The sequence below is a fragment of the uncultured Oceanisphaera sp. genome, from assembly GCF_947495715.1.
Taxonomy (GTDB): domain Bacteria; phylum Pseudomonadota; class Gammaproteobacteria; order Enterobacterales; family Aeromonadaceae; genus Oceanimonas; species Oceanimonas sediminis.
The window spans coordinates 57672-115029 of the sequence record NZ_CANLZU010000011.1 but is presented as its reverse complement, the minus strand read 5'-3'; the positions used below and the strand labels follow the sequence as shown (position 1 = coordinate 115029).

53 protein-coding genes are annotated in these 57358 nt (G+C 59.0%); 37 read left to right on the top strand and 16 right to left on the bottom strand.

What is annotated here, in order from left to right; genetic code table 11:
- Nucleotides 1-130 precede the first annotated feature (130 nt).
- Nucleotides 131-763, bottom strand: coding sequence for a tRNA-uridine aminocarboxypropyltransferase (locus Q0753_RS08705; RefSeq protein WP_298719522.1), 633 nt, complete (start codon nt 761-763; stop codon nt 131-133).
- Nucleotides 764-983: 220 nt separating this feature from the next.
- On the opposite strand from Q0753_RS08705, the gene prfC reads away from it, so the two are divergent.
- The 5 genes from prfC to Q0753_RS08680 all read left to right on the top strand — a co-directional run bounded on the left by prfC (nt 984) and on the right by Q0753_RS08680 (nt 7435).
- Nucleotides 984-2573: a peptide chain release factor 3 gene (gene prfC / locus Q0753_RS08700; RefSeq protein ID WP_298719519.1), complete on the top strand. Its 1590-nt coding sequence runs from the start codon at nt 984-986 to the stop codon at nt 2571-2573.
- A gap of 522 nt (nt 2574-3095) precedes the next feature.
- Nucleotides 3096-3863, top strand: a complete 768-nt coding sequence (locus Q0753_RS08695; protein WP_298719517.1) for a TatD family hydrolase — start codon at nt 3096-3098, stop codon at nt 3861-3863.
- A gap of 170 nt (nt 3864-4033) precedes the next feature.
- Entirely contained in the window at nt 4034-5317 is a 1284-nt protein-coding gene (locus tag Q0753_RS08690; RefSeq protein ID WP_298719515.1) for a NupC/NupG family nucleoside CNT transporter, read from the top strand.
- 44 nt (nt 5318-5361) lie between these two features.
- A complete protein-coding gene (deoC, locus tag Q0753_RS08685; RefSeq protein ID WP_298719513.1) occupies nt 5362-6141 on the top strand; it encodes a deoxyribose-phosphate aldolase in 780 nt (259 codons plus the stop codon).
- Between the two features lie 76 nt (nt 6142-6217).
- Nucleotides 6218-7435 carry a phosphopentomutase gene (locus Q0753_RS08680; RefSeq protein WP_298719511.1) on the top strand — a complete coding sequence of 406 codons (1218 nt, stop codon included), beginning with the start codon at nt 6218-6220 and terminating at the stop codon, nt 7433-7435.
- A 583-nt stretch (nt 7436-8018) separates the two neighbouring features.
- On the opposite strand, the gene Q0753_RS08675 is transcribed toward Q0753_RS08680, so the two are convergent.
- Complete coding sequence (locus Q0753_RS08675; RefSeq protein ID WP_298719509.1) at nt 8019-8888, bottom strand: TIM44-like domain-containing protein; 870 nt, start codon at nt 8886-8888, stop codon at nt 8019-8021.
- Nucleotides 8889-9166: 278 nt separating this feature from the next.
- Between Q0753_RS08675 and dnaB the strand changes: the two genes are divergently transcribed.
- Both dnaB and alr read left to right on the top strand, forming a co-directional pair.
- Nucleotides 9167-10561: a replicative DNA helicase gene (gene dnaB, locus Q0753_RS08670; RefSeq protein WP_298719507.1), complete on the top strand. Its 1395-nt coding sequence runs from the start codon at nt 9167-9169 to the stop codon at nt 10559-10561.
- 9 nt (nt 10562-10570) lie between these two features.
- Nucleotides 10571-11659: an alanine racemase gene (gene alr, locus Q0753_RS08665; RefSeq protein ID WP_298719505.1), complete on the top strand. Its 1089-nt coding sequence runs from the start codon at nt 10571-10573 to the stop codon at nt 11657-11659.
- 84 nt (nt 11660-11743) lie between these two features.
- On the opposite strand, the gene Q0753_RS08660 is transcribed toward alr, so the two are convergent.
- From Q0753_RS08660 to zur, 3 genes are all read right to left on the bottom strand, one after another.
- On the bottom strand, nt 11744-12619 hold the full coding sequence (locus Q0753_RS08660; protein ID WP_298719503.1) for a bile acid:sodium symporter: 876 nt from the start codon (nt 12617-12619) through the stop codon (nt 11744-11746).
- Between the two features lie 68 nt (nt 12620-12687).
- Nucleotides 12688-12894 (bottom strand): hypothetical protein, encoded by a 207-nt coding sequence (locus tag Q0753_RS08655; protein WP_298719502.1) that lies wholly within the window; start codon nt 12892-12894, stop codon nt 12688-12690.
- 36 nt (nt 12895-12930) lie between these two features.
- On the bottom strand, nt 12931-13380 hold the full coding sequence (gene zur / locus Q0753_RS08650; protein WP_298719500.1) for a zinc uptake transcriptional repressor Zur: 450 nt from the start codon (nt 13378-13380) through the stop codon (nt 12931-12933).
- Nucleotides 13381-13513: 133 nt separating this feature from the next.
- Here zur and dusA point away from each other — a divergent pair, with 133 nt between their 5' ends.
- From dusA to oxyR, 4 genes are all read left to right on the top strand, one after another.
- Nucleotides 13514-14530 (top strand): tRNA dihydrouridine(20/20a) synthase DusA, encoded by a 1017-nt coding sequence (gene dusA, locus Q0753_RS08645; RefSeq protein ID WP_298719571.1) that lies wholly within the window; start codon nt 13514-13516, stop codon nt 14528-14530.
- A gap of 195 nt (nt 14531-14725) precedes the next feature.
- Nucleotides 14726-15454 (top strand): glutathione peroxidase, encoded by a 729-nt coding sequence (locus Q0753_RS16675; RefSeq protein ID WP_367179498.1) that lies wholly within the window; start codon nt 14726-14728, stop codon nt 15452-15454.
- A 79-nt stretch (nt 15455-15533) separates the two neighbouring features.
- A complete protein-coding gene (locus Q0753_RS08630) occupies nt 15534-16982 on the top strand; it encodes a dihydrolipoyl dehydrogenase (protein ID WP_298719498.1) in 1449 nt (482 codons plus the stop codon).
- 75 nt (nt 16983-17057) lie between these two features.
- Nucleotides 17058-17951, top strand: coding sequence for a DNA-binding transcriptional regulator OxyR (gene oxyR / locus Q0753_RS08625; protein WP_298719567.1), 894 nt, complete (start codon nt 17058-17060; stop codon nt 17949-17951).
- A 473-nt stretch (nt 17952-18424) separates the two neighbouring features.
- Here oxyR and Q0753_RS08620 read toward each other — a convergent pair whose 3' ends face one another.
- Nucleotides 18425-20806 carry a penicillin-binding protein 1A gene (locus tag Q0753_RS08620; RefSeq protein WP_298719496.1) on the bottom strand — a complete coding sequence of 794 codons (2382 nt, stop codon included), beginning with the start codon at nt 20804-20806 and terminating at the stop codon, nt 18425-18427.
- A gap of 200 nt (nt 20807-21006) precedes the next feature.
- Here Q0753_RS08620 and pilM point away from each other — a divergent pair, with 200 nt between their 5' ends.
- The 9 genes from pilM to Q0753_RS08575 all read left to right on the top strand — a co-directional run bounded on the left by pilM (nt 21007) and on the right by Q0753_RS08575 (nt 29854).
- Nucleotides 21007-22029, top strand: coding sequence for a type IV pilus assembly protein PilM (gene pilM, locus Q0753_RS08615; RefSeq protein ID WP_298719494.1), 1023 nt, complete (start codon nt 21007-21009; stop codon nt 22027-22029).
- The gene (locus Q0753_RS08610; protein WP_298719492.1) at nt 22017-22577 is read left to right on the top strand and encodes a PilN domain-containing protein; all 561 of its coding nucleotides are present in this window, start codon (nt 22017-22019) and stop codon (nt 22575-22577) included. Before pilM ends, Q0753_RS08610 begins: the two co-directional genes overlap by 13 nt.
- Nucleotides 22574-23158 (top strand): type 4a pilus biogenesis protein PilO, encoded by a 585-nt coding sequence (locus Q0753_RS08605; RefSeq protein WP_298719490.1) that lies wholly within the window; start codon nt 22574-22576, stop codon nt 23156-23158. The genes Q0753_RS08610 and Q0753_RS08605 overlap by 4 nt, the downstream gene beginning before the upstream one ends.
- Nucleotides 23155-23667, top strand: a complete 513-nt coding sequence (locus tag Q0753_RS08600; protein ID WP_298719487.1) for a pilus assembly protein PilP — start codon at nt 23155-23157, stop codon at nt 23665-23667. Before Q0753_RS08605 ends, Q0753_RS08600 begins: the two co-directional genes overlap by 4 nt.
- 50 nt (nt 23668-23717) lie before the next feature.
- Nucleotides 23718-25715 (top strand): type IV pilus secretin PilQ, encoded by a 1998-nt coding sequence (locus Q0753_RS08595; RefSeq protein ID WP_298719565.1) that lies wholly within the window; start codon nt 23718-23720, stop codon nt 25713-25715.
- Between the two features lie 258 nt (nt 25716-25973).
- Nucleotides 25974-26492, top strand: a complete 519-nt coding sequence (aroK, locus tag Q0753_RS08590) for a shikimate kinase AroK (RefSeq protein WP_104486184.1) — start codon at nt 25974-25976, stop codon at nt 26490-26492.
- Between the two features lie 14 nt (nt 26493-26506).
- On the top strand, nt 26507-27589 hold the full coding sequence (gene aroB / locus Q0753_RS08585; protein WP_298719482.1) for a 3-dehydroquinate synthase: 1083 nt from the start codon (nt 26507-26509) through the stop codon (nt 27587-27589).
- Nucleotides 27586-28962, top strand: a complete 1377-nt coding sequence (locus tag Q0753_RS08580; RefSeq protein WP_298719480.1) for an AAA family ATPase — start codon at nt 27586-27588, stop codon at nt 28960-28962. Before aroB ends, Q0753_RS08580 begins: the two co-directional genes overlap by 4 nt.
- Before the next feature lie 61 nt (nt 28963-29023).
- Nucleotides 29024-29854 carry a Dam family site-specific DNA-(adenine-N6)-methyltransferase gene (locus Q0753_RS08575; RefSeq protein ID WP_298719478.1) on the top strand — a complete coding sequence of 277 codons (831 nt, stop codon included), beginning with the start codon at nt 29024-29026 and terminating at the stop codon, nt 29852-29854.
- A gap of 78 nt (nt 29855-29932) precedes the next feature.
- Here the strand turns inward: Q0753_RS08575 and Q0753_RS08570 are convergent, their stop codons facing one another.
- Complete coding sequence (locus Q0753_RS08570) at nt 29933-30115, bottom strand: DUF2970 domain-containing protein (protein WP_298719475.1); 183 nt, start codon at nt 30113-30115, stop codon at nt 29933-29935.
- A 102-nt stretch (nt 30116-30217) separates the two neighbouring features.
- Here Q0753_RS08570 and rpe point away from each other — a divergent pair, with 102 nt between their 5' ends.
- From rpe to Q0753_RS08545, 5 genes are all read left to right on the top strand, one after another.
- Complete coding sequence (gene rpe / locus Q0753_RS08565) at nt 30218-30892, top strand: ribulose-phosphate 3-epimerase (protein ID WP_344964593.1); 675 nt, start codon at nt 30218-30220, stop codon at nt 30890-30892.
- Nucleotides 30867-31580: a phosphoglycolate phosphatase gene (locus tag Q0753_RS08560; RefSeq protein WP_298719471.1), complete on the top strand. Its 714-nt coding sequence runs from the start codon at nt 30867-30869 to the stop codon at nt 31578-31580. The genes rpe and Q0753_RS08560 overlap by 26 nt, the downstream gene beginning before the upstream one ends.
- The gene (gene trpS, locus Q0753_RS08555) at nt 31573-32580 is read left to right on the top strand and encodes a tryptophan--tRNA ligase (RefSeq protein ID WP_298719469.1); all 1008 of its coding nucleotides are present in this window, start codon (nt 31573-31575) and stop codon (nt 32578-32580) included. Before Q0753_RS08560 ends, trpS begins: the two co-directional genes overlap by 8 nt.
- A 110-nt stretch (nt 32581-32690) precedes the next feature.
- Entirely contained in the window at nt 32691-32903 is a 213-nt protein-coding gene (locus tag Q0753_RS08550; RefSeq protein WP_298719467.1) for a hypothetical protein, read from the top strand.
- Between the two features lie 166 nt (nt 32904-33069).
- The gene (locus Q0753_RS08545) at nt 33070-33555 is read left to right on the top strand and encodes a DUF6515 family protein (RefSeq protein WP_298719466.1); all 486 of its coding nucleotides are present in this window, start codon (nt 33070-33072) and stop codon (nt 33553-33555) included.
- Nucleotides 33556-34045: 490 nt separating this feature from the next.
- On the opposite strand, the gene Q0753_RS08540 is transcribed toward Q0753_RS08545, so the two are convergent.
- The 5 genes from Q0753_RS08540 to Q0753_RS08520 all read right to left on the bottom strand — a co-directional run bounded on the left by Q0753_RS08540 (nt 34046) and on the right by Q0753_RS08520 (nt 39519).
- A complete protein-coding gene (locus Q0753_RS08540) occupies nt 34046-36010 on the bottom strand; it encodes an acetoacetate--CoA ligase (protein WP_298719464.1) in 1965 nt (654 codons plus the stop codon).
- A 2-nt stretch (nt 36011-36012) separates the two neighbouring features.
- On the bottom strand, nt 36013-36666 hold the full coding sequence (maiA, locus tag Q0753_RS08535; RefSeq protein ID WP_298719461.1) for a maleylacetoacetate isomerase: 654 nt from the start codon (nt 36664-36666) through the stop codon (nt 36013-36015).
- Complete coding sequence (locus Q0753_RS08530; protein WP_298719459.1) at nt 36653-37639, bottom strand: fumarylacetoacetate hydrolase family protein; 987 nt, start codon at nt 37637-37639, stop codon at nt 36653-36655. Before Q0753_RS08530 ends, maiA begins: the two co-directional genes overlap by 14 nt.
- A gap of 37 nt (nt 37640-37676) precedes the next feature.
- A complete protein-coding gene (locus tag Q0753_RS08525; protein WP_298719456.1) occupies nt 37677-38807 on the bottom strand; it encodes a homogentisate 1,2-dioxygenase in 1131 nt (376 codons plus the stop codon).
- Between the two features lie 142 nt (nt 38808-38949).
- Nucleotides 38950-39519: a DUF2939 domain-containing protein gene (locus tag Q0753_RS08520; RefSeq protein ID WP_298719455.1), complete on the bottom strand. Its 570-nt coding sequence runs from the start codon at nt 39517-39519 to the stop codon at nt 38950-38952.
- 176 nt (nt 39520-39695) lie between these two features.
- Between Q0753_RS08520 and Q0753_RS08515 the strand changes: the two genes are divergently transcribed.
- From Q0753_RS08515 to bfr (Q0753_RS08500), 4 genes are all read left to right on the top strand, one after another.
- A complete protein-coding gene (locus Q0753_RS08515; RefSeq protein ID WP_298719453.1) occupies nt 39696-40088 on the top strand; it encodes an STAS/SEC14 domain-containing protein in 393 nt (130 codons plus the stop codon).
- 180 nt (nt 40089-40268) lie between these two features.
- Nucleotides 40269-41468, top strand: coding sequence for a hypothetical protein (locus tag Q0753_RS08510; protein ID WP_298719451.1), 1200 nt, complete (start codon nt 40269-40271; stop codon nt 41466-41468).
- A 260-nt stretch (nt 41469-41728) separates the two neighbouring features.
- Nucleotides 41729-42193, top strand: coding sequence for a bacterioferritin (gene bfr, locus Q0753_RS08505; RefSeq protein ID WP_298719449.1), 465 nt, complete (start codon nt 41729-41731; stop codon nt 42191-42193).
- 12 nt (nt 42194-42205) lie between these two features.
- A complete protein-coding gene (bfr, locus tag Q0753_RS08500; RefSeq protein ID WP_298719447.1) occupies nt 42206-42673 on the top strand; it encodes a bacterioferritin in 468 nt (155 codons plus the stop codon).
- Nucleotides 42674-42884: 211 nt separating this feature from the next.
- Here bfr (Q0753_RS08500) and putP read toward each other — a convergent pair whose 3' ends face one another.
- Together putP and Q0753_RS08490 are read right to left on the bottom strand one after the other, a co-directional pair.
- Entirely contained in the window at nt 42885-44378 is a 1494-nt protein-coding gene (gene putP, locus Q0753_RS08495; RefSeq protein WP_298719445.1) for a sodium/proline symporter PutP, read from the bottom strand.
- Between the two features lie 266 nt (nt 44379-44644).
- Nucleotides 44645-45412: an AraC family transcriptional regulator gene (locus Q0753_RS08490; protein ID WP_298719443.1), complete on the bottom strand. Its 768-nt coding sequence runs from the start codon at nt 45410-45412 to the stop codon at nt 44645-44647.
- Between the two features lie 298 nt (nt 45413-45710).
- Between Q0753_RS08490 and Q0753_RS08485 the strand changes: the two genes are divergently transcribed.
- The 5 genes from Q0753_RS08485 to Q0753_RS08465 all read left to right on the top strand — a co-directional run bounded on the left by Q0753_RS08485 (nt 45711) and on the right by Q0753_RS08465 (nt 51151).
- Complete coding sequence (locus Q0753_RS08485; RefSeq protein ID WP_298719563.1) at nt 45711-46829, top strand: S-(hydroxymethyl)glutathione dehydrogenase/class III alcohol dehydrogenase; 1119 nt, start codon at nt 45711-45713, stop codon at nt 46827-46829.
- A gap of 228 nt (nt 46830-47057) precedes the next feature.
- On the top strand, nt 47058-47897 hold the full coding sequence (fghA, locus tag Q0753_RS08480) for an S-formylglutathione hydrolase (RefSeq protein WP_298719441.1): 840 nt from the start codon (nt 47058-47060) through the stop codon (nt 47895-47897).
- A gap of 255 nt (nt 47898-48152) precedes the next feature.
- Entirely contained in the window at nt 48153-49115 is a 963-nt protein-coding gene (locus Q0753_RS08475) for an HlyD family efflux transporter periplasmic adaptor subunit (protein WP_298719439.1), read from the top strand.
- Nucleotides 49108-50049 (top strand): ABC transporter ATP-binding protein, encoded by a 942-nt coding sequence (locus Q0753_RS08470; protein WP_298719437.1) that lies wholly within the window; start codon nt 49108-49110, stop codon nt 50047-50049. Before Q0753_RS08475 ends, Q0753_RS08470 begins: the two co-directional genes overlap by 8 nt.
- A 16-nt stretch (nt 50050-50065) precedes the next feature.
- Nucleotides 50066-51151: an ABC transporter permease gene (locus Q0753_RS08465; protein ID WP_298719435.1), complete on the top strand. Its 1086-nt coding sequence runs from the start codon at nt 50066-50068 to the stop codon at nt 51149-51151.
- On the opposite strand, the gene yjeH is transcribed toward Q0753_RS08465, so the two are convergent.
- Nucleotides 51132-52406 (bottom strand): L-methionine/branched-chain amino acid transporter, encoded by a 1275-nt coding sequence (gene yjeH / locus Q0753_RS08460; protein ID WP_298719433.1) that lies wholly within the window; start codon nt 52404-52406, stop codon nt 51132-51134. The two genes, Q0753_RS08465 and yjeH, sit on opposite strands and share 20 nt — an antisense overlap.
- A gap of 140 nt (nt 52407-52546) precedes the next feature.
- On the opposite strand from yjeH, the gene Q0753_RS08455 reads away from it, so the two are divergent.
- From Q0753_RS08455 to Q0753_RS08445, 3 genes are all read left to right on the top strand, one after another.
- A complete protein-coding gene (locus Q0753_RS08455; RefSeq protein WP_298719431.1) occupies nt 52547-52972 on the top strand; it encodes an Lrp/AsnC family transcriptional regulator in 426 nt (141 codons plus the stop codon).
- A gap of 9 nt (nt 52973-52981) precedes the next feature.
- Complete coding sequence (locus tag Q0753_RS08450) at nt 52982-55000, top strand: UvrD-helicase domain-containing protein (protein WP_298719429.1); 2019 nt, start codon at nt 52982-52984, stop codon at nt 54998-55000.
- A gap of 83 nt (nt 55001-55083) precedes the next feature.
- On the top strand, nt 55084-55782 hold the full coding sequence (locus Q0753_RS08445) for a GntR family transcriptional regulator (protein ID WP_298719427.1): 699 nt from the start codon (nt 55084-55086) through the stop codon (nt 55780-55782).
- Between the two features lie 72 nt (nt 55783-55854).
- On the opposite strand, the gene Q0753_RS08440 is transcribed toward Q0753_RS08445, so the two are convergent.
- Nucleotides 55855-57321, bottom strand: a complete 1467-nt coding sequence (locus Q0753_RS08440) for a chlorohydrolase family protein (RefSeq protein ID WP_298719425.1) — start codon at nt 57319-57321, stop codon at nt 55855-55857.
- Nucleotides 57322-57358 lie beyond the last annotated feature (37 nt).

Genomic DNA, 57358 nt, shown 5'->3' with positions numbered 1-57358 from the left:
AGCGTTCAGGAATCGGTTTCAGGCTAAAAAATGCCCAGTTGAAACCAAGCGGCATAATAATAGCGGATCTTGTGATCAAATGAGCAGTTAAATTCCGAAAAAAATGTATCGAAGATGGCTACATGTTGCATCAAATCTTGTCGGCCTGCCCTGTACCGCTTCTCGATCGCCGTTGCGTGGGCTGGGCCAGCTCGTTAGCAGGGGCTTGATGGGCCTTGAACTGAGCGACCCTGACCTTGAGCAACTGATGTAATGGCGCCGGGTCAAAACCGGTATCCAGTCGGTTCAGCACATGAGCCAGACTCTCTAGCGTCGACAGTGCCTGGCCACCGGGCCCCTTGCGAATGACATACTCGCCGGCCGGTGCCTGGCTGAAGCTTAAGGCCGGCAGTTCGCGTAGCCAGGGGTTGAGATGCAACAGCCTGCGGGTCTTGCGCCAAGTGCCGTCCAGTACGATCAATCCTCCGATGTCGGCCTTCGGCAGTGTCGCTCCCTCGGCATCCACATCCAGCGCATGAGTATCGGGATACAGCAGCCACCAGCGTCCCTTGGCCGGTGGAGGCAGGGGATCCAGGTATTCGGTGATGGCCAGTTGCATGTCGGGTAATGCCAGCCGCAACAGGGGCACCGTGCTCTTGGCGTGCCTGGCTTCCAGCGGATGCTGCAGTATCAGCACCGGCAAGGGGCAGGGCTGGGGCAAAACATGCGCGCACAGGCAGGCGCTCTGGGGCAGGTGGCAGGCGTGGCAGTAGGATCGGGACATGATACGGTGAGCTTCACGAGTACAAAAGAGCATGATAACGACAAGCGGTTCCGGGATGAAGGCCGGTGATAAAATCGACTTTTCAGGCAGGCTGAACGTAACTGCCGATTGAGGATCCGGCGCGGATCGGGGACAATAGCCTCCGTTTTATCTGTCGTTCCCCGAGTGAAGCGCCGACCGTTGCCCTTTACTCCTTCATCAAAGTAGAAGAAAGCCGACCATGTCATCACCGCAATTCCAGCAGGAAGTCGCCAAGCGCCGTACTTTCGCCATTATTTCGCACCCGGATGCGGGTAAGACCACCATCACCGAAAAGGTACTGTTGCACGGGCATGCCATTCAGACCGCGGGTACCGTCAAGGGCCGGGGCTCCAACCAGCATGCCAAGTCCGACTGGATGGAAATGGAAAAGGAGCGGGGCATCTCGGTCACCACCTCTGTGATGCAGTTTCCCTACAACAACTGCCTGATCAACCTGCTCGACACCCCGGGGCATGAAGACTTCTCGGAAGATACCTACCGCACCCTGACCGCGGTGGATTCCTGCCTGATGGTGATTGACGGCGGTAAGGGCGTAGAAGACAGAACCCGCAAGCTGATGGAAGTAACCCGGCTGCGCGACACCCCCATCGTCACCTTCGTCAACAAGCTCGACCGGGATATTCGCGATCCCATGGAGCTGCTGGACGAAGTCGAGACCGAGCTGAACATGATGTGCGCGCCCATCACCTGGCCCATCGGCAGTGGCAAGTGGTTCAAGGGGGTGTATCACCTGCACCGCGATGAAGTCATTCTCTATCAGCCGGGTAAGGGGCATACCATCCAGGATGTGAAAATCATCAAGGGGCTCGATAATCCGGCGCTGGATGAGGTGATGGATGAAAAAGAAATTGCCGACTTGCGTGAAGAGCTGGAGTTGGTGCTGGGTGCCGCTACCGAATTCGATCACGAGCTGTTTCTCCGTGGTGAACTGACGCCGGTCTATTTTGGTACCGCCCTGGGCAACTTCGGTGTGGATCATGTGCTGGACGGCCTGAGCACCTGGGCGCCGGCGCCGATGCCGCGTGCTACCCATGACCGTGAGGTGAACGCGAGCGAAGAGAAGTTTTCCGGTTTCGTGTTCAAGATCCAGGCCAACATGGATCCCCGTCACCGCGACCGCATCGCCTTCATGCGTATCGTGTCGGGCAAATACAGCCAGGGCATGAAAATGAAGCATGTGCGCCTGGGCAAGACCATCAGCATTTCCGATGCGGTGACCTTCATGGCCGGCGATCGGGAGCGGGCAGAAGAAGCCTTCGCCGGCGATATCATCGGCCTGCACAACCACGGCACCATCCAGATTGGCGACACCTTCACTCAGGGGGAAGACATCAAGTTTTCCGGCATTCCCAACTTCGCCCCCGAACTGTTCCGTCGCATCAGACTGCGGGATCCGCTCAAGCAGAAGCAGTTGCTCAAGGGCCTGGTTCAGCTGTCGGAAGAAGGGGCGGTACAGCTGTTCCGCCCGCTCGACAACAACGACCTGATCGTCGGCGCCGTGGGTGTGCTGCAGTTTGAAGTGGTGGTGGCACGACTGAAGTCCGAATATAACGTGGACGCCCTGTACGAGTCGGTCAACGTCTCCACCGCTCGCTGGGTATACTGTGATGACGCCAGGAAGCTGGACGAGTTCCGGCGCAAGGTGTCGAACAACCTGGCGCTGGATGGCGGTGACAACCTCAGCTACATAGCGCCCACCATGGTCAACCTGAACCTGGCGCAGGAACGCTACCCGAATATTCAGTTCAGCAAGACCCGCGAGCACTGATCGAATCGCTCCCGATAACAGCCCCGGCCTTTGTGCCGGGGCTTTTTTTCATTAAACAATAGAGCTGTTTGATGGACGTATAATCCTAGAACAAAGGGCCCGCTCCGCCGACCCGCTTCAGGCACATTCCTGTGGCGCTCAGCACATGACATCCCTGTCATGTGACGGTCGGCTGAGCAGATCCCTTTGTCCTCCTTTATGCACCGGCATCGTCTATTAGCATCGTCTGCAGGCCACTCGGAGTTCAAAAAGAGGTAACAGAGAACGGCTCCCACGACCGTGAAATGCCAGGGACGGCATTTCCGAGCTTAGATGGGGCAAGCTTGTCTTGCCGCGACGAATTGTTTCAACCTGACCGAACATCCAGTGAATGTTCGCAGTAGGTTGAAACAATGAGTGTCATATCTCGTAGCGTGTCGTGGGAGGTGGCTGTGTTGCCTCTGGAGTTAGGGCTTAAAAGATGGTCAGATGCTTAATTAGACTGGTATTAAGCTTGAACCTAAACAAACCCAGGACTTACCCATGCATCTCACCGACAGCCATTGCCATTTCGACTTTGCCGCCTTCGATGACGACCGTGTCGGCCATTGGCGGCGGGCGCAGGCCGTGGGCGTGCGCCGGCTGGTGATACCGGGGGTGGAGGAAGCACGCTGGCCGGCACTGCCGGGACTGTGTGCCTCGCTGCCCGGTGTTTACTATGCGTTGGGGCTGCATCCCTGGTGGGTGGCCGATGCCTCCGCCGGCTGGCAGAAAAAACTGGAGCAGGCGCTGGACCGGGCCGACGCGCGCTGCGTCGCCCTGGGCGAGATGGGGCTGGATGGCACACTGGCACTGTCGGCGAGCGAGCAGGAGGCGGCGCTCAATGCTCAACTCAGGCTGGCCCGGGAGCGGGCGTTGCCGGTGATACTGCACAGCCACAAAACCCACGATCAACTGCTGAAATGGCTGCGCCGTACGCCGCCGGTGGGGGGCGTGCTGCACGGCTTTTCCGGCTCTCTGCAGCAGGCCGAAGCGTTCTGGAAGCTGGGTATTCATCTTGGCATCGGCGGCACCATCACCTATCCGCGCGCCAGTAAAACCCGCAAGACCATCGCCGCCATGCCGGTGGAGGCCCTGGTGCTGGAAACCGATGCGCCGGACATGCCATTGTGCGGTTTTCAGGGCCAACCCAATCACCCGGCACAATTACCACGCGTGTTGAGCGCGCTGGCCGGGTTGCGCCGGCAGGATCAGACCACCCTGGCCGGGCAGTTGGAAGACAACGTGAACCGGCTGTTCGGCTGGCGCTGAATCTGCTTTGGCAGTGCCTCATTCTGAACATGATAATTTTATTGACTTTTTTATCGATTATTACCGCCGGTTACCTATTCTGTGAGCAACGACTTCGTATAAGCTGAGCCAGATGACAATGACTGTCGAATGAAGGTGACGGTTCTGGCTGGCGCTGAAAGGATAGAGATATGACCTTGCTCATGAGTCTGGTAGGGATGATGGTGTTGGTGTTTGTCGCCATTCTGTTCTCAAGCAACAGGGCGGCCATTCGGCTGCGTACCGTAGGCGGCGCCTTCGCCCTGCAGGCCGGGCTGGGTGCTCTGGTGCTGTACGTGCCGATAGGCAAGGAGATGCTGCAGTCACTGTCGGCCGGGGTAACCCAGGTGATTGCCTACGGCAACGACGGCATAAACTTTCTGTTTGGCGGTCTGGTGGGGGAGGCGGCCTCTAACAGCGGTCTGGGCTTTATTTTTGCGCTGCGGGTGCTGCCGGTCATTATCTTCTTTTCTTCGCTGATCGCGGTGCTTTATTATCTTGGCATCATGCAATGGGTGATCCGCCTTTTGGGTGGCGCCTTGCAGCGGCTGCTGGGCACCACGCGCACCGAGTCGCTGTCGGCTACCGCCAATATCTTCGTGGGTCAGACCGAAGCCCCGCTGGTGGTGCGTCCCTTTATCGCCAACATGACCGACTCCGAGCTGTTTGCGGTGATGTGCGGCGGCCTGGCCTCGGTGGCCGGCTCGGTGCTGGCCGGTTATGCGGCCATAGGGGTGCCGATGGAGTATCTGATTGCCGCTTCCTTCATGGCGGCGCCGGGCGGCCTGCTGTTCGCCAAGCTGATCATGCCCGAAGTCGAAATGCCCGCCACCAATGAATCTCTGGACCAGGTTGAGCAGGAACAAGACGAAAGGCCCGCCAATATCATCGATGCCGCCGCCATCGGCGCCAGCTCCGGCCTGCGGCTGGCGGTGAATGTGGGGGCCATGCTGCTTGCCTTTATCGGTCTTATTGCGCTGGTTAACGGCATGCTGGGCGGGCTCGGTAGCTGGGTGGGGATGGAGAGCCTGAGCCTGGAGCTGTTGCTTGGCTGGTTGTTTGCGCCGCTGGCCTTTTTACTCGGCGTGCCCTGGGAAGAGGCGATTATCGCCGGCTCTTTCATCGGCCAGAAACTGGTGCTTAACGAATTCGTTGCCTATATCAACTTTGCCCCCTACCTCGACAACAAACTGCTGGTGGAAGGCACCGGGCAGATGATGTCTGATCATACCAAGGCTATTATTTCCTTTGCCTTGTGCGGTTTTGCCAACCTGGCCTCGGTGGCCATTCTGTTGGGTGGCCTCGGCGGCATGGCGCCCGGTCGTCGACACGATATCGCCCGTTTCGGCCTCAAGGCGGTACTGGCCGGTACCCTGTCCAATCTGATGTCCGCCACCATCGCCGGTTTCTTCCTGGCGCTGGCAGGAATGCAGTAATTGCACCGGGCCAACATCGTCATGACATGACGGCAGGAGAAAAGATGACTGACACCCTATTGCAGGCTGCCGCCCGCCAGGCCCTGAGCCTGATGGATCTGACCAGCCTTAATGACGACGACACCGATGAAAAGGTGGCCGACCTGTGCAGAGCGGCGGTGACTCCGTTTGGTGCTGTCGCCGCCGTCTGTGTCTACCCGCGTTTTATCGGTGTGGCGCGCCAGACCCTGAATGAGGCGGAATCGACGGGGCAGATAAAGATTGCCACCGTCATTAATTTTCCTCACGGTGGTGACGATATCGACGTTGCCGTGCGGGAGGCCCGAGCGGCGGTAGCCGCCGGCGCCGACGAGGTGGATCTGGTGTTTCCCTGGCGTACCCTGCTGGCGGGTAACGAACAGCTGGGGCTGGCGCTGGTCACCGCCTGCAAGGCCGTCTGTGGCGAGGTGAAGCTCAAGGTGATTATCGAAAGCGGTGAGCTGAATAGCGCCGTCATGATTCGTCGCGCCGCCGAGCTTGCCATCGAGGGTGGTGCCGATTTTATCAAGACCTCCACCGGCAAGGTGGCGGTCAATGCGACCCTGGCGGCGGCCGAGGTGATGCTACAGACCATCCGCGATTCAGGAAGGGAAGTCGGCTTCAAGGCCGCCGGCGGGGTGCGTACCGCCGAAGAGGCCCAACACTATTTACGCCTGGCGGCTCGCATCATGGGGCCGGACTGGATCAGCCCCCGGCATGTTCGCTTCGGTGCCTCCAGCCTGTTGAATAACCTGCTGCAGACCCTGGGTGCCGATGATGTGAACACGCAAGCAACCGGTTACTGAGCCGGTCTTGATGGTTTGTCGACTCCGGGTTTGAAGCCTGGCCGACATTGAATGACCACAAGTCACAGGAGAAAACATGAAACGCGCCATTGTGCTGGTACTCGACTCCTTCGGCATCGGTGCCGCCGCCGACGCCTCCAGGTTTGGTGATGAAGGCGCCGACACCCTGGGCCATATAGCTGCCGCCTGCGCCAACGGCAAGGCCAATCAGGGTCGTCAGGGGCCGCTGAGCCTGCCCAATCTGGCACGGCTGGGTCTTTTTCATGCCCATGCCAGCAGCACCGGCCGGCTCGCCGAGGGCGTGACCCTGCCGACCGAGGTGGTGGGCAGTTACGGTTACGCGCAAGAGCTGTCTTCCGGCAAGGACACGCCGTCCGGCCACTGGGAGATGGCCGGGGTGCCGGTGCTGTTCGACTGGGGTTATTTTCTCGAACCCGAGCACAGCTTTCCTTCGTCGTTGATCGATGCGCTGATCGAGCAGGCGCAGCTGCCCGGCATTCTGGGCAATTGCCATGCCTCGGGCACCACCATTCTCGAACAACTGGGTGAAGAACACATCAAGAGTGGCAAGCCTATCTGCTACACCTCGGCCGACTCGGTGTTTCAGATTGCCGCTCACGAAGAACACTTCGGTCTGGAGCGGCTCTATCGGGTCTGTAACATCGCCCGCGAGCTGCTGATGCCCTACAACATCGGCCGGGTCATCGCCCGGCCCTTCATCGGTAACAGCGCCGCCGATTTCGCCCGCACCGGCAACCGGCGGGATTACAGCATAGCGCCGCCGGCACCGACGGTGCTGCAAAAGCTGGTGGAGGAAAAACAGGGCGAGGTGGTGTCCATCGGCAAGATAGCCGACATCTACGCTCATTGCGGCATCACCCGGAAGATCAAGGCCACCGGGCTGGATGCCTTGTTCGAGGCCACCCTGAACGCGCTGGAAGAAGCCGGGGATCAGACCCTGATCATGACCAACTTCGTCGACTTTGACTCAAGCTTCGGTCATAGACGCAACGTCGCCGGCTATGCCGCCGAGCTGGAAGCCTTTGATCGCCGTTTGCCCGAACTGCTGGCGCGGCTGCAGCCGGAGGATCTGCTGATCATGACTGCCGATCACGGCTGTGATCCCTCCTGGCCCGGCACCGAACATACCCGCGAACATGTGCCGGTGATCTGCCTCGGCGGCGGACTCAGGCCGGGGACGCTCGGCGGGCGAGACACCTTCGCCGACATCGGCCAGAGTCTGGCCCATTACTTCGGCACCAGCCCGATGGATTACGGCACCTCGTTTTTGTAATGCCTACCGGAGCAAACCAGTGGGCTGTTCACACCTCGGACAAAGGGAGCTGACAATCTGCCCGCATGCTGGCCGCCAGTGTGCTGTTTTCCGTAGGTCGAATTCATTCGACCGAATGATGACACTATGGCGCGCGGGCCCATTGTCCGATTTATACCAATCTAAGTAAAAATATGATCTAGTTTAAAACTGAATACTCGAGGAAACAGAGTCACCTCCCGCGACACGCCGTAAACCCATCCATGGGGGCTCGGAAAATGCCATCCCTGGCATTTCACGGTCGCGGGAGCCGATCTCTGTTGCCTCTCCTCAAGTACTGAGTTGTCTGCAGGGCGCTCCCACAGGCGACGCCGCAGCAGAGGGGCGGATGAAGGGTTCAACTCTACCGACCATCACATGACAGGACGTCATGTGCTGAGCGTCGCAGGGATGCGGTTCAGCGTGTCGGTGGAGTCGACCCTTCGTTCGACCTTTTCGGGGCAGCCAAATAGATCAGTTAGTTTTACAGATTGGTATAACGGACTTTACCCGCCAAACAGAAAAGGCGCCCGCAGGCGCCTTTGTCATTCAGTAGCTGTAACGCTTAGGCGTTGTCTTCCAGACCGACGATCAACCAGGGCGCATTGTCCTTGGTCAGATCGCGTTCCAGGTGCCATACCTCGCGAATGTCCTGCTCAACGCCTTCGCTGCTGTCGCGGTAGCGACCGCTGAACTGGATGCTGACCTGGGCCTGATAAGAGGTGTGGTCGGCGCGTACCAGTTCGGCATCCACAAACATCACCTCGGTGTGCTGGTCACCGCTCAGCTTGGCGCGTTCCTGGCTCAGCTCGGCAAACAGCTCGGGCGTCACGTATTCGCGAATCTTCTCCAGATCGTTCTGGTTCCAGGCTTGCTGCAGGGTGCGATAGTGCTCGCGAGAGCCTTGCAGAAACGCCTGCATGTCGAAGCCCTGAGGCAGGTCGAAGGGTACATCGCTGGGCGCAAAGCCGGAAGCGGCGTTGCCACCGGTAGCAGACTGACCGGGCGCGTTAAACGGCTTGGGTGCTTCAAACTGCTGCGGGCCGTTGTAGGCCGCTCTGGGGGCCGGCGCCTTGTTCTTGCGCAAAGCCTTGAACACCATGACGCCGGCAAAGGCCAGACCCGCTATCATCAGGAAGTCCATGATCTGGAACCCCTCGAAGGCGCCAGAGCCCATCAGCCAGGCCAGCATGCCACCGGCCAGCAGGCCACCGAGCAGACCACCCATCAGGCCCGATTTTTTCGGTTGCTGGGTCTGGCCGGCGGTGTTTTTACCCGCGGTTTGTTGCTGGGCAGCCGGCTGGCTGGGCGCGGTTTTGTAGGATTTGCCGACGGAACGGCTGCCGCCACCCATTTTACGGGCCTCGGCATCAAAGGCGGTGGCAGTGATGCCAACGGCGAAAATCAGGGTAAACAGGGCAAGAAGTTTACGCATTGTAGTTTCCTTGAGTGACAGACAGGCAACATCCTAAAGCAGCGACATGTTATGTCAACTGGTGATTAATAAAGCCCCAGTCTGCCTGACCCGGGCGAACGGTGACGGCTGCGGATGATGCCGGTCATTCCGATCCCGGAACAGCATGGCAGCGATACGACATCGACCTTGCGGCGAGATTGCGTGGCTATTGCCGAGTGCAGAGACAAGAATGGGCCTTTCAGAGCCGATGAAAAATCCTGATAATAGGGTCTGCTGCCAAACCAGAGAGAGAACCGATGAGCGAGAAAACCGTCACCAAAGCCGATCAGGCCGTGGCCCAGCTGAAGATGGCGCCTCACTCCTTCGAGGCGGAACAGTCCGTATTGGGTGGGCTGCTGCTGGATAACAATGCCTGGGATCGAGTGGCGGAAAAGGTCTCGGAACCGGACTTTTACAGTCGGCCGCACCGGCTTATCTTTCAGGCCATGCAGCGGCTGAGCCAGCTCAGTAATCCGATCGACTTGATCACGGTGCAGGAAGAGCTGGAACGGCACGAGTCGCTGGATACGGTCGGCGGCTTCTCTTATCTGGTGGAAATTGCCAAGAATACCCCCAGCGCCGCCAACATCGGTGCCTATGCCGACATAGTGCGCGAGCGGGCCGTGGTACGGGAAATGATCTCGGTGGCCAACGAGATTGCCGAGGCCGGTTTCGATCCGCAGGGGCGTGACTCCACCGCGCTGCTGGATCTGGCCGAAACCAAGGTATTCAAGATTGCCGAAAGCCGCACCAATGCCAACGAGGGGCCGCAACCGCTGCGGGTGTTGCTCGAAAAGACCATAGATCGTATCGAAGAGTTATATAAAAATCCCCATCAGGGCATTACCGGTGTGTCTTCCGGTTACTCGGATTTGGATAAAAAAACTGCGGGCTTCCAGTCTTCGGACCTGATTATAGTGGCAGCCCGACCTTCTATGGGTAAAACGACTTTTGCAATGAACCTTTGTGAGCACGCTGCACTAACAAGTGACAAACCTGTACTCATATTCTCCTTGGAAATGCCATCTGAGCAGATTATTATGCGGATGCTTGCTTCCCTGGGACGTATCGATCAAACCCGCATACGGACCGGGCAGCTGGATGATGAAGATTGGGCTCGATTGTCTTCAACCATGGGCATGCTGCTGGAAAAAGGTCAGCTCTATATCGATGACTCTTCCGGCCTGACACCCACCGAAGTTCGTTCCCGTGCCCGGCGCGTGGCGCGGGAGCACGGCGGCATCAGCATGATCATGATCGACTATCTGCAATTGATGACGGTGCCCAGTCTGTCCGATAACCGTACGCTGGAAATCGCCGAGATCTCCCGCTCGCTCAAGTCGCTGGCCAAGGAGTTGAAGGTACCGGTGATTGCGCTGTCCCAGCTTAACCGAAGCCTGGAGCAGCGGGCCGACAAGCGGCCGGTTAACTCGGATCTGCGGGAGTCCGGCTCTATCGAGCAGGATGCCGACTTGATCATGTTTATCTACCGGGACGAGGTCTATCACGACGACACGCCGGAGAAAGGCATCGCCGAAATCATCATCGGCAAGCAACGGAACGGACCCATAGGCAAGGTTCGGCTGACGTTTCAGGGGCAGTTTTCCCGCTTCGATAACTATGCCGGACCGGATTTCGATGATGACTATTAAGGAGCAGAGATGGATGCACATGGGGCGGTGGCCCGCATCAGTCTGGAAGCAGTTCGGCATAACCTGCAAGTAGCCAGGCAGCTGGCACCCACGGCCAAAGCCATGGCGGTGGTGAAAGCCAATGCCTATGGCCACGGCGATTTGACCGTGGCGGCGGCGCTCAAGGACGACGCCCACCTGTTTGCGGTGGCCCGGTTTGAAGAAGCACAAAAGTTGCGTGCCGGCGGCATTCGCCAGCCGATTCTGCTGCTGGAAGGGTTTTTCAACTCGGCCCAGCTTGAATTCTCTGCGCTGAACAACTTCCACCTCTGCATTCATCAGTATGCCCAGCTCGAGGCACTGGAACAGACGCCGTTGGCGGCACCGGTGACGGTGTGGGTGAAAATAGACTCGGGCATGCACCGTGTCGGGTTTTCCCCCGAGCAGGCCGATGAAGTCTTTGCCCGGCTGGCGGCCATCGCTCAGGTGGTGCAGCCGGTGAATGCCATGACCCACTTCGCCCGGGCCGACGAGCCAGAGCAGCAGGCGGTGACCGAGGCGCAGATTGCTCGCTTCAAGCAGGTGACCGCCGGTAAGGTCAAGCATACCGCCCTGTGCAACTCTGCCGGCGTTATCGCCTTTCCCGATGCCCACGCCGACTATATTCGTCCCGGTATCATGCTCTATGGCATTACCCCGTTTGGCGATCGGCAGGGCACCGATTTCGGGCTGCGTCCGGCGATGAACTTTACCACCAGCCTGATTGCCGTGCGCGAGCACAAGGCCGGGGAGCCGGTGGGCTATGCCGGCTCCTGGGTCAGCCCGCGCGATACCCGGATCGGGGTGATTGCGGTCGGTTACGGCGACGGCTACCCGCGCATGGCACCTGCCGGCACCCCGGTGCTGATCAACGGTCGCCGGGTCACGCTGGCGGGCCGGGTGTCGATGGACATGGCCACCGTCGATCTGGGTCCGGATGCCACCGACCAGGTGGGTGATGAGGTGCTGCTGTGGGGCGAAGGCCTGGCGGCGGAAGAAGTGGCCCGTCACATAGGCACCATCGCCTACGAGCTGGTCACCCGCATGACGGCGCGTCCTCGACTCGAATACGTCGACTGACGCCGCCGTTGGGTGCCAAAAGGCCAGCTCGGTGCATGCACGGGCTGGCCTTTTTTGTACCTGCTTACGTCTGTGGTAATAGGGTTATTGACGGCTGAACAAGGGCGTCGGTGTCCGAGATCGAAACCAGGCCAGCAGCAATAGCGCCGGCAGGTTCATCAGAATGCCGTACAGCAGCGCCATCATCGCCAGCTCGTCGGATCCCAGTTGGGTATAGGCCACCAGAATGGCGATGGCGCCGTTCTGAATGCCGACTTCAAACGCCAGACTGCGGCAGCTTGCCGCCGGGCAGCGGGCCAGCCAGGCCAGCAGGTAGCCCGCGCTCAGCGCCAGGGCGCACAGCAGCAACATGGCCAGCGCCGAGCGACCCAGCAGCGATGGCAGCTGCTGCAGGTTGCGGGCCACCAGCGCCAGCAGCAGCAGCATGAACAGAAACCCGACCAGCTGTTTCAGGCGAGGTTGATGCCGATCCACCCAGGTGCGGTGGTAGCGGCGAATCATCATGCCGGCCACCACCGGCACGATGCAGATCAAGGCCAGCTGCGCCATGGTCGGCCCAAGGGGGAGCGCCAGGGTGCCGCTGTCGATGCCGAGCCAGGGTAACTGGATCATGATGGCCACCGGCATCCACAGCGGGGCCAGCAGGCCGACAAATGCGGTCAGGCTGACGGAAAGGGCGGTGTCGCCGTCGGCCAGAAAGCTGAACATATTGGAGGTGGCGCCGCCGGGCGCGGCGCTAATCAGGATCAACGCCGCCGCAGTGCTGGTGGGCAGTTCCAGGGTCACGATCAGTAACCAGGCCAGCAGCGGCAGCAATCCCCATTGCATCGCCAGCCCCAATACCAGAGGCCGAGGTTTCTGGCGCAAGCGGCTAAAGTGGCGAGTTTCCAGCGTCATGCCCATCACCAGGGTCATCAGCGCCAGCATCAGGGGCAACAGTATGGTCAGCACAGGGGCCATGGCCTCGACAGTTGTTGATGAACAACAGGCGAGGGTAGCATGGCCGGTGTTTTATGGGCTGATCCGGATCATGATTCGGATCCACGACGATGAATAAACTCGTTCTTGGCCGGGTTCCATTTCAGATAATACCAGGGAGTATCGGTCTGCCAGACCGGGAAGGTGATTTCAATCTGGTTATCTTGGTAGCGGTAGAGCGAGGTACTCATGTTGACCTCGCTCGCCAGTAAAAAGGCGACCAGCAGCAGTAACAGTCCTTTGATTAGCGTACCCATCGTGCATCCTTGTCGAGATGGAATGCATTAACTATATCAGCAGTTCGAATGTTCCGCCTGGCACTGTTGGCAATGACCATGCGCCTCGATGGATTGGCTGGTGATGGCAAAGCCGTGTAATCGGGCCTGATGCTCGAACGCATTGTTGATGGCTTCGTCGTGCAGCTCGACCACCTGGCCGCAGTGGGTACAAATCAGCAACTGCATGGGGTGATGCTCGGCAAAATGATCACAGAACAAAAAGGCATTGAGCGATTCCACCTTGTGTACGAACCCCTGCGCCAGCAAAAAGTCCAGCGCCCGGTACACGGTGGGCGGCTTGGCGTTGGGCTCCAGCTCCTTGAGCCGGTCCAGCAAATCGTAGGCGCTGACCGCACCCTTGTGCCCGGCCATCAGGGTAAAAACGTGGCGGCGGGTGGGGGTAAAACGCACGCCACGCTGCTGACACAATTGCTCGGCACGCTCAAGCTGGTGTTGAATCGACATGAATGATGATGACCTTTAATGACTTCTGGTCGCATCTTACCACAGCCGGATCCGCCTTCACCCGATCAAGGTTGGGTCTGTGAGCCAGCTTGGGTATAATGCCCGGCTCTTTGGTCAAAAAGTCGTCACCTTCATGAGTCATTATCCCAGCGCCCGTTTTTCCGTTGCTCCCATGCTCGACTGGACGGATCGTCATTGCCGTTATTTTCATCGCCTGCTCAGCCGCCATGCCCAGCTGTACACCGAAATGGTGACCACGGGCGCCATTATTCACGGCAAGGGGGATTATCTGGCTTTTAACGAGCAGGAGCATCCATTGGTGCTGCAGCTGGGTGGCAGTAATCCGCAAGCGCTGGCCCGTTGTGCGGAGCTTGCCGAACAGCGCGGCTATGACGAAATCAACCTCAATGTGGGTTGCCCCTCGGATCGGGTGCAAAACGGCATGTTTGGTGCCTGCCTGATGGCCGAGCCCCAGCGGGTGGCCGACAGCGTGGCTGCCATGAAAGCGGCGGTGGCGATTCCGGTGACGGTGAAAACCCGTATCGGCATCGATGAACAGGACAGCTACGCGTTTCTCTGCACCCTGGTCGACGGACTGGTGGACGCCGGAGTCGATGCGCTGGTGGTACATGCCCGCAAGGCCTGGCTCAAGGGCCTTAGCCCCAAGGAAAACCGGGAAATTCCGCCGCTCGACTATGAGCGGGTGTATCGGCTCAAGCGCGACTATCCCGCGCTGACCATCGCCGTGAACGGCGGCATCAAGACACTGGAAGAAGCGAAACAGCACCTGACGCATCTGGATGGCGTCATGCTGGGCCGCGAAGCCTATCAAAACCCCTACCTGCTGGCGCAGGTAGATGCCGAGCTGTTCGGTGACCGGCATGAGGTGCCCAGCCGCCATCAGGTGGTGCGCAACCTGCTGCCCTACATAGAGCAGCAACTGACCCGGGGCACCTATCTTGGCAATGTTACCCGCCATACCCTGGGCATCTTTCAGGGATTGCCGGGCGCGCGGGCCTGGCGCCGTCACCTGAGCGAAAACGCCCATAAACCCGGTGCCGGCCCGGAGGTGGTAGAAGCGGCCATGGCCAGGGTGCCGGAGTCGGTACCCGAGACCATGCCGGAGCCTGGCCTGGGTGTTACCGGCTGATCATAATGCTCTCCCATGCCGGCATAGAGGTGTGAGGTATTTAAGCGGGAACCCTGGTCATACAGGGTTCCCGCTTTTTATGGTTATTGATAGTTAAAGGTTATCAAAGTTGTTGATTATAACGATTTAAGCAATAGGTCGGTTGTGGGCATAATGACCCTACTCAAGCGAAACGTACCGAATAAGGATCACTCTATGTTGACTGATAAAACCGGCCAGGCCATTCCCCAGGTTACCTTCAGAACCCGTCAGGGCGAGCAGTGGGTCGACGTGACCTCCGACGAGCTCTTCAAGGACAAGACGGTAGTGGTGTTCTCTTTGCCCGGCGCCTTTACCCCGACCTGTTCTTCCACTCACCTGCCGCGTTACAACGAGCTGGCGCCGGTGTTGTTTGAAAACCGGGTGGACGACATTATCTGTATCAGCGTCAACGATACCTTTGTCATGAACGCCTGGCTCAAGGATCAGGAAGCGGAGCACATTCGGGTGATTCCCGATGGCAACGGCGAGTTCACCGATGGCATGGGCATGCTGGTCGACAAACAGGATCTGGGCTTCGGCAAGCGTTCCTGGCGTTATTCCATGCTGGTGAAAAACGGCATCGTAGAGCAGATGTTCATCGAGCCCAACAAGCCGGGTGACCCCTTCGAAGTATCGGACGCCGATACCATGCTGGCGCACATCAACCCGCAGGCGGCCAAGCCCTCGGCCATTACCCTGTTCAGCAAGCCGGGTTGTCCCTTCTGTGCCCGCGCCAAGCAACTGCTGCTGGATAAGGGCATGCGCTATGAAGAAGTGATATTGGGTCAGGATGCCACCAGCATCAGCCTGAAGGCGGTATCGGGCCGCAGCACGGTGCCACAAGTCTTCATCGATGGCCGACATATCGGCGGCAGCGACGAGCTGGCAGAGCATCTGGCATAAACTAGAGTAAAGGGGCGAAAGCCCCTTTTTCCTGTTCCGGTTATTCCCATTCCCGCTCTTTCAATCCCGGAGGTTCGTCGTGCTCAAGCATATCAGCGCCGAGGTCGCCATTATTGGTAGCGGTACCGCCGGGCTGGCGGCCTGGCGTGCCGCCCGTGCCCATCATAAGCATGTGATCATGATTGAAAACGGTCCCTATGGTACTACCTGTGCCCGGGTGGGCTGCATGCCTTCCAAGTTGTTGATTGCCGCCGCCGACAGCGCGCATCAGGTGCGCCAGGCGCCCGGTTTTGGCATTTATCCGGGCGAGCTGGTCATCGATGGGCATGCGGTCATGTCCCGGCTCAAGGCCGAGCGGGATCGCTTCGTCGGCTTTGTGCTCGATTCGGTGGCCTCGATAGCGGACGAGCACAAGATCGTCGGTCATGCGCGTTTCCAGGATGAACACACACTGCTGGTGGATGATCACACTCGAGTCGAGGCGAAAACCGTGGTGATCGCCACCGGATCCCGGCCCGTCTATCCGGATGACTGGCGTCGTCTCGGTGATCGACTGCTGATCAACGACGATGTGTTCGAGTGGGACAGCTTGCCGAACTCGGTGGCGGTGTTCGGCCCCGGCGTTATCGGCCTGGAGCTGGGGCAGGCGCTGCACCGGCTAGGCGTTCGCGTCTGGATGTTTGGCATGGGAGGCAAGATTGGCCCCTTTACCGATCCTCGGGTGATGGCCTGCGCCGAACATCATTTACAGCAGGAATTCTTTCTCGATGCGGATGCCGAGGTGCAGCGCATGGAGCGCAACGGCGAGCAGGTGGACATCGACTTCTGCAATGCCAAGGGCGTGACCGAAGGCATTACGGTGGACTATGTGATTGCCGCCACCGGTCGGCAGCCCAATGTTGACCGCCTGGACCTTGAGTCGCTGAACATCAAGCAGGACGACAGGGGCGTGCCGGTGGTGGATCCCTGCACCATGCAGACCAGTGTGGCGCATATTTTCGTGGCCGGTGACGCCAGTAACCTGTTGCCGCTGTTGCACGAGGCCAGCGATCAGGGACGCATCGCCGGGGATAACGCGGGTCGTTATCCCGAGGTGCGGGCCGGTTTGCGCCACAGCACTCTGTCGGTGGTGTTTACCGCGCCGCAAATCGCCATGGTAGGCAACAGTTTCGCTGAGCTTGAGCGGCGTTACGGGGATGGCGGTTTCGCCATCGGTCAGGCGAGCTTTGAGGATCAGGGCCGCAGCCGGGTGATGCGGCGTAATCAGGGGATGTTGCGGCTCTATGGCGAGCCGGGCAGCGGCTTGTTTCTCGGTGCCGAAATGACGGCGCCGGATGCGGAGCACCTGGCTCACCTGCTGGCCTGGGCGCATCAGAGTCGAATGACGGTCGCGCAAATGCTGACCATGCCGTTTTATCACCCGGTCGTGGAAGAGGGACTCAGAACCGCACTGCGGGATCTGCACACCAGCCTGCGGCAGGGAGCCGCCATGGGGGATCCCTGCATGGAGTGCGGGGTGGGGAGCTAGCCCCGGGCCGGCTTTTCATTTGCGGTTAAATCGGTAATGATGGCCGCAAACGCGCATGCTGATAACGGGGAAGACGTGAATTTAAGGGATCTGGAATATCTGGTGGCGCTGGCCGAAGAGCGCCACTTTCGCAAGGCGGCGGAAAAATGTTTTGTCAGTCAACCGACCCTGAGCGGCCAGCTGCGCAAGCTGGAAGACGAGCTGGGCGTGGTGCTGATGGAACGCACCTCGCGCAAGGTGCTGTTTACCCCGGCCGGTGACGCCATTACCGCCCAGGCCCGCCGAGTACTGGCAGAAACCAAGGAACTGCGCGATACCGCCCGCACCTTTACCGAGCCGATGTCGGGCGAGTTGCACATCGGCCTGATCCCGACCGTCGGCCCTTATCTGCTGCCCCATATCATTCCGGTACTGAAACAGCATTTCCCCGAGCTGCACATCTACCTGTACGAAGCCCAGACCCATACCCTGCTGAAGCAACTGGCCGACGGCGATCTGGACTGCCTGATCCTGGCTCAGCTCGATAGCATGGATAACTTCGGCTCCTTGCCATTATATGACGAGCCAATGATGCTGGCGTTGCCGACCGAGCATGCCTGGGCCGGTCGTGAACAGATTGCATTGAACGAGCTGCAGGGAGAAAAGTTGCTGATGCTGGAAGACGGCCATTGCCTGCGGGATCAGGCCATGGGTTTCTGCTTTGCCGCCGGTATCGGTGAAGACAACCATTTTCAGGCCACCAGCCTGGAAACCCTGCGCAACATGGTGGCGGCAGGGTCGGGGCTGACCCTGATCCCTCAGCTGGCGGTTGGTTTGCACAATGGCAATCTGGGGGTGAGTTACCTGCCGGTAGTGAATCCCGAGCCCCACCGCACCATCTCTCTGCTGTATCGTATTCATTCGGTGCGCCGCCCCTGTTTCAATGAAATGGCCAAGGTGATCAGCCAGTTGATCAAGGGGCTGCTGTAATACCAATTTGCATAAAGATCTGATCATTAATTTAAATCTGAGATCAGAGGCAACACAGCCACCTCCCACGACACGCCACTGATAAATGACACTCACCGTTTCAGCCTGCTGCGAACATTCACTGGATGTTCGGTCAGGCCAAAACAGTTCATCACGCGAGACAAGCTCGCCCCATCTAAGCTCGGAAATGCCGTCCCTGGCATTTCACGGTCGTGGGAGTTGATCTCTGTTGCCTCTTCTCAAATACCGAGTTGTCTGTAGACGGTGCCAACAGGTAACTCGCTGGCATCAGGGAGGATCAAGGGATCTGCTCCGCCGACCCTCCGCGCCAAGGACGGCGCGGCGGAGCCTACATGGAGGTATTCACGGCGTGTCGGAGGAGCGGGTCTTTTATCCGACTTGTACAGAGCCACCAAATAGATCAGTTATTTAATCTGTTTGGTATAATACCCATCTGATCATATGCCGGTAGTTCAGAACAGCTCGTCGGTCAGGCTGGTGCCGCCAAACTGTTGCCGGTTCTCCGGACGACCGTAACGCTTTGGCTCCGTGCCTTCGATAAAGTACTCGGTCATGCCATCGCCATGGCTGAGCAGGCCGCTGCCGGTGTCGATGGTGGCGGTCACCAGATGTTCCGGCACCGGGCGTGGCTGCTCCGGATGCTCTTTCAGCGCCACCTTCATGTAATCAACCCAGATGGGCAGGGCGGTACTGCCGCCAAACTCGCCTCCGGCCGTTTGCTTCGCGCCCAGATTGGGATTGTGCGCGGTGCGGCCCAGCGGACGGCCGAAATCGTCGAACCCGACCCAGGCGGTGGCTACCCTGTCGGGGGTAAAGCCGGAAAACCAGGCGTCGCGCGAGTCGTTGGTAGTACCGGTCTTGCCGGAGATGTCCCGGCGTTGCAGCGCCCGACCGGCACGCCACCCGGTGCCGTTCCAGCGTCGGCCGTTACTGGTTCCGCCCAGAATGGCGGAGTTCAGTGCCTGGCTGACCAGAAAGGCATTTTCTTCGCTGATCACCGGCACTCGGCCGGGTTCGGCCTCATACAGCACAATGCCCTGGGCATCCTCGATGCGCTGTACCACGAAGGGCGTCACCCGCGCGCCACCATTGGCAAAGGCCGCATAGCCGGTCACCATCTGCAGCGGGGTGGCGGAAGGGGAGCCCAGCGCCAGACTTTCGGTGGCGGGAATCTTGCTGGTGTCGAAGCCAAAGTCATTCAGCCGCTGCATGGCCACCGGAATGCCGGTATCCCGCAGCAAGCGAATGGACACCACGTTCTTGGAGCGGGCCAGCGCTTCCCGAATGCGGATCGGGCCATCATAGACATTGGGCGAGTTACGCGGTTTCCAGGCATTGCCGCTGCCCGCGTCCCAGTGGTTGATGGGCGCATCGTTGATCATGCTGGCCAGGGTGAAGCCGCTGTCCAGTGCCGCCGAATAGATAAAGGGCTTGATGTTGGAGCCCATCTGGCGCTCGGCTTGCTGGGCGCGGTTGAACTTGTTGAGGGTGAAGTTGAAGCCACCCACCAGCGCCGTGACCGCGCCGCTGGACGGCTCCAGTGCCACCAGGGCACCGTTGACCTCGGGCACCTGGGTCAGCATCCACTGTTGCTCTTCCCGCGGGCGCACCCAGATTTGATCGCCCGGACTGAGTGCCTCTTTGGCCTGGCGCAGGGCATGACCCTGACGCTTGTCGGTGATGTAACGACGAGCCCATTTAATGCCATCCCAGTCGAGTTGCACCTCACCTCTGTCCTTGATGATCAGGGTGGCGCTGCGCTCGGCCACGGCGGTCACTACCGCCGGCTCCAGCGGCCAGTAGCTCGGCTGTTGCTCAAGATGCTGTTCAATCTGCTCCAGGCTCCAGGGACTGTTTTGCCACAGGCTGGCCACCGGGCCACGATAACCATGACGCAGATCATAGGCCAGCAGACCATCGACCAAAGCGGTATTGGCGGCCATCTGCTCATTTGACTGCACCGTGGTGTACACGCTCAGGCCGCGGGTGTAGGCCTCTTTACCGAACATCGTCAGGGCAAATTGATGCGCCATCTCTGCCAGATAGGGGGCTTTGAGGGTAATTTCGGCACCGTGATAGCGGGCCGCCGCCGGCGTTGCCATCGCCTCGTTATATTGCGAGCGGTTGATCTTGCCGGTGTCCAGCATGCGCCCCAGTACCACGGCCCGGCGCTCTTCGGCGCGACGGGGGTTGCTGATGGGGTTGAAGATGGAGGGCCCCTTGGGCAGACCGGCGATCATCGCCATTTCCGCCAGCGTCAGGTCGCCGACTTCTTTGCCGTAATACACCTGGGCGGCGGCACCGACCCCATGAGAGCGATGACCGAGCGGAATTTTATTGAGATAGAGCTCGAGGATTTCGTTTTTGCTGAGCAGCGATTCAATATGCAGGGCAATGAAAATTTCCTTGATCTTGCGGATCACGGTCTTTTCCCGGGTGAGGAAGAAGTTTCTCGCCACCTGCTGGGTAATGGTGCTGGCGCCCTGGCGTTTTTCGCCGGTGGTCAGCCAGACGAATGCCGCCCGGCTGATGCCGATGGGATCGATGCCCGGGTGTTCATAGAAGCGGTCGTCTTCGGTGGCCAGAAAGGCGTCGATCAGCAAGGGGGGCATCTGTGCCACGGTAAGGGGATAGCGGCGCTGTTCGCCATATTGAGAGATGAGTTCGCCGTCCTGACTGAAGATACGCATCGGCGTTTCCAGGCGTATGTCCTTGAGCGCGGACACATCGGGAAGTTCGGGCTTGATCTGTTGATAAAGTACAAACACGGCGGCCACGCCGCTCAGAGCCAGAAAGAGACCGAATAAAAACAGGCGAATGAGCCATTTGAGCATGAAGATAACACCCGATAATCATTTTTTAATCAAATAGTGAGCAAGTATATCCTGTGTCGGCGGTATTGTTCGAGTGCTTTGTTTTTATACTGCGCTAACCTCAGCGATTTATTTGAGTCTATATATTATTATCAAGACCCATCATAACAACCACATGGATGATTATGTTGAACCTGAACAGACGCAAAGGCTTCCAGGGAATGATTGGAATCGATTTCGGGATGAACAGCATCAAGGCACTGGCCCTGAAAGGAAAACCGGGTCAGTATGAGCTCGAAGCCATGGCCAGTGTTCCCACGCCCAAGGGCAGTATCGTCGATCACCAGTTACAGGATATGGAGCAGGTAGTGATGGCGCTCAAGCTGTTACGGCGAAAACTGAACAGCCGTTGTGACCAGGTTGCAACCGCGGTGACCGGCAGCAGTGTGACCACCAAGACGATTCTGGTGCCGCGCAGTCTGTCGCACGAAGAGCTGGAAACCCAGATCTTACTGGAAGCGGAACAGCATATTCCCTTTCCGCTCGACGAGATCAGCCTGGATTACGAACGCCTTGGCATCAATGACAACCACCCGGACCGGGATAATATTCTGTTGAGTGCCGCCCGTACCGAAAGCATCAACAGTCGCGTCAGTGCCCTGGAGCTGGCAGGCTGGAACACTCGGGTGGTGGATATCGGTGTGCATGCCCTGGCGCGAGGAGTCAATGCCTGTCTGGCGGCAGAAAAGACCGAAGCCAGTCTGCTGGCCGTGGTGGACATCGGCGCCGAATGCCTGACCTTTGCGGTGATGGACGAAGGCGAAGTCATTCATAGTCGCTTGCAGAACTTCGGGGGCGCCCAGCTGAGTCGGGATCTGGCCAGAATGAGTGATATGCCGGCAGAGCGTGTGGAGCAGGCCAAGGTAGACAACACCTATCCCGCCGAACTGCGGGAAGATATCGAACAGCTGTATATCAATGCCTTGCTGCAGCATATTCGCCGGAATATTCAGCTGTTTTGCAGCAGCTCCGGTAATAAGCCGCCCTCCGCCCTGTTTCTCAGCGGCGGCGGGAGCCAGTTGGCGGAGCTGGCGCAGATACTGCAACAGGAGCTGAGCCTGCCGGTACTGCTGCCGGACTTTGAGCGGCTGTTTCACGGTATGCCGCAGCACTCCCCCGATGCGGCGGCCTTTACCACGGCGCTGGGGCTGGCCCTGAGGAGTTTTACCCCATGTCCAATATAAACCTGTTACCTTGGCGCGAAAGCGTTCGTGCGGCACAGAAAAAACAATTCATGGTGGCACTGGCGGTCGCTTCCCTGATCACGGTGTCGGTGATGCTGATGGTGAACATGTGGATTAATCAGCAGACCGCCCGACAGCAGCAGCGAAACCAGTTTCTACAGAACGAGACGGCCAAACTGGATCTGATACTGGGAGAGATGCACGATATCAGGGAGCAGCGTATCAAACTGCTGGAGCGAATGAGTCTGATCGACAGTTTTCAGCAGCGACGCAACCTGTCGGTGCGGCTGTTCAATCAGTTACCCGAGCTGGTGCCGCCCGGGGTTTATCTCAGTTCGCTCAATGTGGTCGACAATCGTATCGATATTGTCGGCAAAACCGAAGCCTATCCTCGGGTGGCCAACATGATTCGACAGGTAGAGCGCCGTGACTGGCTGTATGAACCCCGTATCAGCTCCATCTTCGCCAGTGACAGGCAGCCTATTGCCCTGAGTCAGTTTTCGATGCAGCTCAGGGTGCAGGCGCAAACACCGGGAGTCATCCAATGAACTGGCAACAGCTGAATGAACTGGACTTCGAGAATATCGGCCAGTGGCCGCGGCTGGCCAAGGTCATTGCCATTGCTCTTGCGTGCGCGCTCCTGGCCGGTGCGGTCGGTTATTTTCTGATTACGGACAGCCTCGCCCGGTTGGACCGGAGCAAGGCGCAGGAGCAAAAGCTGAAGCTGACCTTCGAGGAAAAAGCACAGCAGGCGGGCGGTTTGCCCGGCTCCAGGCTGCAACTGGAGGAGTTGCAGGCGGAGTTGAACGCCCAGTTACGCAAGCTGCCCAACACGCTGGAAATAGCCGGCCTGCTCGATGACATCAGCTTTATGGCGACCGACAATGGTCTGCGCCTGGAGCGCATCAACTGGGAGGCGGAAAAACCGAGCGAGTTTTCTACCGAGTTGCCGATGCGCATTATTGTCAGCGGTGATTATCATCAGTTGGGGCATTTTGTGGCCGATGTGGCGGCCTTGCCCCGCATCGTGATCATCGACAGCTTCAATTTGTCCCGGGCCGGGGCCGATCAGCTGAGCATGTCGATGCTGGCCAAGACCTACAAATATAACGAGCAGGAGGCCAAATGAGGTTTTTTTGCCTGTTGGCCGGGCTGCTGTTGACGGCGTGCATCGATGATCAGGATCTGAATCACTACGTGGCCGAGGTGAAAGCGCGTCCTGTAGCGCCACCGGAGCCACAGCCCAAGACCGAGGCGTTTGTACCCGAGACCTATCAGCCCGACTCGCAACGCAGCCCCTTCGGACATCCACAACCGGAGAACATCAAAAAACCGGACAATTCAACGGCCGATTGCGATCTGCCCGATCATGAGCGACCGGCAGAGGTACTGGAACGTTATTCGCTCGATAATCTGTCACTGCGCGGTACCCTGGGTGACAAGCGAGGTCTGTCGGCACTGATCCGTACCCAGGACGGGGTGACGCATCGGGTAAAGACAGGACAACGCATGGGGCTGAATCTCGGTGAGGTGGTGGGGATCACCACCAACGAGTTAACGCTTAAAGAATATATTCCCGATGGCAGAGGCTGTTGGGAAACCAGGACAACCCGGCTGGTGTTATCCGAAGCAAAATAAAAACAATAGGCATGGAGTGCGCTATGACAAGACAGATGGTGATAAAGCTGATGTGCAGCCTGGTACTCAGCCTGGTTCCATTTGGCCAGCTACTGGCCGCCGTTAGCCTGGAAAGCCTGCGGGTCAATCCTCTGGCTGGAAATCAGTTGATGCTGGAGCTGGAGTTTGATGCTCCTCCGTCGCTGCTGACCGATGTGGTGCGCCAGAACCCGGATCGACTGGTGCTGCAAATTCCCGATGGTTTCTCTGCCCTGCAGGAAAATTTAATCCCCATCGAACGGCAGGGGGTCAGCTCCGTGGATGTGCGCCGGGTTGGCTCCAATCTGGAGGTAGCCCTGATGATGGAGTCCATGCAGCCATACCGGTTACAACGCGAGGATAATCGTGTGTTGCTGCTGCTGGGCGAGGGCGTCAGCGGTGTCGACAACCGGGGTTCTGTTCTGCCGCCGGGGGCGATCAATGTCATTACCGGTATCGATTTTCGTCGTGGTCGCGATGGTCAGGGGCAGGTGCTGGTGCAACTGGACAAGTCCACCGCCGCGGTCGACATGCAGGTCAAGGGAAACCGGCTGACCGCCAAATTTCACAACACCCATATTGACGATGCCCTGCTGCAGGTGCTGGATGTCAACGATTTCGGCACCCTGGTCAACCGTATTCGCAGCCGCCGTGAAGGGAGCGATGTGCTGGTGATGGTCGAGACCTCTGGCCGCTTCGATTATCGCTACGATCAATCGGCGCGTCTGTTTGTGCTGGAACTGGCCAGACCGACCGAGGCTAAGTCCTCGGTGAAATCGGGCCGACAATATACCGGCAAGCCGATCTCGATGAATTTTCAGGATATTCCGGTACGCACCGTGCTGCAGCTGATCGCCGATTTCAATAACTTCAACCTGGTCACCACCGACTCGGTACAGGGCAATCTGACCCTGCGGCTCGATGGGGTGCCCTGGGAGCAGGCGCTGGATACCATATTGCAGGTGCGGGGGCTGGACAAGCGGCTGGACGGCAATATTCTGCTGGTGGCGCCGGCGGCGGAGCTGGCGCAACAAGAGCAGCAACAGCTCGAGAATCGTCAGGCCAAGGAAGTGCTGGCACCGCTGGTCACCGAGTTTTTGCAGGTGAATTATGCCAAGGCGGTGGATGTGGTGGCCTTGCTGACCAATGAAAGCACCGGTCTGCTGACCGAGCGGGGCGCCATCGCGGTCGATGACAGAACCAACATGCTGGTGATCAAGGATACTCAACAAAGCATCGATAACATCAAGCGCATGCTGTCTCTGCTCGACATTCCCATCAAGCAGGTGGTGATCGAAGCGCGCATGGTGACCATCGACGACGGCTTTGAAGAGGCGTTCGGGGTGCGCTGGGGCTACAGCAACGACAGCAGTTCCGGCCGTAATGAACAGTCGGTGAGCGGTACCCTGGAGGGCATTCGTGCCGGTGATGATGACAACTCGCTGAACGTGAATCTGCCGGCGGCGGGAGCGGCGGGTAACATCGCCTTTCAGGTGGCCAAGCTCGGCGGCGGCCGGTTGCTCGATCTGGAATTGTCGGCGCTGGAGCGGGAGAACCGGGCAGAGATTATTGCAAGTCCAAGGGTCACCACCTCCAGTCAGAAGCCGGCGTTGATCGAGCAGGGGACCCAGGTACCGTTTTCTTCTGCCAGTGACGGTGGCACTCAAGTCGAGTTTCAGGATGCGGTGCTCAGCCTCAAGGTCACGCCGCAAATCACCCCCGATAACCGGGTGGTACTGGATTTGACCATTACTCAGGACTCTATTGGAGAGCGCATTCCCCAGGCGACGGGGGGAGAGGCGGTGGCGATCAATACCCAGTCGATCACCACCCAGGTGCTGGTGAACGACGGTGAAACCCTGGTGCTGGGGGGAATATTTCAGCAAAATATCCTGCGTAGTGTGACCAAGGTGCCTTGGCTTGGCGACATCCCGGTGGTGGGCCGGTTGTTTAAAACCACCAGTGACAGCAACAAGAAACGCGAGTTGATTATCTTCGTCACCCCCCGTATTGTGCACGACAGTATTTGAACTCCAGGACGCTTTGCCCCTGCAAGCCGGGGCAAAGCCGTCATCAAACAGACCAGAAACGGGAACTTGGGCGCAAGGGCAACTGCATGGAGCCGTGTCTCGCTCCGGGCTTCTTTGGCCCCGTGGCGGGTATTACCCTTGCCAGCGACCGGCGCAGTTGCGATAATTCGGCGTCCAATTTCAGAAAGTTAAGGTCAGGTCCATCGTCGACCCTGCGGTGTTCGTGGGGCGCATTTGTTTGTGAGAATTTCGTGTAACATGGCTGAGAAACGCAATATCTTCCTTGTAGGGCCTATGGGTGCGGGCAAGAGCACCATCGGTAAATACCTGGCGCAGCAACTGCATATGGAGTTTTATGACTCCGATCATGAGATCGAGCATCGTACCGGTGCCGATATCAGCTGGGTATTTGATGTCGAAGGCGAAGAAGGCTTCCGCCAACGCGAAGAAAAGGTGATCAACGATCTGAGCGAACTGCAGGGCATAGTGCTGGCTACCGGCGGTGGTTCCATCAAGAGCAAAGAGAGCCGTAACCGGCTGTCGGCCCGTGGCATCGTCGTGTATCTGGAAACGCCGGTCGAGAAGCAGCTGGCCCGGGTACAGAAAGACAAGCGCCGTCCGCTGCTGCAAACCGAAGAGCCGCCGCAGGAAGTGCTGGAGCGACTGGCTGCCGAGCGCAACGCCCTGTATCTGGAAATTGCCGATTATGTGGTGCGCACCGACGAACAGGGCGCCAAACTGGTCGCCAATCAGATAGCCGAATTGATCGGCCTGTAACGGACAGGAGCTCCATGGAAAGGTTAACCGTCAATCTGGGTGAGCGCAGCTACCCCATTGTTATTGCCGAAGGCACCCTGTCACAGGGCTCGCTGCTGCGGGACATGGTCAAGGGTAAAAAGGTGCTGGTTGTTACCAACGAGGTGGTGGCACCCCTGTATCTCGATACCCTGCTGACGGCGCTGGCGCCGCTGCAGGTCGAGTCACTGGTGTTACCCGACGGCGAGCAGTTCAAGACCCTGGACACCTTCAATCAGGTGATGGGAACCCTGCTGGCCGGCAATCACGGGCGAGATACCACCCTGGTTGCCCTCGGTGGCGGTGTGATTGGTGATTTGACCGGCTTTGCTGCCGCCTGTTACCAGCGCGGGGTGCCCTTTATTCAGGTGCCGACCACGCTGCTGGCGCAGGTTGACTCTTCCGTGGGCGGTAAAACCGCAGTCAACCATCCCCTCGGCAAAAACATGATCGGTGCCTTCTATCAGCCCCAAATGGTATTGATCGATACCTCGTGCCTGCAAACGCTGCCGGAGCGGGAATTTGCCGCCGGCCTGGCCGAGGTGATCAAGTACGGCATTATCTGGGACGCCGACTTCTTCGACTGGCTGGAGCAGAATCTGCCGCGCCTGCAACGGCTCGAGGCGGATGCGCTGAGCTATGCCATTCGTCGTTGTTGTGAAATCAAGGCGGACATGGTGGCCTCTGATGAACGGGAACATGGCGTTCGTGCCCTGCTCAATCTGGGGCATACCTTCGGCCATGCCATCGAAGCCGAAATGGGTTATGGCAATTGGTTGCATGGCGAGGCGGTCGCCGCCGGCACCATGCAGGCCTGCCATACCGCCCACCTGCGCGGTGAAATGAGTCGCGAGGAGGTCGCCCGGGTAGAAAGCCTGTTGATCAAGGCGCATCTGCCGGTGCTGGGGCCTGCCGAGATGACACTCGACCATTATCTGCCGCATATGCTGCGTGACAAGAAAGTGCTGGCCGGCAAGTTGCGTCTGGTGCTGCCGGTCGGCATCGGCCGCGCTCAGGTGGTGGATGATGTCACCGAGCGGCAGCTGGCGCAGGTGGTGGCGTCGGAACGGACACCGTGACCGACGCGGTTAATCTTCCCTTCTCCTCTCAGCAGCAGCTGCTGGCGCGGCTGCTGCACCTTTCCCGCCTCGATACCGATTTTATTCTGCTCACCGGGCCCGAAGGTGCCGGCAAGTCCTACCTGGCCCATCGGCTGACCGAAGAAACGACCTTGATGCTGCCGGTGCTGCTGGATGCCGAAGCGCTCGACAGTCATGCCCGTTTTCGTGATGCACTGCTTGGCCGCTGGTTTCCGGGAACCGTGTTCGACTCCGAAGACTCGTTATCGGACTCCATGGCCAGGCTGTTGCCGGCCAGTCTGCACAAACGCTTGCTGGTGGTGGACAATGCCGAGTGGCTGACCGATATACTGTTACAGGAGCTGGTGGAGCTGTATCTGGCGTTGCCGGCTTCGGTCAGGCCTTTCATGGTGCTGATCGGCTCGGCCGACTGGGCCGGGCAGGTGTGTCTTCAGCTTGATGACGAGATGAGATCCCGGGTGCTTGAAGTGGAAGTGCCGCCGTTGACCACGACGGACAAGCAGGACTTATGGCACGCTTTGGGATACCAATCCCCCCCCGCCACATCGCATGAGATTCAATATCCCGGCGATGTGATTGACACCATGGAGCCGCAGATGAAAACACAAGGTTATCGCCAGCTGGTGGAGCAGAAGTCCGTCAAGATACTGCTCACCGCGCTGATCGTGGTGGTGCTGCTGATTATTATCGTCAGTCTGCTGGATGACTCCGACTCGTCGGCGCCCGAGCTGGTTCAGCCGTTCGAACAGGAGCAAGAGCTGGCGTTACCGCCACCGATACCGACTCCGGTACCCGATACCGAAACGTCTACACCCGAGTCAGCGGGTGATAGCGTGGTGCGGGAATGGCCGGTCGAACCCTTGCCGGATACGCCGGCCATCAGTACGCGCGTTGCCGAAACACCGGACGACAGCGACAAGGAGCGGGTGGTGATCGAAGACAAGGTGGTCAGCAAGCTGATGCAGCGCAAGGCGACCCCCGAACCGGCGGCCAGGCCGGATACCTCGGCAGGTTCGGCGCAGCCTGCACCTGCAGGTCGGCAGTCGGCCAACACCGGGGGGCTGAGCCCCCTGTCGGCGCTGATGCAAAAGTCCGGTGGCCGTTATACGCTGCAGCTGATGGCCAGTCGTGATCGGACGGCACTGGAGAAAATGGCCACGCGCCATCGTCTGGCCCCGAGCTGGGTGTATCCCCGCAGCATCAACGGCCAGCCTTGGTTTGTACTGGTATTTGGCGATTTTGTGTCACCGGAGCTGGCGCGTCGCGGTATCGGCTCACTGCCATCCGAGCTGCAGGCGGCCAAACCCTGGCCCAAACCCTTCGCTCAGGTGCAAAAAGAAGTCAAACCATAGTCATGGGGTTGGCTTGAGGTTACAATGCGCGCCCTTCACCGGTTAGGCTTTGATGACGACAATGACTAAAACTCGGGCATTCCTGAAATGGGCCGGCGGTAAATACGGCCTGGTAGACAGCATCAATCGGCGTCTACCCGAAGGCCGAGTGCTGGTGGAACCCTTTGTAGGCGCAGGTTCGGTATTTTTGAATTCCGACTTTGAAGCCTATGTGCTGGCCGATATCAATGCGGACTTGATCCATTTGTATCAGCTGCTCAAGACCCGGCCGGACGCCTTTATCCGCGATGCCGCCGCCATGTTTACCGCCGCCAACAACGACAAGACCACCTATTACGACTTTCGGGTCGATTTCAATCAGGAACGGGATCACTACCGGCGAGCCTTGTTGTTCCTGTACCTGAACCGGCATGGTTATAACGGCCTGTGCCGCTATAACAAGAAAGGCGGTTTCAACGTGCCCTTCGGCGCCTATAAAAAACCCTATTTCCCCGAACGGGAGCTGTGGTTCTTTGCCGAGAAAGCACAGAGGGCCACCTTCGTCTGCCAGAGCTATACCGAGGTGTTTGCCCGGGCCGATGCGGATCAGGTGTTTTACTGCGACCCGCCCTATGCGCCGCTGTCGTCCACCGCCAGCTTTACCACCTACGCCGCCAACGGCTTTACGCTGGACGATCAGGCGATTCTGGCCCGGCTGGCGCGGGAAACCGCCACCCGTGGTGTACCGGTGCTGATCAGCAACCATGATATTCCGCTGACGCGGGAACTGTATCGAGATGCGGATCTGGAAGTGGTGGCGGTCAAGCGTACCATCAGCCGCCATGCGCACAACCGCAAGAAAGTAGACGAACTGCTGGCCCTGTTCAGCCCCGGTTCTGCTTGTGAGGAGTAAGGAGTTAGGGGGGGGAGGGGAGTATCGCCTCACCCCTCACCCCTCGCTCTTCACCCTTTATCCCTCACCCTTCACTCCTCAGATATCAAGCACCAGCCGTACCACCAGCAGCAAGACAAGCACCAGCCCGACGATGGCCAGTGCCCCCAGGCCCAGATAGGGCCAGGGGCTGCCGCTGAACTGTTGCTGCCGGTTCTTTTGTGACTGCACCCCGAACAGCGCCGCCGCCACCGCCTGTAGCCTGTGTTTCCAGCTCATCATTTCCTCGTCCTGGCGAATGTCAGCCAAGCATAGACGGCTTGCTAGAGAATCACCGGGCACTGGGGTAGAATTGGACGGTTTTTTGCGCTCAAGGGAACTTTGATGACCGATTACCTGATTGCCCCCTCTATTCTTTCTGCCGACTTTGCCCGCCTGGGTGACGACGTGGCCCAGGTGCTGCAAGCGGGCGCCGACGTGGTGCACTTCGATGTGATGGATAACCATTATGTGCCCAACCTGACCATAGGCCCCATGGTGTGCAAGGCGCTGCGCGACTACGGCATTCAGGCGCCCATCGATGTTCATCTGATGGTCAAGCCGGTAGACAGCCTGGTGCCCCAGTTTGCCGAGGCCGGCGCCTCCATTATCACCTTTCACCCCGAGGCGTCCGATCATATCGACCGCACCCTGGGGTTGATCAAGGAGCAGGGCTGTCAGGCCGGCCTGGTGTTCAACCCGGCTACGCCGCTGAGCTACCTGGATTACGTGATGGACAAGGTGGACGTGATCCTGCTGATGTCGGTCAACCCCGGTTTTGGCGGCCAGTCCTTTATCGACGGCACCCTCGACAAGCTGCGTCAGGCTCGTCGTCGCATCGATGAAAGCGGTCGCAACATTCGGCTGGAAATCGACGGTGGCGTCAAGGTCGACAATATTCGTGCCATCGCCGAGGCCGGTGCCGACATGTTTGTGGCCGGCTCCGCCATCTTCAGCCAGCCCGACTACAAGACGGTGATCGACCGAATGCGCAATGAACTGGCCAGCGTTCGTGGATAACATCGAGCTTATCCAGTTCGATCTGGACGGCACCCTGATCGACAGCGTGCCCCAGCTGGCGTTGGCGGTAAACCGCATGCTGGAACAGCTGGGCCATGTGTCGGCAGACGAGCTGGCGGTACGCCATTGGGTGGGTAACGGGGCCGACATGCTGGTGCGTCGCGCCCTCATCAATGCGCTCGAATGCGAGCCGGACGCCACACAGCAGCAAGAAGCGCGAGCGGCGTTCGACGTTGCCTATGAAGGGGTAGCCGAGCACGAGCTGGTGTTTTATCCCGGTGTGCTGGATACCCTGCATCAGTTACACCAGGCCGGCAAGACGCTGGCTATCGTCACCAACAAGCCCTACCGCTTTGTTCCTGCCATTCTGGCGGCGGCGGATCTGAGCGATTACTTCTCGCTGGTGCTGGGCGGTGACAGCCTGGCGCAGAAAAAGCCCGATCCGGCCCCGCTGCTGCATGTGTGTCGTGAGCTGAATATCACGCCGGCGCGCTCCCTGATGATCGGCGATTCCGAAAATGATGTGTTGGCGGCCAAGGCGGCCGGCATGGCGGTGGTGGGTCTGACTTATGGTTACAACTACGGCCGGGATATTGCCGAAAGCCACCCGGACCGGGTGATGAGCGATATTCGCGGGCTGCTCGACCTGTTGCTAAAAAATGAACACAGAAAGGATAATCATGGCTAAACCAATTGTTTTCAGTGGCGCCCAGCCTTCCGGGCAGCTGACCATAGGCAACTACATGGGCGCCCTGCGCCAGTGGGTGAAGATGCAGCAGGACTACGACTGCCTGTACTGCATCGTGGACATGCATGCCATTACCGTCCGTCAGGACCCACAAGCACTGCGATCGGCCTGTCTGGATGCGGCGGCACTTTATATGGCCATCGGCCTGGATCCGGCCCAGAGCACCATTTTCGTGCAGTCGCATGTGCCCGAGCATGCGGAGCTTTCCTGGATTCTGAACTGTTATACCCAGTTCGGCGAATTGTCGCGCATGACCCAGTTCAAGGACAAGTCCAGCCGCTATGCCGAAAACATCAACGCCGGCCTGTTCACCTATCCGGCGCTGATGGCGGCGGACATACTGCTGTACCAGACCAGCCAGGTTCCGGTAGGTAACGATCAAAAGCAGCACCTGGAGCTGACCCGGGACGTGGCCTACCGTTTCAATCAGCTTTACGGTGAGGTGTTCACCGTGCCCGAGCCTTTCATTCCCGCAGACGGCGCGCGCATCATGAGCCTGCAGGAGCCGACCAAAAAGATGTCCAAGTCCGACGACAACGTCAACAACTTCATCGGACTGCTGGAAGACCCCAAGGTCATCGCCAAGAAACTCAAGCGGGCGGTCACCGATTCCGAAGATCCGCCAGTGGTACGTTTCGATGTGGAAAACAAGCCGGGGGTTTCCAATCTGCTGACGCTGATGGCCGGTGCCAGTGGTCGCTCCATTCCCGAGCTGGAACAGCACTTCGAAGGCAAGATGTACGGCCACCTCAAAACCGAGACGGCCGAAGCGGTACTCGCCATGCTGGAGCCGATTCAGCGCCGCTTTCACGAGCTGCGTGAAGACGAGACAGAGCTGTGCAGAATACTGACGCTGGGTGCCGACAAGGCCCGGGCGAAAGCTGTACAGACCCTGGAAAAGGTATATGATGTGATTGGCTTTGTACCCAAAAGCCGTTAATACTTAAGGGAGCCGTCAAGGCTCCTTTTTCGACGGTTTCATTGTTTCGATTATTTTGCCGAACCGACAGTCTCACCGGTTCGATAACTTCACTGGATTATTTCCCATCTATGATAGAAGAAAACACCCTTGATCGGGAATTGACCGACAAGCTTTACTGGCTGCGTAAATTTCGCATGGCCAAGAATGACAAGACACTGGAATTAATGGTATCCAAAGCCGTTGATGATTATCACACTCACTCTGCCGTTGTTGCCGCCATCTATCTGGCCGAATGTCAGCGTGAGCGTGAAATGCTGCAGGGACGTTTTCTCGATCAATAAGCACAACGTGAGTCAAACGGGGCAATAGCTCTCGATTACTCCTGATACAGGCTGACCATCAAGGTCAGGCCGGGCTGTCGTTATCTTTGGATCTGGCCCATAATCAAGGTATCTCCACACTCATCGGTTACCCCATGCCGATAGTTGTCAAGAGGAGGAGACACCCATGATACTGCAACTTTTCAAACGTCGTCGATGGCTGTTGCCTCTGCTCGGGGCGCTGACCTTTGGCCTGATGGCACCGCAGGTGCTGGCAGACAGAGAGGGGCGCGGTGATGGCCGAGGATACCAGCAGGGCTACGACAGGCACCAGAATCAGTACTATGGCAAGCACTACGGCAAGCGTTTCAAGCACCGTAAACACGCTCGGCATCACAGGCATCATCGTCACTATCGGTACGCTCCGCGCAGGGCAAGGGTGGTAGAGCAGTATTATTATCAGCCGCCCCGTCACTATTATCGTGAGCACCGTTCTTCGCGAGCACATATCTCGGTGACCCTGCCTCTGGGTACCATAGTGCATGGCCTGCCCGGTGGTTATGTCAGCTTCAACCTGGGTGGTGATCCCTATTACTACCACGGCGGTAATTACTATCGTTCCTATCAGCGTGGTTATCGGGTGATTGCCCCGCCGTCCGGACACAGGTGGTAATGCCAAACAGCTTAAATAACAGATCTGCTCGGTTGTTCTGCAAAGGTCGGACAAAGGGTCCGCCCCGCCTACTCGCCGTGAACCCATCCTTGGGGGCTCAGCCGCACCATCCGTGGCGCGGAGGGTCGGCTGAGCAGATCCCTTTGTCCTCCTTGATACAGCAGAGTCATCTGTTGGTGCTGTCTGCAGGCAACTCGGGACTCAAAAAGAAGCAACAGAGACGAGCTCCCACGACCATGAAATGCCAGGGCCGGAAAATGCTCCTGCCGTTCCGGCATTCCCGCCGTCCCTGGCGGTCAGACGGCATTTCCGAGCCCCCATGGGGCAGCTTGCTGCCGTAACGAGTTGTTTCAGCCTGACCGAACATCCAGTGAATGTTCGCAGTAGGCTGAAACAGCGAGTGGCAAGGCTAAATGGCGTGTCGTGGGAGCCGGCTGTGTTGCCTCTGAGTTCGGGCTTGAGAAAGATCAGATCTTTATTCAGATAGGGATTACTCCTTGAGATCGGGCAGATTGCGGAACAGTTCCAGTGCTTGTGGGTTGGCCAGGGCACCGATGTTTTTTACCGGCTTGCCTTCCACCACATTGCGTACCGCCAGTTCGACCGTCTTGCCCGACCGGGTTCTGGGAATATCGGTCACGGCCAGTATTTTGTCCGGCACATGACGCGGACTGCACTGGTTGCGAATGCGTCGGCAAATGGCCGCTTTCAGTGCGCCGTCCAGCCGCTCGCCCTCGACCAGTTTGACGAACAGCAATATCCGCTCATCTTTGTGCCAGTGCTGACCCACCACCACCGCATCCGCTACCTGCTCGAAGCGGCTGATCTGACGATAGATTTCGGCGGTACCGATACGCACGCCACCCGGGTTGAGCACCGTATCCGAGCGGCCATAGAACACCATGCCGCCGTGTACCGTCAACGCCACTCTGTCACCGTGATGCCAGCAGCCCGGGTAGGTCTGCCAGTAGGCGGCGTCATAGCGGCTGCCGTCATCGTCGCCCCAGAACCCCACCGGCCGGTTGGGAAAGCTGTTGCAACAGACCAGCTCGCCTGGCTGTTCCAGCAAGGGCCGGCCCTGTTCGTCGTACACCCGCACATCCAGCCCCAGACCAATGCCCTGACACTCGCCGCGATAAACCGGGCTGATGGGGTTGCCGAGCACGAAGCAGCCACAGATATCGGTGCCGCCGGCGATGGAAGCCAGCTGCAGATTGGACTTGATGCGCCGGTAAACAAAGTCGAATTGTTCGGGCGCTAGGGCCGAGCCGGTGGAGCACAGGGTGCGCAGGGCCCCCAGATAATGGTGGTCACGCGGATGAATCCGCTGCTTTTCCATGGCTTCTAGGTATTTGGCGGAGGTGCCGAACAGGGTCATGCCCGTTTTTTCGGCCCAGTTCCACAGCACCTTGCCATCGGGAAAGAAAGGCGCGCCTTCATAAAGCAGCAGGGTGGCGCCGCTGGCCAGTGCCGAGACCAGCCAGTTCCACATCATCCAGCCACATGTGGTGAAATAGAATACCCTGTCGCCGGGGCGAATATCGCAATGCAGCCGATGTTCTTTCAGATGGTTGAGCAGGATGCCGCCGGCCGAATGCACTATGCACTTGGGCTGGCCGGTGGTACCCGAAGAATACAGAATATAGAGCGGCGCGTTGAAGGGCATGGCAGTAAAATGCAGCGGCTGCCCGGCGTGGCGGCGCAGCCATTCAGACCAGTGTTGCACCCTGTCGTCGGAGTCAGGCTGGTCTGCCCCCAGGTAGTGGATTTTCACCCAGTGTTCGATGCTGTCGATGGCCGCGACTATGGCTCTGGCTTTGTCGCCGGTGTCATGCCGCTTGCCGTTGTAACGATAACCGTCGGCGCTGAACAGTACCTTTGGCCGGGTTTGACCGAAGCGTTCTATCACGCTGTCGGCACCGAAGTCGGGGGAGGTCGAGGTCCAGATTGCCCCCAGTGCGGTGGTGGCCAGCATGGCGACCAGGGTTTCCGGCAGATTGGGCAGGTAACCGGCTACCACATCACCGGGTTTGATACCGGCGTGCTCCAGACCGGCACGAATGGCCGCCACCTGTTCGGTCAGTTCACTCCAGCTCAGGCTCCGCTCATTTTGCCCCTCGGCCATAAACAGCAGGGCAGCTTGATCCGGGTGTGTTGTGGCATGGCGCAACAGGTTTTCGGCAACGTTAAGCCGGGCTTCGGGAAACCAGACCGCGTCACGGGCGCTGGCGGCGTTCAGCACCGGCTGCTCACCCTTTTCACCCACTACCTCGGCGAAGTCCCACACTAGGTTCCAGAAGGCGGCACTGTCCTGCACCGACCAGGCATGCAGGCTTTGATAGTCGGTCAGCTCGAGTCCGTAGCGGCGGTTTGCCTGTTGCATGAACTCATACAGCTGGCTGCGTTTTATCCGGGCGGGAGAGGGGCGCCACAAGGGGGCAAGTTGCCGGGACATGTTCACCTCCTGATCAGGGGGTTGCCGGGATGGGGGGGCTGTTGATCCGGGTGCGCCAGTTGAAATGCCTCGAGCCGGTTGCAGGCCTGCTCGATGGCGACAAGCCTGGGATAAGGCGCCAGATCCAGCTTGAAGCGGCGGGCATTGGTGAGCTGGGGCACCAGGCAGATATCCGCCAGACTAGGGGAGTCACCGCAGCAGAACGGTGCGTCGCTGGTGCTCAGCTGCTGTTCCAGCGGAGTCAGCCCCTGCTGCAGCCAGTGGTGATACCAGGTGGTTTTTTGCTCTTCACTGAGTCCGAGATCACCGGTCAGGTAGTTGAGCACCCGCAGGTTGTTGAGTGGGTGTATGTCGCAGGCCACCTGCAGCGCCAGAGCCCGGCAGCGGGCGCGGGCAAAGGGCATGGCCGGCAGCAACGGCGGCTCGGGATAGCTTTCGTCCAGATATTCGATAATGGCCAGCGACTGGCCGAGGATGCCGTGACCGGTATCCAGGCTGGGCACCAGGCCGGTTGGGTTCACAGACCGATAACTATCGCTTCTTTGGGTGCCATCCAGCAAGGAGATGGGAAGGGTCTCACAGCTCAGTCCTTTCAGGTGAAGCGTAATCCGTACCCGGTAGGCGGCGGAAGAGCGGACATAATCATAGAGCTTCATATTTCGTCACCTGCTGGTCGATGGCACCGAAGATGGACTGGCCCTGGGCGTCCAGCATCTCGATGCGCACCCGGTCGCCAAACTTCATGAAGGGGGTGCGAGCTTCGCCCTGATCCAGAACTTCCAGCATGCGTCGTTCGGCCAGACAGCAGGAGCCGGTGCTGCGATCCACATTGGAGACGGTGCCGGAGCCGATGATGGAGCCGGCGCACAGGTCCCGGCTAAAGCTGACATGGGTCAGCAGTTGGGCGAAGTTGAAGGTCATGTCGGTGCCCGCATCCGGCTCGCCGAACAGCTCGCCGTTCAGATGAACCCGCAGGCGGTGATGCACCCTGGTGTCTTGCCAGGCATCGCCCAGTTCATCCGGGGAGATGGCCACCGGCGAGAAGGACGAAGCCGGTTTTGACTGGAAGAAGCCGAAGCCCTTGTTCAGTTCTCCCGGAATCAGGTTGCGCAGCGACACATCGTTGACCAGCATCAGCAGCTTGATATGAGCGTCGGCCCTTTCGGCGGGGGTACCCATGGGGACATCACCGGTAATAATGGCGATTTCGCCTTCGAAGTCGATGCCCCAGGCTTCATCGGCCAGACAAATATCTTCGCATGGCCCGATAAAACCGTCGGACATACCCTGGTACATCAGCGGATCGGTCCAGAAGCTGGCCGGTATCTCGGCGCCGCGGGCCTTGCGCACCAGCTCCACATGATTGACGTAGGCGCTGCCGTCGGCCCACTGATAGGCGCGGGGCAGGGGCGAGGCACAGGCGGACGGGTCAAACGCGAAGCTGTCGGCACAGTTTCCCTGGTTCAGTTGTTGATAAAGTGCCTGTAATGCCGGCTCGGTTTCGGCCCAGTAATCCAGTGCCGCCTGCAGGGTGGGGGCAATGCCGTCTGCGGTGATCGCCCGACTCAAATCCCGGGACACCACCAGTAGTTGGCCGTCACGACCTTGTTTCAGAGAAGCCAGTTTCACCATCGCCTCCTTGATGTATCCAGTGCGCTTTATCGCGTTATGGTTTTGCCTGCCACGAGTGAACATAGTCGATGTTTTCCATCCCGTCCGGCAACTCGGCCACCTCCAGCGGCTGCCGTGAGTCGATCATCACCGCCACCTCGTCGGTTTCGGTACGAGTGTGTTTGGCACCGGCGGCGAAGGCCTTGGGATGAGGACCATGAGTAAAGCCGCAGGGGTGCAGGGTGATCATCCCCGCTTCTATATTGTCCCGACTGAAGAAATTGCCCTGATGATAGAAGATGACCTCATCAAAATCGTCGTTGTTATGGTAGAAGGGCACCTTGAGCGCACCGGGATCGGACTCGATAGGCCGGGGCACGAAGGTACAGATCACGAAGTCGTTGGCGACGAAGGTGGTGTGCGCCGAGGGCGGCAGGTGGTAGCGGTGGCTCATCAAGGGACGAATGTCGCGCCAGTTGAGCTTGAACACGGTCAGGTCGCCGGTCCAGCCCTGGGCATCCAGTGGATTGAAGGGGAAGCTGATGCGGTTTATCTGCCCCCGGGCCTTGAGCAACACCTGCCACTCGCCGGGCTGCTCGCTCTGGGCCTTGAAGGCATCGTCCAACCTGGGGTATTCGAGTACGGCCGGATCGAATATCGCATGACGGCCCACCAGGCCGCGTTCCGCCTGCATGTAGGCGCCGTGGGTGGCCTCTATCATCAGCAGGGTCACCGGCTGTTCGATTTCCAGCCGCCAGCTGGTGGCACGGGGCAGGATAATATAGTCACCCTCGCCGAAGCTCAGGTGGCCATAATCGCAAAAAAGCCGGCCCTTACCCCGATGCACAAACAGACACTCGTCGCCGTCGCCGTTACGCACCAGATGATTCATCGACTGGTCGCTTTGCCAGAGTCGTACCTTCAGGCTGGCGTTGTGCAGCAGAAGCGTGGCATCCCAGGGACTGTTTCCCTTTGGCTGCAGCTTGTTGGTGTCGAAGGCGCGGGGGCGATGCGGCCCCTCCCAGGCACTCCAGCCGGTAGGCGGGTGGCGGTGGTACATGTGGGTGGCGGGGCCGAAAAAACCTTCCTTGCCGATTTCTCGTTCGAAGGTTCCCGCTGGCATGTCGCAGTGGGCCTGGCGCGAGGTGTCGCCTTCACGAATGGGAAACTGGAACCAGTGACGCATGGCATGATTCTCCTTGGATCAACACGGAGCCGGCGAAGCCCGCACAGGCTCGCCATTCATATCCTCAGTCTGGCATCGATCCACCGGCTCTGCCCGGGTCTTCACTCAGCATTGGTTCCAGTCGTATTCGGTCATGCGTCGGTTAATTCAGCGGCAGTACGATGGCGGTCAGTTTCCAGTCCAGTCCGCGTCGGCTCAGCACAAAATCGGCCTGCTTGCCCTCGTCGTCGGTGACCGTGACCACGAAACGATGCAGCGACCGGTAACCCATGTGGGCGTCGGAGAACAGTTTTTTACGCTCGGCCTGGGGCTTGCCGGAGTCGGAGCCGTTACCGTTGGTATTGGAGGGCGGCAGCGGGCGGCTTTCGGGAATGCCGGGCGCCGGCGTTTCTCCCCGCATCAGTCGCTCTATGCCGGCCGGGGTCATGTAGGTATCCAGCAGGCCGTCCACCATGATATTGGCCAGGCTGGCACCGAGGGCCGCGAAGGGATTTTGTTTGTTGTCTGCGCCAAGCTCGCGCAACACCCGGCTGTTCAGTTGTTGTTTCAGACTCAGGCGTACACTGTCGAATTCCACCCGTTCGGCCAGCGCCACGCTATCGCGCTGGTCGACGGCGTCGCTGATCCGGTAGGCGGTTAACCAGGGGGCGGCGGCGACATAGCCAACAGCGTACAGGATCAGCAATAACAGCACATATTTTGTTTTGCGCACGGACTTGAAACTCCAGGAAACCAATATTCGCGTCAAGGCTGCCTGTAACGGGATTCTCAGGCAAGCTGAAATCGACGAGCCGGCATTTTTAGTCCCTTTTTCGCGACAACCAAAGGCGCAAGCGACGAGAACGACCATAATTATGACCACGAGGCGCAGTTAAGGGAGCAGCCATTATGTTGGAAGCACACGGCATGTCTGTCGAAATGAGCAAACAGGATAACCATACCCTGTGGCTCACCATCAAGATTTATGGCGATATCGCCTATGATGATTTCAGGGAGATGGAGCAGCAGCTCGAACAGGCACTGGAAGACATGGACAGTCCCCGAATCAAGGCCCTGGTCGACATGATTGACTTCAACGGCTGGGAAGCAAAAGCCCTGTGGGAAGACATTCAGTTTACCCGCAAGCATGGCGATGAATTCAGCAAGCTGGCGATTGTCGGCGTTGATCTCAGGGAAAAACTGATGGCCATGGTGGTGGACTGGTTTCTGCTCAGCAGCCAGGTGCAGTATTTCGAGCACCTGCAGGATGCCAGGGCCTGGCTGGAGCAGGATGAGCCTTGAGCGACCCGGTTCGTCGCGACGCCAGACACACAGTTTTATACGCTTTGGCAAGCATTCCGGCGTTGACGAGGGGAGTGCCGTTTTACCGCCGCGGCTTCTTTTTTGCGGAGCTTGAGTTCTGGCAGGGAGCTGTCAGAATCGCGGCTTCATCGTCGTTCTTTCATTCAGGGTTTCTTCAAGATGCGCTTTTATCAATCCGGCCTGTCGCTGCTGGCCGCCATGGTTTTGACCGCCTGTTCATCCCACTCCGCAAAGAATGCACCGCCTGCCGGAATCGAACTGGTGCATGGCCCGACCCAGATAGCCGCTGGCGATGCCCGTGGTGCCGATGATCTTACCGTTAGTACCCCGCATTTTACCTTTGCCATTGCTCAAGGCGGGATCGTGGATCTGGCGATGGTGGAAAACGGTGTCTTTGGCGCAGACCTGATCGACTCGGTTGATTTTGTGCCCGGCGAGGGCGAGCTGACCGTTGAAAAGCTGGAGGTGGTCAAGCACACCCCGGAACAGCTGGTGATTGAGTTGACGCGACAATGGAATGGGCACCGCCTGCTGAGCCGTTACGAAGTGGGCAAAGACTACCCGGGTATCAAGCTCAGCACCAAACTGCTCGATCCGGTCAAGGAGACCCTGTTCGCCGGCTACCGATTGCAGCGTAACGAGCCGGTTAATCAGGATCTGTCCAGCTATAACGACATGACACGCATGGTGCAGAGCCACTGGACCGCGGCCCAGCTGCAGAACAGCCTGAATGAGTTGTATGAAACCGATGATCTGCGTCGTTCTTATGCCGCAGGCGAGGGCGGTGACTTCACCGCCTGGCTCAGTGCCGGCTCGCTCGGTAACCTGTTGTCCGACAAGGAAATGTATACCACTGCCAGCCCTCAGGCCGAGCTGGGGCTATTTGATCTGAAACCAGTGACCGGTAACTTCGAGTCCTATCTGTCGGTGATGCGCCAGCGCTGGAACCGGGGCGAGCGCGTCTATCTGAATGCCGGCCCTCTGCTGAAGGATGCGCGGCACAACAGTGGCAAGCTCTACGCCTATACCCCCAAGGGCCGTATCACCGCCGATTTCGCCAGTTCTGCGGCCCGCGGTCACAGCTTTGTCAGCTTTGGTCCCGAGGTTTACCCCATTACCACCAACTTCGGTGGCGAGGCGACACCTTACAGTGAAACCCAGGTTGAATTCCGCTCCGGTGTGGGGCTGGCCAAGGCCGAAGTCTGGCTGGATGGCAAACAGGTAGCCGGTTGGAAAATCAACGGTGCCAAGTGGTTCAGAACCGGAGTACCGGTGCCGCCCAAGCGCACCTGGATGCAATGGGTCGTGGAAGACAAGCAAGGTAACCGGGCTTACTCCAACCCCATCTGGATCAAGTAAAGGTCTTCTTCAAGGGCTTCCCACGCCGGGAAGCCCTTTTCGATTCTGCGATTGGCGCTATATGGCTGAATAACAAGTTGCGGCTCGAATATACGACTATTCTGTAGTCATCATCGGCACCATGGGTGAGCTTGGCTATAAATCGGATTTGTTTTTATTAACACTACCTTATTTAAATTAAATCAATGGCTTAGTGGCACTTTATTTGAAAATAAGCCTGTTTGAGACTATGATGACCGCATTATTCAGAGGGGGAAGATATGAAAGGCGACAAGAAAGTCATCGAGTACCTGAATCAGGTGCTTAGCATAGAGCTCACCTCCATCAATCAGTATTTTCTGCATGCCCGCATGTTCAAGAACTGGGGCCTGCATCAGCTGGACGAGCGCGAATACAAGAAGTCCATCAAGGACATGAAGCAGGCCGACAAGCTGATAGAACGCATCCTGTTTCTCGAAGGGCTGCCCAACCTGCAACACCTCAACCGGCTGCGTATCGGTGAAAACACCGAAGAAATGCTGCAATGCGACAAGCAGCAGGTGGAAGAACAGTTACTGGTGCTGAAAGACGCCATCGCCTATTGCGAGTCGATACAGGAATACGTTTCCCGCGAACTGCTCTGTGAAATAGAAGAATACGAAGAAGCCCATCTCGACTGGGTAGACACCCAGCTCGACCTGATCGCCAAGATCGGACTCGAAAACTACCAACAGTCGCAAATGTAACGGGAGCCGAACATGAAAGGTAATGCAAAGGTAATAGCGGCATTGAACGAGCTGCTGGCCGGCGAACTGAGCGCCATGGATCAATATTTTATTCACTCCCGCATGTATGACGACTGGGGATTCAAGAAGCTGTTCGAGCGCATCGATCATGAATTTGAAGATGAAAAGGGTCATGCCTCCAAGCTGATTGAACGCATCCTGTTTCTGGGTGGCACCCCGGACATGGTTACCCGGGTTCCGCTGAATATCGGCAAGGACGTGCCGGCCATGCTGCAGAGCGATCTGAACCTGGAATACAAGGTAATCGAGGATCTGCGCAACGTCATGGCCCTGTGCGAACAGGTACAAGACTACCAGAGCCGTGACATGCTGCAGGTACTGCTGGAAGACACCGAAAACGACCACACCCACTGGCTGGAGCAGCAGCTGGGCCTGATCAACCGTATCGGTCTGCCCAACTACCTGCAATCGCAGATGTAAAATATCGCGCAATGCTGAATGTTAAATAAAAAAGCCGCTATTGCGGCTTTTTTGTATTTAGCGGCCACGTCGTGGCCAACATACAGCACGGATGTAGTCGCTGCTTCAGCTGCGAAATCCGGCACCGCAGGATCTGGTGCACGGGTTTCACCCTGGGCCATCAAATGTTGTACGCAGAAAAAAGCCCGGCGGGTGCCGGGCTGATATGGGGTTAGTCCAGGGTATCCAGACTCTTCCGATAGCTGTCGAAGGTCTTGGTAACCGAGGCCTTGGGGCCGCCGGTCATATTGCTGACCAGTACGATGGCAATGGAAGCGAGAATGAAGCCGGGGACGATCTCATAGAGATCGAAGAGTCCGCCGGAAAGCTGTTTCCAGACCACGACGGTGATGCCGCCGACCAGCACCCCGGCCAGGGCGCCGTTGCGGTTCATGTTGCGCCAGTACAGGCTGAACAGCAGCGCCGGGCCGAAGGCGGCGCCAAAGCCGGCCCAGGCGTAAGACACCAGCCCCAGTACCGTGCTGTCCGGATTCATCGCCAGCATCAAGGCTACCAGCGACAGACCAACCACCGCAAAACGACCGATGTTGACCAGCGTTTTGGCACTGGTGTTGGGGAACATCTGCTTGTAAAAATCTTCGGCCAGCGCAGAAGAAGACACCAGCAGCTGGGAGTCGGCGGTACTCATGATGGCGGCCAGAATGGCGGCCAGCAGGATACCGGCGATCACCGGGTGGAATACGGCGTTGACCAGCACCATGAAGATGGTTTCCGCATCTGCCAGCTCGCCACCCATGTTTTTCTGCACATAGAGCAGCCCGACCAGGCCGACCATCAGGGCGCCGGCCATGGACAGCAAGCTCCAGGTGACGGCGATGCGGCGGGCGGTGGTGATGTCTTTGTTGGTGCGGGTGGCATTGAAGCGAGCCAGAATATGAGGCTGACCGAAGTAGCCCAGCCCCCAGGCGGCCAGCGAGACAATACCGATGACGGACAGGGACTCGCCATCGATGTTGCTCCACAGTGTCAGCAGATTGGGATTAAGATTGTTCAGATCGGTTTCCAGCTGGCCGAAACCGCCTTCCATCGCCGCAATCGGCACTATCATCAGCGCGGCCGCCATCATCAGACCCTGCACCAGATCGGTCCAGGACACGGCGAGAAAGCCACCGAACATGGTGTAAGACACGATGCAGAGGGTACCGAGCACCACGGCAATCTGATAATCCAGGCCAAATACGGTTTCAAACAGCTTGCCACCGGCAACCAGACCCGAGCTGGTGTAGAACAGGAAGAACATCAATATCATCAGGGCCGAGATAATCTGCAGCACCTTGGATTTGTCTTCGAAGCGGCGAGACAGGTAGGCCGGTATCGTGATGGCGTTATCTACCTCCAGGGTATAGGTGCGCAGTCGTTTGGCACAGAACATCCAGTTGGCCCAGGTGCCCAGCAGCAGGCCGCCGGCCAGCCAGAAGGATTCGAAGCCGGCAGCATAGGCGAAGCCGGGCAGACCCAGCAGCAACCAGCCACTCATGTCCGAGGCACCCGCAGAGATGGCCGCAGGCCAGGGACCCAGAGAGCGACCACCAAGAAAATAGTCGGCCGAGTTGGCAGTGCGCTTATAGGCGTAGTAGCCAATGGCCATCATGCCGATCAGATACACGAGAAAGGTGCCGGTAATGGCATAGTTGGATTCAATCATTCCCTGTTCCTCCAGAATGGATTCCTGTTTTCTATCAAAGTAGAGCACAGTTGTTTTATTGCCATGCGTGCGCAATCGATGGTTAAAACCTTGTTACATCACAAGGATAGTAGGGAGAATCGTGGCCGGGATCTTTTGCTTTGCTGCGTTATTTTTCAGGAAAACTCCGCCAGTTCGAAAAGAGTGATCACAAATACGGTATTTCTGGTTACAAATGGATACCAATTGTCCTTCATGAGCATGCTGGACGCTGTTTGGGGAAAAGTCTAGTGGTGTAGCTTGCGGTAACGGGCGGGAGAAATATCCAGTCGGCTGGAAAATACCTGGGTAAACAGACTCTGGCTGGAAAAACCGCAATGCTGAGCGATATAGGCCAGGCTGTGATGACTGTGAGCCAGCATCTGGCGTGCTTCACTCAGCCGCTTTTCCAGCAGGTACTGATAGGGGGAGATACCGGTCTGCTCCTTGAACAGCGTATGAAACTGGCTCTCGCCGAGAAAGGCGCAGCCCGCCAGCTGAGCCACCGTGATTTTGCGATCCATATGCTGTTCGATGTAGCTGTCGATCACCTCCATATTCAGGCGCTTGGCCTGCAGGCGGGAAGGTAACTGCATATGCCGATGCAGGGCGCACATCAACGTGTTGGCACAGGCCTGCCCCAGCAGCTCGTCATGCGGATTGTTGTGCATCTCGTTGCTCAACACCGAAATCAGTTGTTGAGCCTGGGGATGAAGCTGGAAGTAGCGGGGTTGTTCAAACAAATGATGTATGCGCTCCTGCTGCCCCGGCAGTGCCGGCGACTGAGTCGGTGACAGGTTAAGCACCAGTATTTTATTGGACCCGAGACCGCCAAAGGCATGATTCAGCTGTGAAGACACCAGGCAGCCCTGCCCCGGGCCCACCAGGTTGCCGCGGCCGCCGATGTCGAAGTCGGTCTGACCGTTGAGGCCGATAACAATCTGGTGATAGTGATGCTGGTGGTGGGCCATTTCGGTGGGCAGGGCCATGACTTCAAAGGGCTTGAAAGCAGACATTTCACTTTCCTTTGGGCTGGTGGCGGTGTGGTCTGTCAAAAGGTCGTTACCTGTGCAGACACGAATTCTACACCGGGGAGAACCATAATACAGCCCGGGTCGCCGGGAGCATGATGTAGCGCACAGCTGATCTTGTCGCATATTATTACTCAGCTGTAAAAATCATTTGTATCTGCCCCCATTCTCACTGGTGCTTGAGCTAGATACAATGGCGACAGATGTTGTAACGGCAGCGTTCTGTACGCCCGTTATACTGAATCGGTTATCGCACTGCATTTCACTGGAGAAGCTAATGGACATGATCAAAACCCGTGCCGCCGTCGCTTGGGAAGCCGGCAAACCGCTGAGCATCGAAGAAGTGGATCTGATGCCGCCGCAAAAAGGCGAAGTGCTGGTGCGTGTTGTCGCCACCGGTGTGTGTCATACCGATGCCTTTACCCTGTCGGGTGATGATCCCGAAGGTATCTTCCCGTCAATCCTCGGCCACGAAGGTGGCGGTATCGTCGAGGCAGTAGGCGAGGGCGTGACCACCCTGGAAGTGGGCGATCACGTGATCCCGCTATACACCGCCGAGTGCGGCGAGTGTAAATTCTGTAAATCCGGCAAAACCAACCTGTGCCAGGCGGTACGCGCCACTCAGGGCCAGGGTCTGATGCCCGACGGCACCACCCGTTTCTTCAAGGACGGCAAGCCGATTTTCCACTACATGGGTTGCTCTACCTTCGCCGAGCGCACCGTAGTACCGGAAATCTCACTGGCCAAGATAAGCAAGGAAGCCCCGCTGGAGAAGGTCTGCCTGCTGGGTTGTGGCGTCACCACCGGCATGGGCGCGGTCAAGAACACCGCCAATGTGCAGGAAGGCGACACAGTCGCGGTATTCGGCCTGGGCGGTATCGGCCTGGCCGTGATCATCGGTGCCGTCATGGCCAAGGCCAGCCGCATCATTGCCATCGACATCAACGAAGACAAGTTCGACATCGCTCGCAAGCTGGGCGCCACCGACTGCATCAACCCGAAAGACTACAACAAGCCGATTCAGGACGTGATCGTCGAGCTGACCGACGGCGGCGTGGATTACTCCTTCGAGTGTATCGGTAACGTCAAGGTGATGCGTTCCGCCCTGGAATGCTGCCACAAGGGCTGGGGCGAGTCGGTTATCATCGGTGTTGCCGGTGCCGGCCAGGAAATCTCCACCCGTCCGTTCCAGCTGGTTACCGGCCGGGTATGGCGCGGCAGTGCCTTCGGTGGTGTTAAAGGCCGTTCTCAGCTGCCGGGCATCGTTGAGCAGTACCTGAACGGCGAGTTTGAACTGGATACCTTCATCACCCACACCATGGGTCTGGAAGACATCAACCACGCTTTCGACCTGATGCATGAAGGCAAGTCGATCCGCTCGGTCATCCATTTCGACAAATAAGAAAATCGAAGGTGATTGGATAAGAGCGATGGAGGGATACAGTTAAACCGACCGTCGACGGCAGGGATGCCGTCGTCGAGCATACATGGATGTACTTGCTGCGGGTCGGTGTGCTGTACCTTCCATCGTTCCTTTCGCTCCCATTATCGCGTGGAGCATGTTTTTACCTCCCGTTCATTTTGTTCCCATGTTCTTCGAGGGAACGCCTACTGACCTGTAAGGATCCCCATGCAACTGATACAAGAACAAAAGAGCTTTGGTGGTCGTCAGATCCGCTATCGGCACGACTCCAGCACCCTCAATTGCAGCATGCAGTTTTCGGTGTTTCTGCCGCCTCAGGCGGAGCAGGGCCCGGTGCCGGCTTTGTACTGGCTGTCGGGCCTGACCTGCAGCGACGAAAACTTTTCCAGCAAGGCGGGTGCCCAGCGGGTAGCGGCCGAACTGGGTCTGGCGCTGATCATCCCCGATACCAGCCCCCGTGGCGATGGCGTGAGTGATGATGAAAACGCGGCGTACGACCTGGGTTTGGGGGCCGGCTTCTACGTCAACGCTACCCAGGAGCCTTGGAAGCAGCACTACCAGATGTATGACTATGTGCTGAGCGAGCTACCGGCGCTGGTCGAGGCCGAACTGCCGCTGTCTGGCAAGCGTGCCATCAGCGGTCACTCCATGGGCGGCCACGGCGCCCTGGTGCTGGCGCTGCGCAATCCCGAGCGGTTTCTGTCGGTGTCGGCTTTCGCTCCGATTTCCAACCCGGTCGATTGCCCCTGGGGCCACAAGGCGCTGGGTGCCTATCTGGGTAACGATCGTCATCAATGGGCCCAATTTGACGCCAGCCTGTTGCTGAAAGAGCATGGCTGCACACTGCCCATGCTGGTGGATCAGGGGGAGGCCGACAACTTCCTGGCCGAGCAGCTCAAGCCTCAGGCATTGGCGCAGGCCGCCGAGCAGGTGGACGCCAACCTGACCCTGCGCATGCAGCCCGGCTACGACCACAGCTATTACTTTATCGCCAGCTTCATCGAAGACCATCTGCGGTTTCATGCGGAGCATCTGGCCAGTAACTAAGCTTTCAGGCCCGGTCTTTACCGGGTCTTCTGTTAGCACTGGTGTTTTTTGTAAGGCGCCCATTTATGCGGCGCGAACCGGCAGGCACATCGGGATTCTCAGGCATGGCGCATGACTTGCAGTGACGGTGAATCACAGCAACATGTATCGTTTCTGTACACCAAAAGCCGTATTGTTCCTCGTTCCTGATCCACCGCAACAAATCCCTTCCACGCTTCGGCTAAGCTCAATTCACGAGTTTCGCTGGACACCGATATGCCGAATTTTCCCCGCCTTATCCTGTTGCTCAGTTGCCTGTTGCTGACCGCCTGCGAGCCGTCGGCCGATGAGCGCTGGCTGGGTACCCTGGAACGAGACCGCATCGAGCTGACCGCTACCGCCAGCGAACTGGTGACGGCCCAGCCGGTGGCCGAGGGCGAGCGGGTAACGGCAGGCACCCTGCTGCTGCAACTGGATGATACGCGGCAGCGGCTGGAAGTGGATCGCCAGCAGGCACGGCTGCGCCAGGCCGAGGCCGGATTGGCACTGCTGTTGGCGGGAACGCGAGCCGAAGATATCAATACCGCCCGGGCCGAGCTGGCCCGGTTACAGGCACTGCTGCTGGAGGCGAAGCGCAATCTGGAACGTATTCGTACCCTGGCATCCCGGCAACTGGCCAATCAGGCCGAGCTGGACAGAGTTCAGGCGAATCATGATCAGTTGCAGGCGCAGGCAGAGGCGGCCCGGCAACGGCTGGCACGAGCCACGGCGGGCAACCGGGTCGAAGACATCAACGCCGCCCAGGCGGCCCGAGACGCCATAAAGGCCGAGCTGGCCCTGGCCCGTTATCGGCTGGATGAACTGACGATTCACGCCAGCCGAGCCGGCATTCTGGAAACCCTGCCTTACCAGCCGGGTGACAGGGTCGCTCAGGGCGCCGTGGTCGCGGTGTTGCAGGCACAGAGCGCGCCTTATGCCCGCATTTACGTACCGGCAAGCCGCCGTCTCGGGCTGAGCATCGGCGACTCGTTACGGGTCTGGGTAGACGGCATAGAGGAGCCTTATGATGGCCGGCTGAGCTGGATTGCCACCGAGCCGGCCTTTACGCCTTATTATGCCCTGACCGAGGGAGAGCGCAGCCGGCTGATGTATCTGGCCAAGGTGCAATTGCCCGAGGCGGCGGTTGAGCTGCCCTCCGGCGTGCCCGCCCAGGCCTTGCCGGAGAAAGGCCATGACTGAGTTGGCGATCTCGACCCGGGGGCTGACGCGAAAATTCGGCGATCTGGTGGCCATTAACCGGCTGGATCTGGCCATTCCCGCCGGTACCATCTTCGGCTTTCTCGGCCCCAACGGCAGCGGCAAGTCCACCTGCATCCGCATGCTCACCGGTCTCTTGCTGCCCAGTGCCGGTGAAATGACGGTGCTCGGGCTGTCGATTCCCGAACAGGCCGAAGCCCTGCGCCGCCGGGTCGGCTACATGACCCAGAAGTTCTCGCTCTACGAGGATTTGTCGGTACGCGAAAACCTGGAGTTTGTCGCCCAGATCTACGGCCTGAATGCGAAAGACACCCGGAATCGTCTGCGCGAACTGTTGGGCACCTATGAGCTGGCATCTTTTGCCGGTCGTTTTGCCGGTACCCTGAGCGGGGGGCAGAAGCAGCGGCTGGCGCTGGCCGCCGCCACCCTGCACAAACCGGATTTGCTGTTTCTGGACGAGCCGACCTCGGCGGTGGATCCGGAAAACCGGCGGGACTTCTGGGAGAAGCTGTTCGATCTGTGCGAAGCGGGCACCAGCATACTGGTGAGCACCCATTACATGGATGAGGCCGAGCGCTGCCATGGCCTGGCCATACTGGAAAACGGCAGCAAGCGCGCCGACGGCTCGCCGGAACAATTGATGAATGGCATGGGCGTGACCGTGCTGGAAGTGGCGGCCCCCGGCCTGCGCGAGCTGAAAGCCCGTTTGTTGGCGCTGGATGAAGTGCGCTCCGCCGCCCAGTTGGGGTTGCGATTGCGGGTGCTGGTAGACGGTACCGTCGCCGATCCGGTCGGTTGGCTACGCCAGCGCCTGCCGGAGCTGGATTCCGGCGCCGAGATCAACCGGGTGCGGCCCAACCTGGAAGACGTATTTGTCAGCTGCACCGGCACAGCCAGCGGGGGTACACAGCCATGAGCGACAGGAGAAAGCCATGAGCAGCCTGCGGCGCATCAAGGCCATCACCCTCAAGGAGTTTCGCCAGTTGTCCCGGGACAGGCTCACCTTCGCCATGGTGGTGATGGTGCCGTTGCTCCAGCTGCTGCTGTTCGGCTATGCCATCAATACCAAGGTGCGGGATATTCCGGTGGCGCTGGTGGATCAGGCGGCGACCAGTCAAAGCCGGGAGCTGGTGGCCCGGATGGGGGCCAGCCAGCTGGTGACCTTTACCGAGCGCTTTACCCAGCCACGCGAGGCCGAAACCGCCATTATCGCCGGTAGGGTGCGGGCGGCACTGATCCTGCCCGCCGATCTCGAGCGCCGCCGCCAGGACGGACGGCCCCGGGGGCAGTGGCTGGTGGACGGCACCGACACCCTGATCGCCAGCGCCATACTGCAGCTGGCCAGCCTGCCGGACGATCCCGGTTTGATCCGGCCGCAAGGCAACTTCGAGGTGGCGCTGTTTTTCAATCCGGAACGGCGGGCGGCGGTCAATATCATTCCGGGCCTGATCGGGGTGATCCTCACCATGACCATGGTGCTGTTTACCGCCTCGGCCATCGTCCGCGAGCGAGAGCGGGGCAACCTGGAGCTGTTGATCACCACCCCGGTGACGCCGATGGAGCTGATGATCGGCAAAATCATTCCCTACATCTTCGCCGGCCTGGTGCAACTGGTGATCATCCTGAGCTTGGGCTTTTTTATCTTCGCGGTGCCGCTCAACGGCAGCCCGCTGCAGTTGCTGCTGGCGACCCTGCTGTTTATCGCCGCCAGCCTGGTGCTGGGGCTGGTGATTTCCACCCTGGCCAAAAGCCAGCTGCAGGCCATGCAGATGACGGTGTTTGTGCTGATCCCCTCGATTTTACTGTCCGGCTTCATGTTCCCCTATGAGGGTATGCCGGTGGCGGCCCAATGGCTGGCCGAAGGGTTGCCCGCCACCCACTATATGCGCCTGGCCCGGGGCATACTGCTGCGCGATGCCGACCTGCTGGCGCTGGCACCCGACGCACTCTGGCTGGCCGCCTTTACTCTGCTCGGCCTGGCCCTGGCGGCCCGGCGCTTCAGAAAGCGACTGGACTAGCGCTGCGCCCGGCTTTGCGTTTACGCCATTGGCGCCAGCCGATAAAGGCGGCGCCCAGTACCAGTGCATAGCCGGCTTCCAGCCCCAGCGAGACAAACACCCCCAGACACAGCAGGCTGGCCAGCAGTGCCAGCCAGCGCCAGCCGCCGTGCAGCAGTTTTACCCCCGCCACCATCGCAAGCCAATAAACCAGAATAAAGTTGCCGTTGGCATAGCGGATCAGTACCTCCAGCGGCAGCTTGAACAGCCAGGCCGCCAGGGTGCAGAGGGCGCAGGCCGCCACCACCCAGCTCAGGGCGCGAAAGGGCGCACCGTTGCGGTTAAGTTGCGCCAGGGCGGCGGGCAGTTTACCCTCGTCGGCCATGCTCCACAGCAGGCGGGCAAAGCCCTGTACATAGAGGTTGAGGCTGGCAAAGCAGGCCAGATACCCCACCAAGGCCGCAGCCCAGCGGCCCTTTTCTCCCAATAGCGCGGCCACCAGCACCGGAAAAGAAGTGGTGTTGGTCAGTTCGTCACCGAATACCCCGAACTTGATCACCGCCATGGCGCAGGCCAGATAGATGAAACCGGCCAGCAGCACGCCAAACAGCAGCGCCAACGGAAAATCGCGCTCCGGATTTTTGAATTCCTCGCCCATGTGGGTAAAGGCTTCCAGCCCTACGAAACACCAGAACATCACCGCCAGCACGGCCGGCAGTGCCGTCCACTGCACCTGTTCGACCGGTGGTAATATGGCCAGCGGCTCGTGGAGAAGATCGCCACTGATCCACACCTGAGTCAGCAGCCCGATAATGGCCAGGGCAATCAGCAGCTGGATCAGACCCGAGGCGCCGCTCTTGCGGCTGCCCAGCACCAGCACTAGGCCCAGGGTGCCTAGCTGCACCAGCAGGTCGCCATTATCCGTCAATGGAAACAGCGCATGCCAGAAGCCGGCGGTCAGGGTCAGCATGGCGGGCAGACCCACCGGCAGCACCGCCAGAAACAAAAAGGCCGCCAGCTTTTCCATCGGCACTCCCAGCGCCCGGCCAATCAGGTGCGGGGCACCACCGGCATGGGGAAAGGCGCGCCCCAGGCGAGCGAAGGTAAAGGCTACCGGCAGCACCAGCACCATCAATATCAGCCAGGCCCACAGAGAGTCGGCACCCGCCAGGCTGGCGGCCACCGCCGGTACCACGAAGATGCCGCTGCCCAGCAGAGAAGTGGCCATCATGCCGGTGCCGTAGCCCAGCCCCAGTTCTTTATTTAAACGCCCCATGTTGTTTCAAATCCGTATGCAAGAATTCTGATATATTAACGCCTGCTAACAATAATAAGGCCTGGCACTTTGCTGCTTGAGCACGGCGAAACGTCGCTTTTGGCCGACGTTTGGTCGGGGACGTAGAAAAAGAGGGTGCAGTGGACAAGTTTGATCAAAAAATCGTCTCCCTGCTGACGGAAAACGCCCGTCTGGCGGTGGCCAGTATTGCCCGCGAGGTGAATCTGTCCCGCTCGGCGGTATCCGAACGCATCAAGAGTCTGGAAGAGCGTGGTGTTATTCGTGGTTATCACGCCCGGCTCGGCAACACACACGCCCTGGTGCGCGCCTATTTCGCCCTCTGCTATCACGTGCGCCAGTGCGAGCAATATGCCGAGGCGCTGCGTGCCGTGCCCGAGGTTAAACTCTGCTATACCATCAGCGGCGAAACCGACATGCTGGTTTATGTGGAGGCTGCCTCCATGGAGCGGCTGGACGCCATTCGTCACATCATTGAACACACCCCCCATATCAAGACGGTGCGCACGCACATGATACTGGGTGAGGTAATCAACACCCTTTCCTGAGGCGGCGGCATGCAGATCTTTCGGGCGCACTGGCTGGCGCCCTGGTTCAATCATCCCTTTCTTGCCACCGAACCCACGGTGGAAGGCCTGGTGCTGCACCTGCGGCGGGAACGCCACGCCCTGCACTGGACCGAGCTGAGTGCACCGCCCAGTCTGGAGCAGGCACGGTGGCTGTATCGGTTGCGGCTGTTTTGCACTCAGGGGGATATCGAGCTGGGCTGGTTGCCGAAAACGGTGGCCGAGCCGCTGTGCGACGCCATTACCCTGGGCTGGTATCAACACCATGCCACTCGGGTGGTGCCCTTGGCCGAATCCTGCCTGGCATTGCTGGAATTGGGCTATTTGCGCCATTCCCGCTGGCAACAACTGAAGCAGCTGTTGCGACAAGAGTCGATAGACTGGCGTCAGCATGCGCCGCCCGAGGCGCTGAGCGACAGAGCGCGGGCGGCCTTCGAGCTGGTGGCGACCCTGACGGCGGCGGATGAGCATTGGCGCGAGCAATGCTGTCAGGATTACTGCACCCAGGCGCTGGCCGAATACGGCGCCCTGTTTGACAGTATTGAGGCGCACCCGCTGACCGAGGCCCAGCGGCTGGCCTGCGTGGTGGATGAAGATCACAACCTGGTGCTGGCCGGTGCCGGTTGTGGCAAAACCAGTGTCATGGCGGCGCGGGCGGCCTTCTTGCTGGCATCACGTCAGGCCCGGGCCGATGAAGTACTGTTGCTGGCCTTCGGTAACGAGGCAGCCACGGAAATGAGTGAGCGGCTGGCGCGCCAGCCGAGCACCGCAACCGTGAAGGCCAGCACCTTTCATGCCCTGGGCTTGATGATTCTGGCGCGGGTAGCCGGCAGAAGCCCGTCACTCAGCCCGCTGGCCCAGCAGGAAAGTGCTCGCATCAATATTTTCGCCCATTGGCTGGAGCAGAACTGTCAGCTGGACGAGGACTACGGCAATCGGCTGCATGACTGGCTGCGGCGGCATCGTTTTCAGGTACTGCCCCAGCCGGATTACCGGCGGTTGGCACGCGACTGGGCACCGCTGGTGGCGGCACTCAAGCTCTACGGCGAGCCAGAGCCGAATGAGCTGACGCCGGCGCTGGTTGAGCAACTGGATCTGGTGCGCCCGCTGTTGCAGCGCTACCAGCAACATCTGGCCGAGCAGGGCGAGATCGACTTCGACGACATGATAGAGCAGGCCACCGAGCTGGTGCGGCGTGGCCGCTTCGAGGTGCCCTGGCGCTATATTCTGGTGGACGAATTTCAGGATATTTCCGCTCCCCGGGCCGCCCTGTTGCAGGCTTTGCGCGATGCCGCTCCCGGGTTGTCGCTGTTTTGCGTAGGCGATGACTGGCAGGCGATCTATCGCTTCAGCGGCGCCGATGTGTCGCTGACCACCCGCTTTGGCGAATACTTTGGTGTCAGCCGCATGACCCGTCTCGACAAGACCTTTCGATTCAACAATCAGATTGAAAAGGTGGCCAGCCGGTTCGTGACCCGCAACCCGGCGCAACTGCCGAAAACGCTAACCACTCATCACCATAGTGACGGGCCGTGCGTGCATGTGCTGCCGGTGGCCAGCGACAGCCAGATGGATACTGTGACCCGACTGCTTGGGCTGATTGCCGCCGAGCAGGCGGATGCCTCGGTGTATCTGCTGGCCCGCTTTCGTTTCAGCCTGCCGGACGAATCACAGCTGGCCGGCTGGCGCCGACGCTTTCCCGAGCTCAAGCTGGAGGTTCAGACCCTGCACGGGGCCAAGGGCAAGGAGGCGGATCACGTGATCATGCTGGGGTTGTGCCGGGGCAAGTACGGCTTTCCGCCCGATAAGAACGGCGCCGCCCTGTTGGAATTGCTGCTGCCGGACGCCGAAGCCTTCCCCCATGCGGAAGAGCGCCGGCTGTTCTACGTTGGCCTGACCCGCGCCCGGCATCAGGTCTTTCTGCTGGCCGACCGGCAAATCCCCTCTGTTTTCATCAAGGAACTGCTCGAAGGCGGCTATCCGGGCGTCAGCCGCTGGGGCTGGGGCTGAGAGCTTGTTCTGGTTGAGCAGGTTAGCATTTGTTAACATTACTGCCCTATCCGTTGTACTGTTTTGGCGTGTTGGAGCAGCCCTTGTCTACTGCAAAGAAAAAGGAAATCCGGCGTATTGTCGAGGCCATCGGTCGTGCCATTGTCGAGCAACGACTGGTGCCGGGTACTCGCTTGGTAGAGCTGAAACTGGTCGATGCTCTTGGTGCTAACCGTAACCATATACGGGCTGCCTTGCTGGAGTTGAGTCATCAGGGGTTGGTCAGCATTACCATCAACAAGGGCGCCATGGTGGCCTGTCCCAGCCAGCAGGAGGCGGCTGATGTGTTCGTGGTGCGCCGTTTGCTGGAAGCCGAAGCGATGGTACTTGCGGCTGAACGGATAGAAGACACTGACCTGGCCGCGCTTCGCAAGTTGATTGAAGAGGAAAGACAGGCGGTGGAAGAGGGCAGGAGGCCAGCAGCGGTAAAATTGGCGGCTCGCTTTCATATCGAGCTGGCGCGAATAGCGGGTAATCAGGTGCTGTCGGATATGCTGGAGCGGTTGCTGGGGCGTTGTTCGCTGATAGTCAGCATGTATCAGAAAGACAGCCGAAGCCATGAATGTCATTGTGACGAACACACTCAGCTGGTTGAGTTGCTGGCTGCCGGTGATGTGGACACGGCTGTATTGTCGATGCGCCAGCACCTGGACAATCTGGAGTCGAGCCTGGATCTGACCCAGGAAGAAGAGCAGGTTACCGATTTTGTTGCCTTGTTTGCCGATAGTGTACCCACTGAATAGATTAATGATGTCTGGCGCATCAGTCTGGGCTATGTCAATACGCCGACCGGTTCATACCGGTCGGCGTTTTCGTTAAGGTCGGCTGGTGGGAAAGGAAGGCGGAAAAATCTCTGCTAACGGCGGATGCCGGTGGCTGCGTTCCGGATAGCTGGCAATAAAGCCGTCGAATTGTTGCTGGGCTTGATGATGCAGTTGCTGCAGATCCAGACCCGGCTTCACCAGTCGTCCGTCCCACACCACCTTGTCTCCATTGACGATGACTCCCTTGATGTCGCGACCGTTGCCGTTGATCACCAGGTTGGTGATGGGGTCGAATACCTGGCCGGTATGAATGCCGTCAAAGTCGAACACCATAATGTCCGCCTTGGCGCCCGCACAGAGGCGGCCGATATCTTCCCGGCCCAGAGCCCTGGCGCCGCCCAGAGTGGCCATATTGTAATAATCCGCCGCGGAGGCCTCGGTGATATTGCCGGTCGTGACCCGGCTGAGCATGGCGCCGACGTGCATGTTCTGGATCATGTCTGGTGGGTAGGTGTCGGTGCCCAGGCTGATATTGATGCCGGCTTCACGGAAACGGCTGACGCCGTTGAAGTATTTGGCATGGCGGCCGGCCACCAGCGGACAGATAACGGCGCTGGCACCACTTTGGCCAAGCAGAGCCAGCTCTCGTTGTATTTTCTCCGGACTGGGTTGCTTGCCGCCCAGCAGTTGCAGATGGGGTAGCAGCAAACGAGAGTCGAGCAGATCATGTTCGGCCATGAACTCCACCGACGACATGCCGTGGTACAGCTCGTGAATCATGTCCACTTCAAACTCGCCCTGGCAGCTGTGCAGCCGCACCGGACAGTCCAGCGCACGCATGGCTTTAGCAGTCTGGCGCAGCAGCTCGGGGGTGCAGCCTTCGATGCGGTCCGGGGCCAGCATGCCCTGGATAGTATCGCCGTACTGGTGAAGCTGCTCCACATAGCGCACCGCTTCTTCCAGCCCCTTCAGCCCACGCTGTTCATCGAAGCGCATTTCGACACGGGTATCCGGGTTCACCACGCCATATCCCGACATGTAGGCGGGGCCCAGATAGGCGCGCACCCCCAGGCTGGCGGCAATCTCGGCGGCACGCCGGAACTCGTCGGCGGTTTCGGCCCACTCCCGGTAAAGAATGGAGGTGATCGGCGCTATGGTGGTGATGCCGTTTAGTAGCAGCTGGCTGAAGGCATAGCGCTTGTTGAAGTCCAGTTCGGCGTCGCTGTAGGTTTCGCGCCGTTGCCAGTCGCTGGCGGGCAGGCGGCCTTTTTTCCAGCCTGGCTGATGGTCGAAGGCGAGCACGGTGGAGTCCAGATCGGCCACCGCATCCAGGTCGATAAAGCCGGGGCCGACCAGGGCGTTGCCCATGGCCAGGGTTTCGTCGACCTGGCCCTGATAGCCGTGGCCGACAAACAGTACGGTGTCGCCGCGATAGACCAGCTCACCCTGCTCGTAGATATGGTGGCCACCGTCCTTGAAGCCGATAACGTATTTGGCGGTGATTTTGGTGGTTTTCATGTAAGTGGGGCTCCGTCAGTGTCTGATGAAGAAGGAT

Bases quoted from the DNA above. Each gene is read 5' to 3' on its own strand.
- Q0753_RS08705 (WP_298719522.1), bottom strand. From the start codon at position 763: ATGTCCCGATCCTACTGCCACGCCTGCCACCTGCCCCAGAGCGCCTGC.
- prfC (WP_298719519.1), top strand. From the start codon at position 984: ATGTCATCACCGCAATTCCAGCAGGAAGTCGCCAAGCGCCGTACTTTC.
- Q0753_RS08695 (WP_298719517.1), top strand. From the start codon at position 3,096: ATGCATCTCACCGACAGCCATTGCCATTTCGACTTTGCCGCCTTCGAT.
- Q0753_RS08690 (WP_298719515.1), top strand. From the start codon at position 4,034: ATGACCTTGCTCATGAGTCTGGTAGGGATGATGGTGTTGGTGTTTGTC.
- deoC (WP_298719513.1), top strand. From the start codon at position 5,362: ATGACTGACACCCTATTGCAGGCTGCCGCCCGCCAGGCCCTGAGCCTG.
- Q0753_RS08680 (WP_298719511.1), top strand. From the start codon at position 6,218: ATGAAACGCGCCATTGTGCTGGTACTCGACTCCTTCGGCATCGGTGCC.
- Q0753_RS08675 (WP_298719509.1), bottom strand. From the start codon at position 8,888: ATGCGTAAACTTCTTGCCCTGTTTACCCTGATTTTCGCCGTTGGCATC.
- dnaB (WP_298719507.1), top strand. From the start codon at position 9,167: ATGAGCGAGAAAACCGTCACCAAAGCCGATCAGGCCGTGGCCCAGCTG.
- alr (WP_298719505.1), top strand. From the start codon at position 10,571: ATGGATGCACATGGGGCGGTGGCCCGCATCAGTCTGGAAGCAGTTCGG.
- Q0753_RS08660 (WP_298719503.1), bottom strand. From the start codon at position 12,619: ATGGCCCCTGTGCTGACCATACTGTTGCCCCTGATGCTGGCGCTGATG.
- Q0753_RS08655 (WP_298719502.1), bottom strand. From the start codon at position 12,894: ATGGGTACGCTAATCAAAGGACTGTTACTGCTGCTGGTCGCCTTTTTA.
- zur (WP_298719500.1), bottom strand. From the start codon at position 13,380: ATGTCGATTCAACACCAGCTTGAGCGTGCCGAGCAATTGTGTCAGCAG.
- dusA (WP_298719571.1), top strand. From the start codon at position 13,514: ATGAGTCATTATCCCAGCGCCCGTTTTTCCGTTGCTCCCATGCTCGAC.
- Q0753_RS16675 (WP_367179498.1), top strand. From the start codon at position 14,726: ATGTTGACTGATAAAACCGGCCAGGCCATTCCCCAGGTTACCTTCAGA.
- Q0753_RS08620 (WP_298719496.1), bottom strand. From the start codon at position 20,806: ATGCTCAAATGGCTCATTCGCCTGTTTTTATTCGGTCTCTTTCTGGCT.
- pilM (WP_298719494.1), top strand. From the start codon at position 21,007: ATGATTGGAATCGATTTCGGGATGAACAGCATCAAGGCACTGGCCCTG.
- Q0753_RS08610 (WP_298719492.1), top strand. From the start codon at position 22,017: ATGTCCAATATAAACCTGTTACCTTGGCGCGAAAGCGTTCGTGCGGCA.
- Q0753_RS08605 (WP_298719490.1), top strand. From the start codon at position 22,574: ATGAACTGGCAACAGCTGAATGAACTGGACTTCGAGAATATCGGCCAG.
- Q0753_RS08600 (WP_298719487.1), top strand. From the start codon at position 23,155: ATGAGGTTTTTTTGCCTGTTGGCCGGGCTGCTGTTGACGGCGTGCATC.
- Q0753_RS08595 (WP_298719565.1), top strand. From the start codon at position 23,718: ATGTGCAGCCTGGTACTCAGCCTGGTTCCATTTGGCCAGCTACTGGCC.
- aroK (WP_104486184.1), top strand. From the start codon at position 25,974: ATGGCTGAGAAACGCAATATCTTCCTTGTAGGGCCTATGGGTGCGGGC.
- aroB (WP_298719482.1), top strand. From the start codon at position 26,507: ATGGAAAGGTTAACCGTCAATCTGGGTGAGCGCAGCTACCCCATTGTT.
- Q0753_RS08575 (WP_298719478.1), top strand. From the start codon at position 29,024: ATGACTAAAACTCGGGCATTCCTGAAATGGGCCGGCGGTAAATACGGC.
- Q0753_RS08570 (WP_298719475.1), bottom strand. From the start codon at position 30,115: ATGATGAGCTGGAAACACAGGCTACAGGCGGTGGCGGCGGCGCTGTTC.
- rpe (WP_344964593.1), top strand. From the start codon at position 30,218: ATGACCGATTACCTGATTGCCCCCTCTATTCTTTCTGCCGACTTTGCC.
- Q0753_RS08560 (WP_298719471.1), top strand. From the start codon at position 30,867: ATGAACTGGCCAGCGTTCGTGGATAACATCGAGCTTATCCAGTTCGAT.
- trpS (WP_298719469.1), top strand. From the start codon at position 31,573: ATGGCTAAACCAATTGTTTTCAGTGGCGCCCAGCCTTCCGGGCAGCTG.
- Q0753_RS08550 (WP_298719467.1), top strand. From the start codon at position 32,691: ATGATAGAAGAAAACACCCTTGATCGGGAATTGACCGACAAGCTTTAC.
- Q0753_RS08545 (WP_298719466.1), top strand. From the start codon at position 33,070: ATGATACTGCAACTTTTCAAACGTCGTCGATGGCTGTTGCCTCTGCTC.
- Q0753_RS08540 (WP_298719464.1), bottom strand. From the start codon at position 36,010: ATGTCCCGGCAACTTGCCCCCTTGTGGCGCCCCTCTCCCGCCCGGATA.
- maiA (WP_298719461.1), bottom strand. From the start codon at position 36,666: ATGAAGCTCTATGATTATGTCCGCTCTTCCGCCGCCTACCGGGTACGG.
- Q0753_RS08525 (WP_298719456.1), bottom strand. From the start codon at position 38,807: ATGCGTCACTGGTTCCAGTTTCCCATTCGTGAAGGCGACACCTCGCGC.
- Q0753_RS08515 (WP_298719453.1), top strand. From the start codon at position 39,696: ATGTTGGAAGCACACGGCATGTCTGTCGAAATGAGCAAACAGGATAAC.
- Q0753_RS08510 (WP_298719451.1), top strand. From the start codon at position 40,269: ATGCGCTTTTATCAATCCGGCCTGTCGCTGCTGGCCGCCATGGTTTTG.
- bfr (WP_298719449.1), top strand. From the start codon at position 41,729: ATGAAAGGCGACAAGAAAGTCATCGAGTACCTGAATCAGGTGCTTAGC.
- bfr (WP_298719447.1), top strand. From the start codon at position 42,206: ATGAAAGGTAATGCAAAGGTAATAGCGGCATTGAACGAGCTGCTGGCC.
- putP (WP_298719445.1), bottom strand. From the start codon at position 44,378: ATGATTGAATCCAACTATGCCATTACCGGCACCTTTCTCGTGTATCTG.
- Q0753_RS08490 (WP_298719443.1), bottom strand. From the start codon at position 45,412: ATGTCTGCTTTCAAGCCCTTTGAAGTCATGGCCCTGCCCACCGAAATG.
- Q0753_RS08485 (WP_298719563.1), top strand. From the start codon at position 45,711: ATGATCAAAACCCGTGCCGCCGTCGCTTGGGAAGCCGGCAAACCGCTG.
- fghA (WP_298719441.1), top strand. From the start codon at position 47,058: ATGCAACTGATACAAGAACAAAAGAGCTTTGGTGGTCGTCAGATCCGC.
- Q0753_RS08475 (WP_298719439.1), top strand. From the start codon at position 48,153: ATGCCGAATTTTCCCCGCCTTATCCTGTTGCTCAGTTGCCTGTTGCTG.
- Q0753_RS08470 (WP_298719437.1), top strand. From the start codon at position 49,108: ATGACTGAGTTGGCGATCTCGACCCGGGGGCTGACGCGAAAATTCGGC.
- Q0753_RS08465 (WP_298719435.1), top strand. From the start codon at position 50,066: ATGAGCAGCCTGCGGCGCATCAAGGCCATCACCCTCAAGGAGTTTCGC.
- yjeH (WP_298719433.1), bottom strand. From the start codon at position 52,406: ATGGGGCGTTTAAATAAAGAACTGGGGCTGGGCTACGGCACCGGCATG.
- Q0753_RS08450 (WP_298719429.1), top strand. From the start codon at position 52,982: ATGCAGATCTTTCGGGCGCACTGGCTGGCGCCCTGGTTCAATCATCCC.
- Q0753_RS08440 (WP_298719425.1), bottom strand. From the start codon at position 57,321: ATGAAAACCACCAAAATCACCGCCAAATACGTTATCGGCTTCAAGGAC.